The following is a 57,671-nucleotide window of genomic DNA, read 5'->3' as shown; positions in this document are numbered from 1 at the left end:
GAAGGGCTGACCAGCAATGAGATCTACCCGAATGGCATCTCAACCAGTCTGCCATTCGATGTGCAGATTCAGATCGTTCGCTCCATGCAGGGCATGGAGAATGCGAAGATCGTGCGTCCGGGCTATGCCATCGAGTATGACTTCTTCGATCCACGCGATCTCAAACTGACGCTGGAGAGCAAATTTATTCACGGCCTGTTCTTTGCCGGCCAGATCAACGGCACAACCGGCTACGAAGAAGCCGCTGCGCAGGGGATGCTGGCGGGTCTGAATGCCGCCCGTCAGTCTGCGGACAAAGAGGGCTGGGCACCACGTCGTGACCAGGCTTATCTGGGCGTACTGGTTGATGACCTCTGCACGCTCGGTACCAAAGAGCCGTACCGGATGTTTACCTCCCGTGCTGAATATCGTCTGATGCTGCGCGAAGACAATGCCGATCTGCGTCTGACCGAAACCGGTCGTGAACTGGGTCTGGTGGATGATGCGCGCTGGGCGCGTTTCAATCAGAAGCTGGAAGCGATTGAACAGGAGCGTCAGCGCCTGCGCGATATCTGGGTCCATCCGAAGTCAGAGCACGTGACGGAAGTGAATACGGTACTCAGCGCGCCGCTGACCAAAGAAGCGAGCGGCGAAGATCTGCTGCGCCGTCCTGAGCTGACCTATCTGAAGCTGATGACGCTGGATGCCTTTGGTCCGGCACTGGCTGATGAGCAGGCCGCTGAGCAGGTTGAGATTCAGGTCAAATATGAAGGTTATATCGCGCGTCAGCAGGAAGAGATCGATCGCCAGCTGCGTAACGAGAACACGCTGTTACCGGTGGAGCTCGACTATCGCCAGGTGAACGGCCTCTCAAATGAGGTTATCGCCAAGCTGAACGATCACAAACCGAGTTCGATTGGTCAGGCGACGCGTATCTCCGGCATTACGCCGGCGGCCATCTCAATTCTGCTTATCTATCTGAAAAAACAGGGTCTGCTGCGTAAAAGCGCCTGATCTGAAAACGGGGCGAGGAGACTCGCCCCCGCTGAATGGACTTATGCTGTGATCAACACACTCACGTCGCTGCTACAGGCAGCCGGTATTTCCCTCTCCGATCAACAAAAACAGCAGCTGGTTGCCTATGTCGGCCTGCTGGATAAGTGGAACAAAGCCTACAATCTGACATCAGTGCGCGATCCGCAGCAGATGCTGGTACGCCATATCCTCGACAGCATCGTGGTGGCGCCGCATCTGCAAGGCTCACGTTTCATTGATGTGGGAACCGGACCAGGACTGCCTGGCATTCCGCTGGCTATCGTGATGCCTGATGCGCACTTTACGTTGCTCGACAGCCTGGGCAAGCGGGTGCGTTTCCTGCGTCAGGTTCAGCATGAGTTAGGACTCACTAACATTACTCCGGTGCAGAGCCGGGTTGAGGCGTTCCCGGCTGAGCCGCCCTTTGATGGCGTGATCAGTCGTGCATTTGCCTCGCTGACCGACATGGTGAACTGGTGTCATCATCTGCCGGGAAGAGAAGGGCGCTTCTTCGCGCTGAAAGGCGTGCGTCCGGACGATGAAATTGCGGAGTTACCGGCAGGCTACGTCTCTGATGCTGTGATTAAGTTGCAGGTACCGCAGCTGGAAGGTGATCGCCACCTGGTCATTCTTCGTCACCAATAGGCTTTCGACTAGCAGAGATTTAGCGTTTATCTGCCAGTGATTTTCGTCAGTTCCGGGATGAAAAAAGTGCAGATGATGCGCTATCAATAAAAGATTTTGATTAAGCCCTGGCTGACCGAAGGTTAAAACGCTGACGGAAATTATCCGAAAAGCTCTGTTACATTTAACGTTTAATTCACATTCAGTTATCAGAAATATCACTTGTATAGGCGGGTCGCTGAATAAAAGTAGTCACGGCAGAAAATATATCGCGGTAATAACTTTGCGTGCGTAATATCAATTACACGATTCTTAAGCACAGTTCGATGTCAATAGCGTGTTTTCTGTGAAAATAGTCTTGCAGATGCATTTTTATAATTTCAATGATTTGATTTTATTGAGTTAATTTGTAATACAGATTGTTCTTAAATAGCGCGAAGATAAAACTCAGTGTAGTGAAAGTGCTTATTATGTGATCTAAAGCACGCTTTAAAAGCAAGTTGCGAGAGAATTTTCAGTCAGATTAGGGTGAATCTCTGCAGGGTAATCTTTGGAAAAATAGCCCTCCGGAAAGAAATTTAAATAATTGTTCACCTTTTCGCTACTTACCGATTGAAATCGCAGGTGCGGCCCGTATAATTTGCACGGCTTTTGCTGCTTGACTCAACTGCGCAAAGGCAGTCTTATACGACACGCGACATACCCCTAACGGGGCAGGAGAGTATCAGCGTCATGTCAGTGTCTCTTTACAGTGTAAAATACGCCCGAACGGTGCTGATGATTCAGCTGGTGACGATAGTCATCATCGGTGCACTCTTTGCTCTTAAAGATGTCATCTGGGGTCTCTCTGCTCTTGCTGGCGGTGCGGCAGCCTGGCTGCCAAACGTATTGTTTTTGTTTTTAGCCTGGCGCCTGCAGGGGCAAACCCCAGCTTCGGGGCGAGTCGCGTGGAGCTTCGCTTTGGGTGAAATAGCCAAAGTGTTTGCGACCATCATTTTGCTCATTGTGGCGTTGGGTCTATTCGGAGCGGTTTTCTGGCCGGTCGGAATAACCTGGTTATCGGTGCTGGTGGTACAAATGCTGGCACCGGCGGTAATTAACAACAAAGGGTAAGAGGCATCATGGCTGCAGGAGAAATCTCTACTCCGCAAGAGTACATTGGTCACCACCTGACTCATCTTCAGTTGGACCTGCGTACCTTCGAGATAGTGAATCCGCACGACGCTCCCGCGACGTTCTGGGTATTAAATATCGATTCCATGTTTTTCTCTATGGTGCTGGGAATCATCTTCCTGGTGTTGTTCCGTAGCGTGGCGAAATCTGCCACCAGCGGTGTGCCAGGGAAAATGCAGGCGGCTATCGAACTGGTTGTCGGTTTCGTCGATAGTAACGTGCGCGACATGTATCACGGTAAGAGCAAACTTATCGCCCCGCTGGCTCTGACAATCTTTGTCTGGGTCTTCCTGATGAACTTCATGGATCTGCTGCCAATCGACTTGCTGCCATATATTGGCGAGCACGTATTGGGGTTACCGGCGCTGCGCGTCGTACCATCTGCAGACGTGAACATCACGCTATCTATGGCGTTGGGCGTATTTATTTTGATTCTGTTCTACAGCATCAAAATGAAAGGCATTGGCGGCTTCACTAAAGAGCTGACGCTGCAGCCTTTTAACCACCCGATCTTCATCCCGATCAACCTGATTCTGGAAGGTGTGAGCCTGCTGTCTAAGCCTGTATCACTGGGTTTACGACTGTTCGGTAACATGTATGCGGGTGAACTGATCTTTATCCTTATTGCCGGTCTGTTGCCGTGGTGGTCGCAGTGGGTGCTGAATGTGCCGTGGGCCATTTTCCACATCCTGATCATTTCGCTACAGGCTTTCATTTTCATGGTCCTCACGATTGTCTATCTGTCGATGGCATCTGAAGAACATTGATTTTTTTCTCAACACTACTTTCCCTCTTGATTTCGGGTTGCAGCGCACACCGCTGAAGCCCGGAAGATGAAGGGAGCATTTAACTGAAACAAACTGGAGACTGTCATGGAAAACCTGAATATGGATCTGCTGTACATGGCTGCCGCTGTGATGATGGGCCTGGCGGCAATCGGTGCTGCGATCGGTATCGGCATCCTCGGAGGAAAATTCCTGGAAGGCGCTGCTCGTCAGCCTGACCTGATTCCTCTGCTGCGTACGCAGTTCTTTGTTGTAATGGGTCTGGTGGATGCAATCCCGATGATCGCTGTTGGTCTGGGTCTGTACGTGATGTTTGCTGTCGCCTAAAGCCCTGTGTTCACTCAGCGCACAATGTGCAAGGGTGAACGGATTCTGCCGCTTATCGTTGATAACGGCAGAAAAGTTAAATACTCAATCTAGAGGCATTGTGCTGTGAACATTAATGCAACAATCCTCGGCCAGGCTATCGCGTTCATCCTGTTTGTCGCGTTCTGCATGAAGTACGTATGGCCGCCGCTCATGGCTGCTATCGAAAAGCGCCAGAAAGAAATTGCTGAAGGCCTTGCTTCTGCTGAACGTGCAAAGAAAGATTTGGATCTCGCGCAGGCTAATGCGACCGACCAGCTGAAAAAAGCCAAAGAAGACGCTCAGGTCATTATCGAGCAAGCGAACAAGCGTCGCGCGCAGATTCTGGACGAAGCCAAAACCGAAGCTGAAAACGAACGTAATCGCATCGTGACACAAGCGCAGGCTGAAATTGACGCTGAACGCAAACGTGCGCGTGAAGAACTGCGTAAGCAGGTCGCGTTGCTGGCTATGGCTGGCGCCGAGAAGATCATCGAACGCTCCGTGGATGAAGCTGCTAACAGCGACATCGTTGATAAACTGGTCGCTGAACTGTAAGGAGGGAGGGGCTGATGTCTGATCTGATTACTGTAGCTCGCCCCTACGCCAAAGCAGCTTTTGACTTTGCTGTTGAGCATCAAAGTATTGAACGCTGGCAACAGATGCTGGCGTTTGCCGCAGAAGTGGCTCGCAATGAACAGATGGCTGATCTTCTCTCAGGTGCATTAGCACCCGAAGCGCTGGCAGCGTCGTTTAACGCAGTCTGTGGTGATCAACTGGATGAACCCGCGCAGAACCTGATTAAGGTGATGGCGGAAAACGGACGTTTGACAGCGCTTCCGGCTGTACTGGCCCAATACATCGAACTGCGTGACGCTCATGAAGCTACCGCTGAAGTTGATGTTATCTCCGCCAGTACGCTGAGTGACGACCAGCTGAATAAAATCAGCGCCGCGATGGAAAAACGTCTGTCACGCAAAGTTAAGCTGAATTGCAAAATTGATAAGTCTGTGATGGCAGGCGTGATCATCCGTTCGGGTGATCTGGTTATTGATGGCAGCGTACGCGGCCGTCTTGACCGTCTGGCTGACGTCTTGCAGTCTTAAGGGGACTGGAGCATATGCAACTGAATTCCACCGAAATCAGCGAACTGATCAAGCAGCGCATTGCTCAGTTCAATGTCGTGAGTGAAGCTCACAACGAAGGTACGATTGTTTCTGTAAGTGACGGTATCATCCGCGTACACGGCCTGGCCGATGTCATGCAGGGTGAGATGATTGCCCTGCCGGGCAACCGTTACGCTATCGCCCTGAACCTCGAGCGTGACTCGGTTGGTGCAGTGGTGATGGGCCCTTACGCTGACCTCGCCGAAGGCATGAAGGTTAAGTGTACTGGCCGTATTCTTGAAGTACCGGTAGGCCGTGGCCTGCTGGGCCGCGTAGTGAACACCCTGGGTGCTCCTATCGACGGTAAAGGCGCAATCGACAACGATGGTTTCTCACCGGTTGAAGTCATTGCACCTGGCGTTATCGATCGTCAGTCAGTCGACCAGCCGGTTCAGACCGGTTATAAGTCGGTCGATGCGATGATTCCAATCGGTCGTGGCCAGCGTGAGCTGATCATCGGTGACCGTCAGACCGGTAAAACCGCGATGGCGATCGATGCGATCATCAACCAGCGCGACTCAGGCATCAAGTGTGTCTACGTTGCGATTGGTCAGAAAGCCTCAACCATCTCTAACGTGGTTCGTAAGCTGGAAGAGCATGGCGCACTGCAGAACACCATTGTTGTTGTGGCGTCTGCTTCTGAATCTGCTGCACTGCAGTATCTCTCTCCGTACGCAGGCTGTGCGATGGGCGAATACTTCCGTGACCGTGGTGAAGATGCGCTGATCGTATACGATGACCTTTCTAAGCAGGCTGTCGCGTACCGTCAGATTTCTCTGCTGCTGCGCCGTCCACCAGGTCGTGAAGCATTCCCTGGCGACGTGTTCTATCTCCACTCCCGTCTGCTGGAACGTGCATCACGCGTAAGCGCTGATTATGTAGAGCGTTTCACCAATGGCGCAGTGACAGGTAAAACCGGTTCACTGACCGCGCTGCCGATCATCGAAACCCAGGCGGGCGACGTTTCTGCGTTCGTTCCGACCAACGTAATCTCGATTACTGATGGTCAGATCTTCCTGGAATCGAACCTGTTCAACTCCGGTATTCGTCCGGCCGTTAACCCAGGTATTTCGGTATCCCGCGTAGGTGGTGCTGCACAGACCAAGATCATCAAGAAACTGTCCGGTGGTATCCGTACCGCGCTGGCACAGTATCGTGAACTGGCGGCATTCTCGCAGTTCGCCTCTGATCTGGATGATGCAACCCGCAAACAGCTGAGCCACGGTCAGAAAGTGACCGAGCTGCTGAAGCAGAAACAGTATGCGCCGATGTCTGTCGCACAGCAGGGTCTGGTTCTGTTCGCTGCAGAGCGTGGCTATCTGAACGACGTTGAACTGGCAAAAATTGGCAGCTTCGAAGCTGCACTGCTGGCCTTCGCCGATCGCGACCACGCTGAGCTGATGGCTGAAATCAACCAGTCGGGCAACTTTAATAACGATATCGAAGCCAAGCTGAAAGGCCTGGTCGAGACGTTTAAAGCAACCCAGTCCTGGTAATGTCTGGCGGCTTGTCTGAAAAGGCAGGCCGCAAGGCTTTGAGGAGAAGCTAATGGCCGGCGCAAAAGAGATACGAAGCAAGATTGGAAGCGTGAAAAACACGCAGAAGATCACCAAAGCGATGGAAATGGTCGCCGCCTCCAAGATGCGTAAAACGCAGGAACGCATGGCGGCCAGCCGTCCGTATGCAGAAACCATGCGCAAAGTGATTGGTCACCTTGCGTTGGGTAATCTGGAATACAAGCACCCTTACCTGGAAGAGCGCGACGTGAAGCGCGTCGGCTACCTGGTCGTTTCAACTGACCGCGGGCTTTGTGGTGGTTTGAACATTAACCTGTTCAAAAAGTTACTGGCGGATATGAAGTCCTGGTCCGATAAAGGCGTGCAGAGCGATCTGTCGATTATCGGTTCAAAAGGGGCATCATTCTTTAATGCTGTGGGTGGCAACATTGTGGCGCAAGTCAGCGGCATGGGCGATAAACCTGCTCTGTCTGATCTGATTGGCCCGGTAAAAGTGATGTTGCAGGCTTATGATGAAGGCCGCATCGACAAGCTGATGATCGTCAATAACAAATTCAATAACACCATGTCTCAGACTCCGACCATCACCCAACTGCTGCCGTTACCGCCAGCGGAAGGTGAAGAAGAGATGAAGGCGAAGACCTGGGATTACCTGTATGAACCCGATCCGAAAGCGCTGCTGGATACCCTGCTGCGTCGTTATGTCGAATCGCAGGTTTATCAGGGTGTGGTGGAAAATCTGGCCAGTGAGCAGGCCGCACGTATGGTAGCGATGAAAGCCGCAACCGATAACGGCGGAAATCTGATCAAAGAGCTGCAGTTGGTGTACAACAAAGCTCGTCAGGCCAGCATCACCCAGGAACTTACCGAGATTGTCGGTGGAGCCTCCGCGGTTTAACCAGGTTTGGAATTAGGTAGAGGATTCAAGATGGCAACTGGAAAGATTGTCCAGATTATCGGCGCCGTTGTTGACGTCGAATTCCCTCAGGACGCGGTACCGCAAGTGTACAGCGCCCTCGAGGTTATGAATGGTGATGCGCGTCTGGTGCTGGAAGTTCAGCAGCAGCTCGGCGGCGGCGTAGTACGTACCATCGCAATGGGTACGTCTGACGGCCTGAAGCGTGGTCTGAGCGTCAACGACCTGCAGAAACCGATTCAGGTACCCGTCGGTAAAGCGACCCTGGGCCGTATCATGAACGTTCTCGGCGAGCCAATCGATATGAAAGGCGAGCTGAAAGAAGAAGATGGCAGCGCAGTAGAGATCGCCTCTATTCACCGCGCAGCCCCTTCTTATGAAGATCAGTCTAACTCGCAGGAACTGCTGGAAACCGGCATCAAGGTTATCGACCTGATGTGTCCGTTTGCTAAAGGCGGTAAAGTCGGTCTGTTCGGTGGTGCGGGTGTAGGTAAAACCGTCAACATGATGGAACTGATCCGTAACATCGCGGCTGAACACTCAGGTTACTCAGTGTTTGCCGGTGTGGGTGAGCGTACTCGTGAGGGTAACGACTTCTACCACGAAATGACTGACTCTAACGTTATCGATAAAGTTGCACTGGTCTATGGCCAGATGAACGAGCCGCCGGGTAACCGTCTGCGCGTAGCACTGACCGGTCTGACCATGGCGGAAAAATTCCGTGATGAAGGTCGCGACGTTCTGCTGTTCATTGATAACATCTACCGTTATACCCTGGCCGGTACAGAAGTTTCTGCACTGCTGGGTCGTATGCCATCTGCGGTAGGTTACCAGCCAACGCTGGCAGAAGAGATGGGTGTGTTGCAGGAGCGTATTACCTCCACCAAGACCGGTTCAATCACCTCCGTACAGGCCGTTTACGTCCCTGCGGATGACCTGACTGACCCATCACCAGCAACTACCTTTGCGCACTTAGACTCAACGGTAACGCTGAGCCGTCAGATCGCCTCTCTGGGTATCTACCCGGCCGTTGACCCGCTGGACTCTACCAGCCGTCAGCTGGATCCGCTGGTTGTCGGTCAGGAGCACTATGATGTTGCACGTGGCGTTCAGTCACTGCTGCAGCGTTATCAGGAACTGAAAGACATCATCGCCATCCTCGGTATGGATGAGCTGTCTGAAGAAGACAAACTGCTGGTGGCACGTGCGCGTAAGATTCAGCGCTTCCTGTCTCAGCCGTTCTTCGTTGCAGAAGTATTCACCGGTTCACCGGGCAAATACGTGACGCTGAAAGACACTATCCGTGGCTTTAAAGGCATCATGGAAGGTGAGTTTGACCACCTGCCAGAGCAGGCCTTCTACATGGTTGGCGCCATCGAAGAAGCCGTGGAAAAAGCGAAGAAACTGTAATAACGGTTTCCCGGGAGGAAGATTATGGCTATGACTTATCACCTGGATGTGGTCAGCGCAGAGGAGCAGTTGTTCTCTGGTCTGGTACAGAAAATTCAGGTGTCAGGTAGCGAAGGTGAACTGGGGATTTTCCCTGGCCATGCGCCGCTGCTGACTGCCATTAAGCCTGGAATGATCCGTATCGTGAAACAGCATGGCGAAGAGGAGTATATCTACCTCTCTGGCGGCGTGCTGGAAGTGCAACCGGGCAGCAGCACCGTTCTGGCCGATACCGCTATCCGCGGTACCGATCTGGATGAAGCACGCGCTCTGGAAGCAAAACGCAAAGCAGAAGACCATATGAACAGCAGCCACGGCGACGTGGACTATGCTCAGGCCTCTGCCGAGCTGGCGAAAGCCATTGCTAAACTGCGCGTGATCGAACTGACCAAAAAAGCGATGTAATCCAGCTTTATGCGTCATGAAATGCCAGCCCTCGGGCTGGCATTTTTTTTGTCTGCTGAGCCTGATCTGCCTGTCCGCCTAATTTCGGCCTGAGAAAAATGTAGTAATCTCAATCCCAAACCGTTTTACTTTCACCCGTAAAAATTCACTCAGGATAGTTATGTCTAACAGTGCGATGAGTGTGGTGATCCTTGCTGCTGGCAAGGGCACCCGTATGTATTCCGATCTGCCTAAAGTTCTGCATACGCTGGCAGGCAAACCCATGGTTCAGCATGTGATTGACGCGGCTAAGGGGCTGGGTGCACAGCAGGTTCATCTGGTTTATGGTCACGGCGGCGATCGCCTGAAGGCGACCCTCACTGACAGCTCGCTCAACTGGGTACTGCAGGCCGAGCAGCTCGGCACTGGCCATGCGATGCAGCAGGCAGCGCCTGCATTCGCGGATGATGAAGATATCATGATGCTTTACGGTGACGTGCCGCTCATCTCTCAGGCGACATTACAGCGGCTGCGCGAAGCCAAACCGCAGGGCGGCATTGGCTTACTTACCGTGGTACTGGACGACCCAACCGGCTATGGCCGCATTGTGCGTGAGAACGACACCATCACCGGCATTATCGAACAGAAAGATGCCAGTCCGGCGCAGCTCACCATTAAAGAGATCAACACCGGCATTCTGATCGCCAACGGCGGCGATTTAAAACGCTGGCTGGCGCAGCTCACCAACAATAATGCGCAGGGTGAGTATTACATCACCGATATTATCGCGCTGGCGCATCAGGAAGGTCGGGTGATCAACGCGGTTCATCCGGCACGCATCAGTGAAACCGATGGCGTCAACAACCGGCTGCAGCTGGCGACATTAGAGCGCACTTACCAGGCCGAACAGGCGGAAAAACTACTGCTGGCTGGCGTGATGCTGCGCGATCCGGCCCGTTTTGACCTGCGCGGGACGCTGACGCACGGGCGGGATGTTGAAATTGACACCAACGTCATTATTGAAGGCCAGGTCACGCTGGGCGCACGCGTCAGAATTGGCGCAGGCTGCATTATCAAAAACAGCGTGATTGGCGATGACTGTGAAATCAGCCCCTATTCGGTGATCGAGGATGCGAATCTCGCCACTGCCTGCACCGTCGGACCTTTTGCCCGTCTGCGTCCTGGCAGCGAACTGGCCGATGCCGCCCACGTGGGCAACTTCGTCGAAATTAAGAAAGCGCGTCTGGGCAGAGGATCGAAAGCGGGGCACCTCTCCTATCTCGGTGATGCGGAGATTGGCGACAACGTAAATATCGGTGCAGGCACCATTACCTGCAACTACGACGGTGCGAACAAATTCAAAACCGTTATTGGCGATGACGTATTTGTGGGGTCAGATACCCAGCTGGTGGCGCCGGTCAGCATCGCGGCAGGGACCACCATTGCGGCGGGCACGACCATCATGAAAGATGTGACCCAGGCCGGTCTGGTCTATAACCGTAAAGAGCAGAATCACAAAGCGGACTGGCAGCGCCCACAGAAGAAAAAATAAATTTTTAACGGCCCGCTTTAATGCGGGCCGATGCAGTGCAGTGCCAAAACTATAATCCCCACTCTCTACAAGGCTCGGGGAACCGGCAAAGCCGGATATCAGGTCGCATGACAACAGAAGTGGCGAAAAGCCATGTAGTCAGGAAAACATCATTATGTGTGGAATTGTTGGTGCAGTAGCGCAACGTGATATCGCAGAGATTCTGCTGGAAGGTCTGCGTCGTCTTGAATATCGCGGATATGATTCGGCCGGTCTGGCCGTGGTCGATCGTCAGGGGCACGTCACGCGCCTGCGGCGTTTAGGAAAAGTGCAGAAACTGGCGGAAGCCGCTGAGCAGCAACCGCTGATTGGTGGCACCGGCATCGCGCACACGCGCTGGGCAACCCATGGCGAGCCGTCGGAAGCGAACGCGCATCCGCACGTCTCAGAGCACATCATCATCGTGCACAACGGCATCATTGAAAATCATGAGCCATTGCGCGCTGAACTGATCGCGCGCGGTTATGTGTTTGCCTCTGAAACGGACACCGAAGTGGTGGCGCATCTGGTTCACTGGGAGCAGAAGCAGGGCGGTTCGCTGCGTGAAGTCGTACTGCGTGTGATTCCGCAGCTGCGCGGTGCCTATGGCATGGTGATCATGGACAGCCGCGATCCGTCACTGCTGGTGGCGGCCCGTTCCGGCAGCCCGCTGGTGATTGGTCGTGGCATGGGCGAAAACTTTATCGCCTCGGATCAGCTGGCCCTGCTGCCGGTGACCCGTCGGTTCATCTATCTGGAAGAGGGTGATATCGCCGAGATCAGCCGTCGCGATGTCACGGTGATCGACCGTGAAGGCAACACCGTGACCCGTGCCGAGATCGAGTCGAACCTGCAATATGATGCCGGTGACAAAGGCATTTACCGTCACTACATGCAGAAAGAGATCTACGAACAGCCCATGGCGCTGAAAAGCACCCTGAGCGGTCGGTTCAGCCAGGGTCAGGTTGATCTCAGCGAACTGGGCGCGGGCGCAGAAGCGCTGCTGAGCCAGGTTGAGCATATCCAGATTATCGCCTGCGGCACCTCCTACAACTCCGGCATGGTGTCACGCTACTGGTTTGAGTCGCTGGCAAACCTGCCCTGTGATGTCGAGATTGCCTCGGAGTTCCGCTACCGCAAATCAGCGGTGCGCAAAAACAGCCTGCTGATTACCCTGTCGCAGTCGGGTGAAACGGCAGATACTCTGGCGGCGCTGCGTCTCTCTAAAGAGCTGGGCTACCTGGGCTCGCTGGCGGTCTGCAACGTGGCCGGTTCGTCACTGGTGCGGGAATCTGACCTGGCACTGATGACCAAAGCGGGCACCGAAATCGGCGTCGCCTCTACCAAAGCGTTCACCACCCAGTTAGCGGTGCTGCTGATGCTGGTGGCGAAACTGGGCCGTCTGAAAGGGATGTCTGCCGAGACTGAACATGAGATCGTTCATGCACTGCAGGCGTTGCCGAACCGGATTGAGCAGATGCTGGCGCAGGATAAGCTGATTGAGAATCTGGCAGAAGGCTTCTCTGACAAGCATCACGCACTGTTCCTGGGTCGTGGCGATCAATATCCGATTGCCATGGAAGGGGCGCTGAAGCTCAAGGAGATCTCCTACATTCATGCGGAAGCCTACGCCGCAGGCGAGCTGAAACATGGCCCGCTGGCGCTGATTGATGCGGATATGCCGGTAATCGTGGTGGCACCTAACAACGAACTGCTGGAGAAGCTCAAATCCAACATCGAAGAGGTACGCGCACGCGGCGGCCTGCTCTATGTCTTTGCCGATCAGGATGCGGGCTTCAGCGACAGTGACGGCATGAAGATCATCCCGTTGCCGCATGTCGAAGAGGTCATTGCGCCCATCTTCTACACGGTGCCGCTACAGTTACTCTCCTATCACGTCGCCCTGATCAAAGGGACCGACGTCGATCAGCCACGTAACCTGGCAAAATCGGTTACTGTGGAATAACCGGGTGGGCCCCGTCGCGGGCCCACTTTGCTCTGGCCCTCTGTCATATAACTGTCATATTTCGTACATTTCACTGTCATCAAACTGTCCTATTTTCCCTCCTGCAGCAATCACAGATTCTTACTAAAACGGCCCCAAGCCTGACTTTTCTCCCCTGGAGGGAATATGACACTGATGCGTAGCACCGTAGCCCGAATCCTCGCCACCACCTTCGCCGTAAGCGCGGTATCTGCTTTTGCGGCAACCGATCTCACTGGCGCAGGCGGGACGTTCCCGGCGCCGGTTTATGCCAAGTGGGCAGCAGAATATCAAAAAGCCACCGGTAGCAAAGTTAACTACCAGGGTATCGGTTCATCTGGCGGCGTTAAACAGATCATCGCCAAAACCGTCGATTTCGGTGCGTCCGATGCGCCAATGAAAGATGAAGATCTGCAGAAAAATGGCCTGTTCCAGTTCCCTACCGTGATCGGTGGCGTGGTACTGGCGGTTAACCTGCCGGGTATCAAGTCAGGTCAACTGACGCTGGATGGCAAAACCGTCGGTGATATCTACCTCGGCACCATCAAAAAGTGGAACGACCCGGCGATTGCTAAACTTAACCCAGGCGTGAAACTGCCAGAGACCAACATCAACGTGGTACGTCGCGCTGACGGTTCAGGCACCTCGTTCGTCTTCACCAGCTATCTGGCGAAAGTGAACCCGGACTGGAACAGCAAAATTGGTAAAGGTAACACCGTCAACTGGCCGGTCGGTCTGGGCGGTAAAGGCAACGACGGCGTCGCCGCGTTTGTTCAGCGTCTGCCGGGTTCAATCGGCTACGTGGAGTACGCCTACGCCAAACAGAACAACCTGACCTACACCAAACTGATCGATGCCGATGGCAAAGCGGTCGCCCCAAGCGAAACCAGCTTCAGTAATGCCGCGAAAGGCGCTGACTGGAGCAAATCGTTCGCGCAGGATCTGACCTTCCAGAAGGGCGCTGATGCCTGGCCAATCTCGTCAACCACCTTTATTCTGATCTACAAGGATCAGGCTAATGCGGCCAAGGGTGCTGAAGTACTGAAATTCTTCGACTGGGCTTACAAAAGCGGCAGCAAAACCGCCACAGCGCTGGACTATGCTGCGCTGCCAGAGAGCGTGACTGAACAGATTCGCGCCGCCTGGAAAGCCAACATCAAAGACAGTTCTGGTAAAGCGCTTTATCAGTAATTGACCGACCCTGACCGGACAGCAGTCCGGTCAGACTCAACGGGCGGCGTCATGCCGTCCTGATAACTTCTGAAGACTGAGACTTCTATGGCTGCAACGAAGCCGGCATTCAAAGCCCCAGGTAAACAAGGTGACAGAATTTTTGGCGCGCTGGTCAGGCTGGCTGCGCTGATTGTCCTGTTACTGATGGGCGGCATTATTGTCTCCCTGATCATCTCCTCGTGGCCCAGCATCCAGAAGTTTGGTTTCGCCTTTTTGTGGACCAAAACCTGGGATGCGCCCAACGAACAATTTGGTGCACTGGTACCGATCTACGGCACCCTTGTGACCTCCATTATTGCCCTGATTATCGCAGTACCGGTGAGTTTTGGTATCGCGCTGTTCCTGACCGAACTCGCGCCAGGCTGGCTGCGTCGCCCGCTGGGCACCGCCATTGAGCTGCTGGCGGCCATTCCCAGTATTGTTTATGGCATGTGGGGTCTGTTTGTTTTCGCGCCGCTGTTTGCCGAATACTTCCAGACACCGGTCAATGACGTGATATCGGGCATTCCGATTGTCGGCGAGCTTTTCTCCGGCCCCGCTTTCGGTATCGGCATCCTCGCGGCGGGTGTGATTCTGGCGATCATGATCATCCCTTATATCGCCTCGGTCATGCGCGACGTCTTTGAGCAGACCCCGGTGATGATGAAAGAGTCAGCCTACGGCATCGGCTGCACCACCTGGGAAGTGATCTGGCGCATCGTACTGCCCTTTACCAAAAATGGCGTGATTGGCGGTGTGATGCTCGGACTGGGTCGTGCGCTGGGTGAAACCATGGCGGTGACTTTTATTATCGGCAACACCTACCAGCTCGACAGCCCGTCGCTGTTTATGCCGGGTAACAGCATCACCTCGGCGCTGGCCAACGAGTTCGCTGAAGCGGAATCGGGCGTGCACGTCGCCGCGCTGATGGAGCTGGGACTGATCCTGTTTGTGATTACCTTTATCGTGCTGGCGATTTCAAAGCTGATGATTATGCGGCTGGCGAAAAGTGAAGGAGCGCGCTCATGACCACAATTGAAATTCAGGCGCGCGCCGAACTGGACGCATCACGCCGTAAAATGCAGTCCTGGCGCAGCACTAAAAATAAAATTGCGCTGACGCTGTCGCTGCTGACCATGGCTTTTGGCCTGTTCTGGCTGGTGTGGATCCTGTTCACCACCGTATCGCGCGGCGTGGATGGGCTCTCCTGGTCCCTGTTCACCGAATCAACGCCACCACCCAATACCGCGGGCGGCGGGCTGGCTAACGCCCTGGCAGGCAGCGGATTACTGATTTTCTGGTCTACCTTCTTCGGCACACCGCTGGGCATCATGGCGGGTATCTATCTGGCGGAATATGGGCGCAAGTCGCCACTGGCAGAAGTGATCCGCTTTATTAACGACATTCTGCTTTCGGCACCCTCGATTGTGGTCGGCCTGTTCGTCTACACCCTTGTGGTGTCGCAGATGCAGCACTTCTCCGGCTGGGCCGGGGTGATTGCGCTGGCGCTGCTGCAGGTGCCGATTGTGATTCGTACCACCGAAAACATGATGCGACTGGTGCCAGACAGCATGCGTGAAGCGGCTTACGCGCTGGGTACGCCCAAGTGGAAGATGATCGCGTCTATCACCCTGAAAGCGTCGGTCTCCGGCATCATCACGGGTGTGCTGCTGGCGATTGCGCGCATTGCAGGTGAAACGGCACCGCTGCTGTTCACGGCGCTCTCGAACCAGTTCTGGAGCACCGACATGATGCAGCCGCTGGCGAACCTGCCGGTCACCATCTTTAAGTTCGCCATGAGCCCGTTCGCCGAATGGCAGAGCCTGGCCTGGGCAGGTGTGCTGATTATCACCCTCTGCGTGCTGGTGCTGAACATCGTGGCGCGGGTGATTTTCGCCAAAGGTAAACACGGTTAATTTCCGGCGCGGCCCTGTGCGGCGTCGTATAAGAGAGATGAATTATGAGTATCGCGACAGCATCAGCCGATAAAATTCAGGTCCGTAATCTGAACTTCTATTACGGCAAATATCATGCGCTGAAGAACATCAATCTGGATATCGCTAAGAATCAGGTGACTGCGTTTATCGGGCCATCGGGCTGTGGTAAGTCGACCCTGCTGCGGACCTTCAACAAAATGTACTCGCTCTATCCGGATCAGCGGGCTGAAGGGGACATTCTGCTGGATGGCGAAAACATTCTGGCGACTCAGCAGGATATCGCGCTGCTGCGCGCCCGGGTCGGCATGGTGTTTCAGAAGCCTACGCCGTTCCCGATGTCGATCTATGACAACATCGCCTTTGGCGTTCGCCTGTTTGAAAAGCTGTCGCGTGCCGATATGGATGCGCGCGTACAGTGGGCGCTGACCAAAGCCGCGCTGTGGAATGAAACCAAAGACAAGCTGCATCAGAGCGGTTACAGTCTCTCCGGCGGCCAGCAGCAGCGTCTGTGCATTGCCCGCGGTATCGCGATTCGCCCGGAAGTCTTACTGCTGGATGAGCCCTGCTCTGCGCTTGATCCTATCTCTACTGGCCGTATTGAGGAGCTGATCACCGAGCTGAAACAGGATTACACCGTGGTGATCGTGACGCACAACATGCAACAGGCTGCACGCTGCTCTGACCATACGGCTTTCATGTATCTGGGCGAACTGATTGAGTTCAGCGATACCGACACGCTGTTCACTAAACCCGCCCAGAAGCAAACCGAAGATTATATAACTGGCCGCTACGGCTGATCTGACAGGAGATCGACATGGATAATCTTAATCTGAATAAGCACATCTCCGGTCAGTTCAATGCCGAGCTGGAGCATATCCGTACCCAGGTGATGATCATGGGCGGTATGGTCGAGCAGCAGCTGACCGATGCAATTACCGCTATGCATAATCTGGATGGCGAACTGGCGCAGCGGGTGATCGACGGTGACCAGAAGGTCAATATGATGGAAGTGGAGATTGATGAAGCCTGCGTGCGCATCATCGCCAAACGTCAGCCAACTGCGATCGATTTGCGACTGGTGATGGCGATCATCAAAGCCATTTCTGAGCTGGAACGGATTGGCGACGTGGCGGAGAAGATCAGCCGCACGGCGCTGGAGAAGTTTGGTCAGCAACATCTGCCGCTGCTGGTCAGCCTTGAGTCGCTGGGTCGTCACACCGTGCAGATGCTGCATGATGTGCTGGACGCTTTTGCACGCATGGATCTCAATGAAGCGATCACTATCTACCGTGAAGATAAAAAGGTGGATAAAGAGTACGAAGGCATTGTGCGTCAGCTGATGACCTACATGATGGAAGATCCGCGCACCATTCCCAGCGTGCTGACGGCGCTGTTCTGTGCCCGCGCCATTGAGCGTATCGGCGATCGTTGCCAGAACATCTGCGAAATCATCTTCTATTTCGTCAAAGGTCAGGATTTCCGTCACGTTGGCGGTGACCGGCTCGATGAATTACTGTCGGGCGACGACGGCAGCAACAGACCTTCCTGATAAATCTTCTTCCTGCGCCTGATCGGCGCAGGGATAAGCCTTTTCAATTGGTCACATCCTGAACTCTCTCTATAATTGCGGCACTTTTCTTTATGAGGTGCGCAACGATGTCCCCTTCTCCCCAATCTAAGCCGGGCGTAACGCCGGGCAAAGCGATGCTGGCTGCGGTCAGCGGTTATGCCATGGATGGATTTGACCTGCTGATACTCGGCTTTATGCTGCCGGCTATCAGTGTTTCGCTGGCGCTCAATCCATCACAGGCGGGATCGCTGGTGACCTGGACGCTGATTGGCGCGGTTATCGGTGGCATCGTATTTGGTCATCTCAGCGACCGCTATGGTCGCATCCGCATGCTCACCGTCACGATTCTGGTCTTCTCGGTCTTTACCGGCCTGTGCGCGGTGGCGCAGGGCTACTGGGATCTGCTTGCCTGGCGAACGCTGGCGGGTGTTGGTCTGGGTGGCGAATTTGGTATCGGCATGGCGCTGATTGCCGAAGCCTGGCCTGTGGAGAAGCGTAATCGCGCATCAGCGTGGGTCGGCATCGGCTGGCAACTCGGGGTGCTGATGGCGGCCTTTATCACACCGCCGCTGCTGACTATCATCGGCTGGCGCGGCATGTTTCTGGTCGGCTTGTTGCCTGCGCTGGTCTCGTTTGCCATTCGTCGCGGCATGGGTGAACCGGAGGCGTATCAACGGCAGGTTAAACATGTGCCGTCACTCTCTTTTCCGGCGCGCCTGAAACTGCTGGTGCGCGATCGCGCCACCGCCAAAGCCAGCCTGGGCATTTTTATCCTCTGTTCAGTACAGAACTTTGGTTACTACGGGCTGATGATCTGGATGCCGAGTTACCTCTCCTCCAGCTTTGGCTTCAGCCTGACGAAGTCGGGCCTCTGGACCGCGGTGACCGTGGTCGGGATGACCTTTGGCATCTGGCTGTTTGGCGTACTGGCCGACCGCTTCGCACGCTGGAAAATCTTCCTGCTCTATCAGTTTGGCGCAGTAGTGATGGTGGTGGTTTATGCTCAGCTGCGCGACCCGAACATCATGTTATTTACCGGCGCGATCATGGGGATGTTTGTTAACGGCATGATTGGCGGTTATGGCGCGCTGATTTCCGATACTTTCCCGCCGCAGGTGCGTGCCACCGCGCAAAACGTCCTGTTCAACCTTGGTCGCGGTGTGGGCGGCTTCGGCCCGGTGGTGATTGGTCTGCTGGCGAGCCAGTTCTCGTTTACGGCGGCGATTACCCTGCTGGCGCTGATTTATCTGCTGGATATTGCGGCGACGCTGTTCCTGCTGCCGAAGAAACAGGGTCAGGAAGATACGCTGGGCGCGATTGGCTGATGCTACCGTGATGGTATGGCTGGGTAAGTGTCATCCCGGCCATTCCGGGTCAGTAATATGGCTCACGATCACCTGTTCTGCCTTCATTACCCCCCTGGCATTACATGGCAGGGGGATCCGTTAACAGGCGATTTAAATCCATAACAGGCAGAGCGTTCTCGCAGGTTTACTTCATCAGCGGCAGGAGCTGTTGATACAGCGTCTCAAAGGTCTCCCGACGCGGCTGGTAGTGCGCTACCCGGGCCGGATCCGGCTGGTGTCGCTGCACCAGAACCGGGGTCGGCACGGTGATCTCTGCATCCAGCGCCTGCTGCGCCAGCCTGGCGGCTCCCAGCGCCGGGCCAACCTCCCCGCCATGGCAGTAATCCAGCGTCTGGCCGCTGATGTCTGCCAGCATCTGACGCCACAGTGCACTGCGTGCGCCGCCGCCGATCAACATAATGCTCTTTGGCTGAACGCCACAGTCGTGCAGCGCGTCCATGCCCTCCGCCAGCGCAAACCCTACGCCTTCCAGCACCGCTCTCGCCAGCTCGGGACGGCTATGCTGATGGGTAAAGCCAAAGAAAGCACCCCGGGCATTCGGGTTATTGTGCGGCGTGCGCTCACCGGAAAGATAGGGCAGAAACCACAGGCCGGGCAGGTCATCGCGTGCGCGTTCAGCTTCAGCCAGCAGCTCAGGAACATCTCTGCAACCGGTCAGCGTCGCTGCCCAGTCCAGACAGGAGGCTGCGCTGAGCATCACCGACATCAGATGCCAGCGCTGGGGTAACGCATGACAGAAGCTGTGTACCGCACGCTGCGGATTGCTGAGATAGCCGTCGCTCACCACGAAGTAGACGCCCGACGTACCCAGCGACAGCATGCCCTGGCCCGGTTCGGTCATGCCGACACCAATCGCACCCGCAGCATTGTCGCCACCGCCCGCCGCCAGCGGCACGGCGTTCATCTTCCAGCGTGTGGCCAGTTCGGCATGTAAGGTGCCGGTCAGGGCATTGCCCTCATAGAGTTGCGGCATCTGATCGCGGCTGAGGTCGCAGGCGCGCAGCATCACATCGCTCCAGTCACGCCGTGCCACATCCAGCCACATTGTGCCTGCTGCATCTGACATATCAGTGGCGAAGTCGCCACTCAATCGCCAGCGCAGGTAATCTTTGGGCAACAGCACGTGAGCGATCTGATTGAATATTGCCGGTTCATGTTGCTGAACCCACAGCAGCTTAGGAGCCGTGAAGCCGGGCATCATCAGGTTGCCGGTGATCGCCCGCGAATCCGGCACCTTCTGTTCCAGCTCACGGCACTGCGCCTCGCTGCGCCCATCATTCCAGAGCATGGCCGGTCGTAATACCTGGTTTGCACTGTTGAGCAGCGTTGCACCATGCATCTGTCCGCTCAGCCCGATGGCCTGCACCGCGCGCAGATCCTGCTGCGCGCTCAGCGCCTGCATGGCCAAATCCAGCGCCTGCCACCAGCTTTCGGGATCCTGCTCGCTCCACAATGGCTGCGGACGCGAAACCTGCAGCGGCGCTGTTTCCGTCGCCACCACGTTGCCTTGTGCATCCATCAGCACCACTTTGACGCCAGAGGTGCCTAAATCGATCCCGATAAACATGCTCTGCTCCTGAAGGGTTAGAAATCAAACAGGTAGTGATTCACCAGATTTTCCAGCTGCTCCTGACGTCCGCTCTGATGCTGCGGATTGAGCTGCTGCTGCTGAGCATGCGCCGCCAGCGCCTCCAGTGAAAACTCACCTTTCAAAATTTGCTGGCCGAACTCACCATTCCAGCCGCTGTAGCGCTGTGCCACACGCTTATCGAGTTCACCATCGCTGATCATGCGAGCGGCGACTTTCAGCGCCAGCGCCATGGTATCCATCGCGCCAATATGACCGTAGAAGAGATCGTATTTATCAGTGCTCTGACGACGCACTTTGGCATCAAAGTTTAAGCCGCCAGTGGTAAAGCCGCCCGCCTTGAGAATTTCGTACATCACCAGCGCATTCTCTTCCACGCTGACCGGGAACTGATCGGTATCCCAGCCGCACTGCGGATCGCCGCGGTTGGCATCCACGGAACCGAAAATACCCAGTGCAATGGCCGTCGCAATTTCATGATGGAAAGAGTGACCCGCCAGCGTGGCGTGGTTCGCCTCAACGTTAACCTTGATCTCTTTCTCCAGTCCGAACTGTTTCAGGAAGCCATAAACCGTCGCGACATCATAGTCATACTGATGTTTGGTCGGCTCCTGCGGTTTCGGTTCGATCAGCAGCGTTCCCTGGAAGCCAATTTTGTGTTTGTGCTCGACCACCATCTGCATAAAGCGGCCAATCTGCTCGCGCTCCTGGCGCAGATCGGTATTCAGCAGAGTTTCGTACCCTTCGCGTCCGCCCCACAACACATAGTTTTCGCCGCCCAGGGTTTTGGTCGCCTGCATGGCGCTGCAGACCTGCGTCGCTGCCCAGGCAAAGACTTCAGGATCGGGATTGGTGGCAGCCCCGGCTCCGTAGCGCGGATGGGTAAAGCAGTTGGCCGTGCCCCACAGCAGTTTCACGCCGGTCTCCTGCTGTTTCTCCAGCAGTTTATCGGTCATGGCGGCAAAATTCTCTTTGTAGCTGTGCAGCGAATCGCCTTCTGGAGAGACATCAACATCATGGAAGCAGTACCACGGCACATTCAGCTTGTGGAAAAATTCAAAGGCCACATCCGCTTTCAGTTTTGCCTGCTGCAGTGCATCTCCGCTTTTCTGCCACGGACGATCAAAAGCGCCGACACCAAACATATCCGCGCCATTCCAGCAGAAGGTGTGCCAGTAACAGGCGGCAAAGCGCAGATGCTCCGCCATGGTCTTGCCGAGGATCACCTCATCGGGATTGTAGTGGCGGAAAGCGAGAGGATGAGTCGACTGGGTGCCTTCATAACGAACCCGATCGATCTGATCGAAATAAGCGTGCATGGTTTGCTCCTTAGCATCAGTACCCGAATGGCCTGCGTTGAAGCAATATTTGATATTGGCTGCTGTCTCAGCTCAATTACGATATTTCACTACGGGTGTCAGATAATTATTATTTGTGCGCTGGCTCGCAAAATAATGTTATTTACGGGGTGGTTTATCATTATCGCTCTCTTGTCCGAAAAAGATGAAACCTCGATCGCGCTCATAAAAAATGAAATAAACCAAAAAACGTAATAGCCGGATAAAAATCAGTAATTGCTGTAACAGGAAAATAAGGGCAACAATTCATCCGCCTGGTTTATAGGCCTGAAACGACAATAGCCTCAACCTACAGGATGATCACAATGAAGATGAAACATGCACTGCTCGCCGCCTGTGCGGCGCTGGCGCTGTTCAGCCAGACCAGCGTGGCAAAAGAAGTGAAGATCGGCATGGCGATTGACGATTTGCGACTCGAACGCTGGCAGAAAGACCGCGATATTTTCGTAAAACAGGCTGAGACGCTGGGTGCGAAGGTGTTTGTTCAGTCAGCCAACGGCAACGAAGAGACACAGATGTCGCAGATTGAAAATATGATCAATCGCGGTGTCGATGTGCTGGTGATTATTCCTTACAACGGTCAGGTATTGAGTAATGTTGTCGCTGAAGCGAAACAGGAAGGCATTAAAGTGCTGGCGTATGACCGAATGATAAATAATGCCGATATCGACTTTTATATCTCTTTCGATAATGAAAAAGTGGGCGAGCTGCAGGCCGAAAGCATTGTGAAACAGGTGCCTAAGGGCAACTATTTTTTAATGGGCGGATCGCCTGTGGATAATAACGCACGCCTGTTCCGTGCCGGACAGATGAAAGTGTTAAAACCCTATATCGATAACGGCAGCATTAAAATTGTTGGCGACCAGTGGGTCGATGCCTGGCTGCCGGAAAATGCCCTGAAAATTATGGAAAATGCCCTGACCGCCAACGGCAACCATATCGATGCGGTGGTGGCCTCTAACGATGCCACCGCAGGCGGCGCGATTCAGGCGCTGAGCGCGCAGGGGCTGGCAGGAAAAGTGGCGATCTCCGGTCAGGATGCCGATCTGGCAGCCATTAAGCGTATCAAAGCGGGCACCCAGACCATGACGGTTTACAAACCGATCACTGAGCTCGCCACCGAAGCGGCGAAAATTGCCGTCGAGCTGGGCGAGGGCAAAACACCCGCCAGCAACAGCACGCTGAACAATGGTCTGAAAGAGGTTCCGTCACGGCTGCTGAAGCCGATTCCGGTCAACAAAGACAATATTGAAAGCACCGTGGTGAAAGACGGTTTCCACAAACAGAGCGAACTCTGACTGCGCATAGCGTGAGGGAGAACAGTCGATGCTGCTGGAAATGAAAAATATCACCAAACGTTTCGGTGCCGTGAAGGCGCTGAATGATGTCAGCCTGCAACTTGAGGCGGGCGAAGTGATGTCGCTGTGTGGTGAGAATGGATCAGGCAAATCGACGCTGATGAAAATCCTGTGCGGACTCTATCCGCACGGTGATTTTGAAGGGCAGATTCACTTCTCTGGCGACGACATTCAGGCGCAGACCATTCGCGATACCGAGCGTAAAGGCATTGTGATTATTCATCAGGAGCTGGCGCTGGTGCGGCAACTGACGGTGATGGAGAACATTTTCCTCGGTGCCGAACTGAGCCGTTTCGGCATGGTGGATGATGAAACCATGACCCTGCGCTGCCAGCAACTGCTGGCGCGGGTCGGGCTGAACGTTTCTCCCGCCACCCGGGTCGGTGAGTTAGGCCTTGGGCAGCAGCAACTGGTGGAGATTGCCCGCGCCCTTAACAAACAGGTCAGGCTGCTGATTCTGGATGAGCCGACCTCTTCCCTGACGGAGCAGGAAACGGACGTGCTGCTCGGCATCATCCGCAATCTGCGTGAACACGGCATTGCCTGCATCTACATCTCGCACAAGCTGAATGAGGTTAAGGCGATCTCCGATACCATCTGCGTGATTCGTGACGGCCAGCATATTGCTACCCGTCCGGCAGCGGGCCTGAGCGAAGATGACATCATCACCATGATGGTAGGACGCGAGCTGACCGCGCTCTATCCCCACGCGCCGCATCAGATTGGCGACGTGATACTGAAAGTTGAAAACCTCACCGCCTGGCATCCGGTTAACCGCCACATCCGCCGCGTTAACAATGTCTCATTTACGCTCAGACGCGGTGAAATCCTCGGCATTGCCGGGCTGGTAGGCGCAGGCAGGACGGAAACGGTGCAGTGTCTGTTTGGCGTCTGGCCAGGACGCTGGCAGGGCGATATCTGGATTAATGGCAAACAGGTCAACATCACCGATTGCCGCGCCGCCATTGCGCACGGCATCGCTATGGTGCCGGAAGATCGTAAAAAAGATGGCATCGTGCCGCTGATGGCGGTGGGCAAAAATATTACCCTGGCGGCGCTGGACCAGTTCAGCCACCGGCTCTCAACGCTGGATGAAGCACAGGAGCAGCAGGCGATCAACGACGCGATCGGTCGGCTGCGGGTGAAAACCTCCTCATCAGAACTGCCGATTGGCCGTTTAAGCGGCGGCAACCAGCAGAAAGCAATTCTGGCGAAATGTCTGCTGCTCAATCCAAAAATCCTGATCCTCGATGAACCGACGCGCGGCATTGATGTGGGCGCACGTCAGGAGATCTACCTGCTGATCAATGCGCTGGTTCAGCAGGGTATCGCGGTGATTGTGATTTCCTCTGAGCTTCCGGAAGTGCTGGGCCTGAGCGATCGGGTGCTGGTGATGCATGAAGGGCAGATCAAAGCCGATTTGATTAACGATAACCTGACTCAGGAGCAGGTGATGGAAGCTGCCCTGCGGAGTGAACATTATGCTTAAAAGTGAAAGTACCCAAAGCCGCCTCTCCGGCACGCCGGGCAAACCGTCACCGGGCAGGTTCACACTGCCTAATCTGCAGGTTCTGGTGATGCTGGGCGCAATTGTGTTGATTGCATTGTTCTTTACCTGGACCACAGACGGCGCGTGGCTCAGTGCGCGTAACGTCTCCAACCTGCTGCGTCAGACCGCCATCACCGGCATTCTGGCCGTGGGTATGGTGTTCGTGATTATCTCGGCGGAGATCGACCTGTCAGTCGGTTCCATGATGGGCCTGCTGGGTGGCGCGGCGGCGATATTCGACGTCTGGCTCGGCTGGCCGCTGCCGCTGACCATTGTGGTGACGCTGGTGATGGGATTACTGCTTGGCACGTGGAATGGCTGGTGGGTGGCCTACCGTAAAGTGCCTTCGTTTATCGTGACGCTGGCGGGAATGCTGGCTTTCCGCGGTGTTCTGGTCGGTATTACCGATGGCACTACGGTTGCGCCGATCACGCCGGGCATGTCGCAGATTGGTCAGAGTTATCTGCCGGGCGGCGTCGGTTTCGGCTTTGGCTTTGCCGGTCTGGCGTTGTTTATGTTGTGGCAGTGGCGGCTGCGGCTGCGTCGTCAGCAGCTCGGACTGGCGCAGGGCGCAGCCAGCGGCACCGTCGGACGTCAGGCGATCACCGCCATCTTAGTGCTGGGTGCCATCTGGTTGCTCAACGACTATCGCGGCGTGCCGACCCCGGTGTTACTGCTGGCCGTGCTGTTGCTGGCGGGCATGTTTATGGCAACTCGCACCGCGTTTGGCCGTCGTATCTACGCCATCGGCGGCAACATTGATGCTGCGCGCCTGTCTGGCATTAACGTGGCGCGCACCAAGCTGGCGGTGTTTGCCATCAACGGTGTGATGGTGGCGATTGCCGGGCTGATCCTCAGTTCACGACTGGGCGCAGGTTCGCCGTCGGCGGGTAATATTGCGGAACTCGACGCTATCGCCGCCTGTGTCATCGGCGGCACCAGCCTGGCGGGTGGTGTGGGTTCGGTTGCGGGCGCGGTAATGGGAGCCTTTATTATGGCCTCGCTGGATAACGGCATGAGCATGATGGATGTGCCGACTTTCTGGCAGTACATCGTCAAAGGCGCGATTCTGCTGCTGGCGGTGTGGATGGATACGGCAACGCGGCGTCGGGTGTAATCGCGCGGGCGATCACATTGTGGCGCAAACAATTTTTTTGCCCCTTTCAGCCGTGTTATGCAATGCGCTGAGGATTTAAGGGAACGCGCCATCATGCATGAGAAACGCTATCGCATTACCCTGCTGTTTAACGCCAACAAAGTGTATGACCGTCAGGTTGTGGAGGGCGTCGGTGAGTATCTGCAGGCGTCGCAGACTGACTGGGATATCTTCATCGAAGAAGATTTCCGCTGCCGCATCGACAACATCCGGGAGTGGCTGGGCGATGGGGTGATCGCCGATTACGACGATCGCTCTATCGAAACCCTGCTGTCGAATGTTTCCGTGCCGATTGTCGGCGTTGGCGGCTCTTATCATCGGCAGGAGGATTATCCGCCGGTGCACTACATCGCGACTGACAACGCCGCGCTGGTGGAGAAAGCCTTTCTGCATCTGAAAGAGAAGGGCATTAATCGCTTTGCCTTTTATGGTTTACCGGCCTCCAGCGGCAAGCGCTGGGCACAGGAGCGTGAACAGGCGTTTCGCCAGCTGGTGGGACGTGAGCGCTATCAGGGCGTGGTCTATCAGGGCATGGAAACCGCGCCGGAAAACTGGCAGCACGCCCAGAACCGTCTCGCCGACTGGCTGCAGACGCTGCCGCCGCAAACCGGCATTATCGCCGTCACGGATTCACGGGCGCGACACCTGCTGCAGGCGTGCGAGCATCTGAAAATACCGGTGCCGGAGAAGCTTACGGTGATCGGGATTGATAATGAGGAGCTGACCCGCTATCTGTCACGCGTGGCGCTCTCGTCCGTGGCGCAGGGCTCACGGCAGATGGGCTATCAGGCGGCCAAACTGCTGCATCGGCTGCTGGATAAGCAACCCTTACCGCTTCAGCGCATCCTGGTTCCGCCGGTGAAAGTCATCGCCCGGCGCTCTACCGACTTCCGCTCGCTGCGCGATCCGGCGGTGATTCAGGCGATGCACTACATCCGCTTCAACGCCTGTAAGGGGATCAAAGTGGAGCAGGTGCTGGATGCAGTCGGGCTGTCGCGCTCTAATCTGGAAAAACGCTTTCGGGATGAGACCGGCGACACCCTCCATGCGATGATCCACCGTGAAAAACTGGAAAAAGCGCGCGAACTGCTGGCCTCTTCATCGCTCAACATCAACGAGATCTCGCAGATGTGCGGCTATCCTTCGCTGCAATACTTCTATTCGGTCTTCCGCAAAAGCTACGACACCACGCCAAAAGAGTATCGCCAGCATTTTGGGGAGAATGTGTTGTAGCAGGAAGCGTTCAGTCTGAGGTGGATGGATACCGGATGAATGAGGGCGGCTTGAGCCACTAGATCATCCGCTGCTCACTCTGCTCCAGCACCGCCAGCGCCAGCCCGTTGGCCGGATCGATCCGCTGCTCAGGAAAGTGCAGCAGGGTATGTGCGGCGGTAAAGGCCAGCGCGTTGCCGTGTGCGGTAGTGCGCACCGCCTTGCAGAAGACTTCACTGGCGTTCCACGGACAATCAATGATGATGGTGGCGGGATTGAGCAGCAGCATAATCTGACTCAGCGCCGCACCCAGATAGCCACCCGCCTGCGCCATCACCTCATCCACCACCCGTGGCGCGCTGTCGCGGTTCTGCCAGCTCAGGCCAGGCTGACGCTGCGCCAGCTGCTGTTTAACCGCAGGCTGGCTGACCAGCGCTTCCAGGCAACCGCGGCGGCCACAGCTGCAACGCGGGCCGTCGGGCTGGACAACCAGATGTCCCGCCTCGCCCGCCGTCCAGCTGTGCCCGGTAAATACTTCGCCATGCTGTACCAGTGCGCCGCCAATTCCCTCGGAAATACGCAGATAAAAGTGACCGCTCTCCACAGATAATCCACGTAGCTGTACCGCCAGCAGCGCAGCGGCTTTGACATTATTCATAATGCGGATGGGGAGACTGACGTGCTTACTCAGCGCGCCCAGCAGGTCAACATCCTGCCATTCGAGGGGCAATGAAATATGCATCCAGCCGCGCCGGGGATCGACGATACCGGGAAAACCCAGGCCAATGCCGAGCAAATCAGGATAGCTTTTCATCAGTTCCCGGCACAGCATCGCCAGCTCAGCCAGCAGTCGGGTCGGGTTACTGGTATCGGTGCGCAGCGTCTTTTCAGCCAGCACCTGTGAAAAATAGTCGCAGACCCGCCAGTGGATAACGTTGCGTTCCACCATGATGCCTGCGCTCTTGAGCTTTTCCGGTCGCAGGGTAATCCCGATTTTAGGCCGTCCGGCGGAAGCGACGCTGACCGGCCCCAGCTCCTCTATCAGGCCCTGCTCCAGCAGGTCATCAATGATTAAGGAGACGGTGTTTTTGCTGAGTGTCAGCGCCTCCGCCAGATCCTGACGCGACGTCACGCGCAGCTTACGCAGCTGAGTCATCACCCGTTTCTGGTTATTCAGTCGCAGTAGTGCAGGGCCTTTGCCGTTCGTTTTCATTACGGGTTCACTCAACAGAGGAGTAAGAATTGAGTGTATCAGCCCATACGTATTCCACATCCCACACTTTTGCGGGCGGTTTCACACAACCCGATCGCCTGTGGCTAAGATCGTGACCGCGATCAGATCGTGGGATTAACGCCGGGTTTTTCTGCTGCACCAACGGCCGAACGTCGGAATGATCCTGACTCAGCGCTGCCGGGTCACTGTTTAATATTCGTCGCCGCGTACCCGACTGCGATAGCTTTCCCAGTCGAAGCGCACCCACAGGCTGTTGCCGAGGCGCATACGGTCCATGACACGTTCGCCCAGCAGCGTATTCATGCCCGCATGGTCGAGGTTGGATAACATGCCGGTCGGGCGTTTCGAGGAGGATCGGCGATCGACAATCTGGTTAATAATCACTTTTTCGTAGCGCGATTCGCTCTGCATACCGATCTCATCAATCACCAGCAAATCAACACTGCTGAGATCCTGAATCAGCCGCTCTTCGGTAATGCCGCTGCTGCCGCTGAAGGTGCCCTTCATGCTCGACATCAAATCAGCAACCGTCACGATCAGCACGCTTTTACCGCGCAGGATCAGGTCGTTGCCAATCGCGGCGGCCAGATGGTTTTTACCGGTGCCGGGACGGCCTGAAAAGACAAAACTGGCGATGCTGCCATCAAATTCAGCGGCATACTGACGCGCCAGTTCCAGCGCCTTGCGCTGTCCCTCATTCTCTACCCGGTAATTATCAAATGAGCAGTTCATATGCAGCTCGCGAATGCCGGAACGGCCCATTACGCGCTGCATTTTCATTGCGCGATTCTCACGCACAATCGCCTCTGATCGCAGGCGACCCTGCTCCTGATTCCACGCCAGTAGCTCTTCGCCATTAGCAAATTTAGGACGGGTGCCTGCGGGCATCATTTTTTTCAGACGGTTAAAGAGATCGTTTGGCGTTTTCATCATTCACCTCGGAAACCATCGGGAATGGTACGGTCAGGATCGGGCAACTGCGTGATATCACGCTTCGGTTGCCCGCCGTTTGCGGCACGGTTCATCTGAATGCTGCGTGCCAGTTTCTGTTGCCACTGTACATGATGGAACATCCGGCCTTCCGCCTGCCAGTAAGCCACAAAGGCTGCCAGCTCGCTGGGGGTCACTGGTTCGCCCAGCGACACACCCCAGATCGCGGCCTGGCGCGTAAAGTCGGCATCCGGCTGCCAGCCCTGATACATGGCGAACTTACCAGCCGGCGTATGGATCGCGGCGGGAGAATCGTCATACAGGCTGTCATCCAGCGCCACATCATTCGGCTGCCGGGCGGCGGCTTCCAGCGCCAGCAGCTCAGCCAGACGCTTAGGTGTGATGGCGTACATCACCGGCGCATAATTATCTAACACCGCCAGCGTGCCCTTTTCCGCCTGCTGCAGGGCAGTCAGCGGATCCTGTCGGAAGGCATCCAGGCCAATGAGCGTTGAAGTTAAGATTTTAGCTGACATGAAAAGACCTGAGGTTAACGAACACCTTGCGCCGGGAACCCGTCGCCGACGCAGAAGTGTTTATTGTACCTTTTTTAATGATGCGGATCGCTTAAAAAGCAAGAGTGCGGATCAGTGCGAGGTGACCGGAGAAGTGGCGTGACGGGCCGGTGCAGATTCGGTGGCGTGCACGCTGACAGCCGCGGCGGCCGGACGGGTCTGCCATAGATAGCGAACCGAGGCCAGCCAGCACAGGCCGTAACCCAGCAGTTCGGTGCCCTCTTCGGCCATGTTTTTCACCACGCGGTTGTAATCCCCCAGCATCAGGTGCTGCCACAACGCATGAATACCAAACAGTCGTGAAAAGACCAGCACCACTAAAAAGCCGGAGGCCATCACCGGCCAGCTGCGGTGCTGCAGCAGCCTGGCCAGCGCATGCAGGGTTTTTTTCGGCGTCCGCAGCGCGACGGCCAGACAACCGGCCGTCACCGCCAGGGCGAACCAGATCCAGCTGCCATGCTGGATGGCATCAAACACAAAGTCGAGCTCACGGATCAGCATACAGCTATAGAAGCCCGCCACTAAGGTCAGCGCGCCGCGCTGAGCCGGACGGCGCTGGGCCGCAATAAAGAACAGGGCGGCAATCACCGCCAGCATGATTTCCTGGGTGGTTTCAGTAAAAGAAGTTTCGTGCAGCGCATCATTCATCCAGGCCACATCAATATAGATGGGCAATATCATCAGAGCGAGAAAGAGTGCTGCCAGTATGAAGACCGTCATTTCACGGCCAATAATTGTCAAATCGTTGCGCATAGTGTTACCAGTATAATGATTAGCGGACTCATTATATTTTAAACGCCCGATTCCCTTTCTCTTTTCATGCCCCGGTCAGAAGCTGGCGCTGAAGCCAAAGGTATAAAGTTGCTGCTCCTGGTTATTCAGCGCTTCGCTTTGTGAAAACGCGGCGAAAGCCGCCAGATTATCGTTCAGAGGCACTTGTGCACCGATGCTCAGATCAATGCCTTCGGACTGATCGGTGCCGTTCGTCGCCTCACGCCGGGAATTCTGCGGCGTGTCTGCCAGCAGATAGTGATAACTCAGCTGCGCCCAGGGCGATATCCATCCCTGCTGCGAATCGATGCGCCAGCCGACGCTGGCGCTCTGCTCACGACTCTGCTGATCGCTGTAGTCACATTGCAGACAGTTCATCTGCTGCGGATCAACGGCATACTGCGCCACCGGCCCGGTGGTAAATGACGGGGCAATGGGCAGGTCAACCCCAGCCCGATAGCGTTTTCCCAGCGGGGTGGTGCCTACGCTGCCGGTTTCACTGTGGACGGCGATGGGTGACGCAGTGGGAGAGTTGATGGCGGCTTCAAACAGGGCGCGGCTCTCATCGCTGAAGGCGAGTGGCGTCAGGGCGATCTTCTCCGCCAGAATCGTATCGTAGTCGGGCAGAAAGTCGGGATGTTGAGGCGCAGAGATGCCGCCGCGCGCAAAAGTCGGTTGCGTTAAGATTAACAGCCATACAGCACAGCAGATCCGCAGACCTTTCCAACCGCTTCTCGGCAACATCGCTTCTCCAGGCAAGGCTGAAGTTATTATCCGGCGTTTAAATTAAATTTCGGCCCGTCTCTGTTATTTAACCGGTGATCGTTTAACTATCAACCGATTAATTCTAAGATCAAGCGGACCGCTAAAATATTCTTGTTATAAAGGAACAAAGCGATGCAACGATGTGGTTGGGTAACGCAGGATCCCCTCTATCTGGCTTATCACGACAGGGAGTGGGGTGTGGCACAGAGAGACAAGCGTGCGCTGTTTGAGATGCTCTGTCTGGAAGGACAGCAGGCGGGGTTATCCTGGATAACCGTGCTGAAAAAGCGGGAAAACTATCGGGCGGCGTTTCACCAGTTTGATCCGCAGGCCATAGCGTTGATGGATGCGGCAGAGATCGACACGCTGATGCTCAACAGCGGCATTATCCGCCACGCCGGTAAAATCGCGGCGATTATCGCCAACGCTCGTGCTTATCTCCAGATGGAAGCGCAAGGCGAGGATTTCAGCCACTTCGTCTGGCAATTTGTCGATAACGCGCAAATCGTCCACCATTATCCTGACTATAGTCAGGCTCCCACCACCTCAGAGCAGGCCATTGCGCTCTCGAAGGCGCTAAAGCAGCGTGGTTTCAAATTCATCGGCCCCACAATCTGCTACTCCTTTATGCAGGCCTGCGGGCTGATAAACGATCATCAGAGCAACTGTTTTTGCCATCCTGACAACCAAAAGGCGTAATTCCCGCTAAATCAGGATTTTTCCTCACTACATTCCCGGCCACCAGGCGGCATAATCGTGCCACTTATGGGAAAGGTTTTCCCCTGTGTGTCGAATGTAAGGGAACAAAAATGCAGAAGAAATTAATCGCCATCACCTTGTTATTAAGCGGCAGTCTGGCCCTGCCAGGTTGTACCACCAATCCTTACACCGGCGAATCTCAGGCGGGTAAGTCAGGTGTGGGCGCAGGCCTGGGTGCGTTAGTGGGTGCCGGTGTCGGCGTACTCTCCTCGTCGAAGAAAGATCGCCGTAAAGGTGCGCTGATTGGTGCTGCTGGCGGAGCCGCACTGGGCGGTGGCGTGGGCTACTACATGGATGTGCAGGAAGCGAAACTGCGCGACAAGATGCGCGGAACGGGCGTCAGCGTGACCCGTAATGGCGATAACATCGTCCTGAATATGCCAAACAATGTCACCTTCGACTCCAGCAGCAGCAATCTGAAACCTGCCGGCGCGAACACCCTGACAGGTGTTTCAATGGTGCTGAAAGAGTATCCGAAAACTGCGGTAAACGTAGTGGGTTATACCGACAGCACCGGCACCCGCGCGCTGAACATGCGTCTGTCACAGCAGCGTGCTGAAAGCGTCGCCAGCGCGTTGATCGTGCAGGGTGTTGCCAGCGATCGCCTGCGCACCCAAGGTGCAGGCCCGGATAACCCGGTTGCCAGCAACAGCACCGAAGCAGGCAAAGCGCAAAATCGTCGTGTTGAGATCACGCTCAGCCCGCTGGGATAAACGCGGTCGCCCCCGCCCGGGGGCGCCTTTTTTCTGTAAAGCATCGCGTTAAAAGTATCAGTAATGTTTCTGCGAATAGAGCCAGCAGAGGCTTTATGGTAGTCTGATCAAAAATTGATCAATGGACGCCTTCCCATGTCTCTTAAAGCCATCGCTACGGTTTTAGGTCTTTCCGTAACGACCGTCAGCCGCGCCCTCAATGGTTATCAGGATGTCGCTCCGGAGACGCGTAAACGCATCGAAGAGGAAGCGCAGCGGCGTGGCTACCGGCCTAATGCGGCGGCCCGGCGTCTGAAAACCGGCCGTGCTAACGCGGTGGGGTTCGTCTACCCGATCGGCGCCTCTCCCCTGAATGGCAGCGACTTCAGCGACATGCTGCTGGCGCTGGAGCATCACCTTGCCCGTTATGACATTAACCTGCTGTTGCTGGCGGATAAGCAGCAGAGTCAGGCGACGCTGACACGCCTGCTGCGCAGTGGCGCCGTTGATGCCCTGATCGTCGGCCACACCACGCCAGAAGACAGTCGGCTTCATGCTCTGCTCCAGACCAATTTTCGTTTTCTGGCGCTGGGCCGCAGCGATCTGCCATCGACCTATGCGTGGTTTGATGTTGATCACCTTGCCGGTTCACAGCTGGCGGTGGGCTGGTCGCTGGCGCAGGGACGGCAGCGGATAGCCTGGCTTGGCAGCAATGAAAACAGTACGCGGGTGCGTGACCGGCGTCAGGGTTATCTGACGGCGCTGGGGGAAGTTACGCCTTACGCGATGGCGGCGGTGGCACCGTCGCGTCGCGCCGGCTATCAGCAAACCCGGGAGTGGCTGGCAGAGGGGCCAGTACCGGAAGTGATCATCACCGACTGCGCTGCGCTGGCTGAAGGCGCGGCTCTGGCGCTGCAACTGGCGGGGCGTGCAGCGGGCGAGGGTGCCATTCTGCTGGCGGGCTGGGAAGGATTGCCGCGAGATGCGATTCTCGATCATCCCATTGTCGCCATTCGCCAGGCGACGCCGCATCAGGCCGGTGAACAGGTGGCTGAAATGGTCATCCGGCTGATTGATGGCGCACCGCCGGAAACGTTACAGACCCTGTGGCAACCCTGGCTGCAATTACCGGCGTAGCGCTTTTTGCGCCGGGCTTTGCTTGTGCTAGTCTCTGCCGGGTTTCTTATTACGCAGGATATCTCATGAAAATCAGGCCGCCTCGCGCCACCATCAGCGATGTTGCTCACGCGGCACGAACCGGTAAAACCAGCGTTTCACGCTATCTCAATGGTGAACTGCATCTGCTCTCTGCCGGTCTGAAAGCGCGGATCGAACAGGCTATTGCTGATCTCAGCTATCGCCCGAGTCAGATGGCGCGCGGCCTGAAGCGCGGACGTACCCGCCTGATCGGGCTGATTATCGCCGATATCACCAATCCCTATTCTGTTGATGTCATGAGCGGTATTGAAGCTGCCTGCCGCGAGCAGGGCTTCACGCTGCTGATGTGTAACACCAATAACGAAGTGGATCTGGAGCAGCACTATCTGCAATTGCTGAGCAGCTATCAGGTTGAGGGCATTGTGGTAAACGCCGTCGGGATGCGCGAAGAGGTGCTGAACCATCTGCAACAATCCCTGCTGCCGATGGTGCTGATTGACCGTAAAATCCCCGATTTTCCCTGCGATGTGGTGGGCCTGAATAACGCCGAGGCAGCTGAAACGGCAACGCGGCATCTGGTCGACAATGGCTATGATGCGCTGCTGTTTCTTAGCGAGCCGCTGGGCAGCGTCAACACGCGCCGTGAGCGCCTGCAGGCCTTCCGCCAGCTACTGGCAGAGCATCCGCAGGTTGAGCATGAGAATACGGAAGTGGCGCTGCATCAGCCCGCCGCGCTGGATCAGGCGCTGCTGGCCTTTCATCAGCGTCACACCGGCAAACGTTGCGCAGTGATGGTCGCCAACGGGGCGCTGACCCTGCAGGTAGCGCGATCGCTACAGCGACTCAATCTGCACTGGGGCCGCGATATCGGCCTGCTCGGTTTTGACGAACTGGAGTGGGCGGCGCTGGCCGGTGTCGGTATCACCACGCTGAAACAGCCCACCTGGCAGATTGGCTACAGTGCGCTGGAACGACTGATTACGCGCATCGAAGGCAGCGGATTGCCGGTTGCCGAGCAGGTCTTTTCTGGCGAACTTATCGTTCGCGGCTCCAGCCAGCCTCTTAACTGAATTTCAGATTTAACCTTCCGTTTACGTGCTCGCTTCGTGAGCACGATCATAATTTCACAGTTTGCTGCTTTGCTTTGGAACCGGTTCCATTTAGGGTTTTTGTATTCGTTATGGGCAGAACCCTGCCATGGAGTAGAACATGAAACCTGACATCATCGTGGTGACCGCCGCATATGGCCACGCACAGATCGCCGCTCTCGGCGGTCAGCGTGCGCTGCTGCCGATTATCCAGCAGGCGGGCGCAGACGGGGTCGAAATCCGCCGCGAACTGCTTGATGACGCGGCACTGGCCGATCTGCCGGCACTGGCCCGGGCGGTGGCGCAGCATCAGCTGCACAGCAGCTATTCGGTGCCCGATACGCTGTTTTGTGACGGCGGCGAAATCAATCCCCGTATAACCCACTACGTTGAAGAAGCACGCCAGTTAAACGCTCAGCGGCTGAAAGTGGCGCTGGGAGAGTTCACTGGTGCGCTGCCTCGCGAAGCGTTGCAGGCGCTGCTGGCAGATCTGCCGTTTCAGCTGACGGTGGAAAATGACCAGACTAAGCATGGCCGACTGGCTCCGTCAGTCGCCTTTTTCACGGCGGTCAGGGAAGCGGATCTGCCGATCAGCATGACCTTTGATATGGGTAACTGGTGCTGGACCGGTGAGGATGCCGATCAGGCGGCGCAGCAGCTGGCTGCGCAGGTGGGCTATGTGCATGTCAAAGCCGCCGTGGCGCACCAGGATAGCTACCGCGCGATTGCGCTGGATGAGGCTGATGACCACTGGCGCACACTGCTGCAACAGTTGCCCGCACAGGCACCGCGCGGTATTGAATTTCCGCTGGAAGGCGACGATCTGACTGCGGTGACACGCCACTACGTGTCGCTGCTGCGTAACGTGTAAGGAGTGAAGATGACCACGCATCACACTATGCATCACAACGGTCCGCTTGATGTTGTCACTATCGGTGAAGCGATGGCGATGTTCATCGCCCGTGAAACCGGCGACCTGGCCGCAGCAGAGACCTTTGTTAAACGCGCGGCGGGCGCTGAACTCAATGTGGCGACCGGCCTGGCTCGTCTTGGCCTGAAAGTGGGCTGGGTCAGTCGTATTGGCGATGACGCTTTTGGCCGGTTTATCTGCCAGCAGCTGGAAAAAGAGGGTATCGACCACGCCCGGGTGACGGTCGATAAGCGCTATCCCACCGGTTTTCAGCTCAAGTCCAAAGTCGATGACGGCTCTGATCCGCTGGTGGAATATTTTCGTAAAGGCTCGGCGGCCAGCCATCTGTCGGTCGACGATTTTAACGCGGACTATTTTGGTTCGGCGCGACATCTGCACCTGAGCGGTGTGGCGGCGGCGCTGTCAGAGAGTTCGCTGGAGTTGCTGAAGCACACCGCCAAAGAGATGCGCGCGCGCGGTAAAACTATCTCGTTTGACCCTAACCTGCGGCCGGTACTGTGGCGCAGCGAAGAGGAGATGCGTAAGCAGCTCAATCTGCTGGCGGAGTATGCCGACTGGGTACTGCCGGGCGAAAAAGAGGGGCTGATTCTGACCGGCTATCGTCAGCCAGAAGCGATCGCGGATTTCTATCTCGATAAGGGCGTGAAAGCGGTCGTGATTAAAACCGGTTGTGACGGTGCCTGGTATAAAACGGCGCAGGGCGAGCAGGGCCAGGTTGAGGCGATAAAAGTCGACAACGTGGTGGATACCGTAGGCGCCGGAGACGGCTTTGCCGTTGGCGTCATCAGCGCCCTGCTGGAAGGTCAGTCGCTGCCGCAGGCGATTCGTCGCGGCAACAAAATTGGTTCGATGGCGATTCAGGTCATTGGTGACAGCGAAGGCCTGCCGACGCGTCAGCAACTGGGCGACGTGTAGTTCGCGCCCCTCTACAGTCACAGGAGTTCCCGATGAAAAAGCAGACAATCGCGCCAAAACGCTGGTGGTTCATCATGCCCATCGTGTTTATCACCTACAGCCTGGCGTATCTCGATCGTGCAAATTTTAGCTTCGCTTCTGCTGCCGGGATTAATGACGATCTCGGCATCACCAAAGGTATGTCCTCGCTGCTGGGTGCGCTGTTCTTCCTGGGTTACTTCTTTTTCCAGATCCCGGGTGCAATTTACGCCGAACGCCGCAGCGTCAAGAAACTGATCTTCTGGTGCCTGATCCTGTGGGGCGGCTGTGCCTCACTGACCGGCGTGGTCAGCAACATTCCGATGCTGGCGGCCATTCGGTTTATTCTGGGCGTGGTGGAAGCCGCGGTGATGCCCGCGATGCTGATCTACATCAGCAACTGGTTTACCAAGTCGGAACGTTCACGCGCCAACACCTTCCTGATCCTGGGTAATCCGGTCACGGTGTTGTGGATGTCGGTCGTGTCAGGCTATCTGATCGAATCGTTTGGCTGGCGTGAGATGTTTATCTTCGAAGGGATTCCGGCGGTGGTCTGGGCGATCGCCTGGTGGTTCCTGGTGCAGGATAAGCCGGCGCAGGCGCGCTGGATGAGCGATGCCGAGAAAGCGGCATTGCAGGCTGAACTGCAGAAAGAGCAGGAAAATATTAAAGCGGTGCGCAACTACAGCGAAGCGTTCCGCAACCGCAACGTGATCATTCTCTGCCTGCAATATTTTGCCTGGAGCATCGGCGTCTATGGCTTTGTGCTGTGGCTGCCGTCGATTCTGCGTAATGGCACGCAGATGGGCATGGTAGAAGCGGGCTGGCTCTCCGCAGTGCCTTATCTGGCGGCGACCATTGCGATGGTGGTGGTCTCCTGGGCGTCGGATAAAACCCAGAACCGTAAGCTGTTCGTCTGGCCGCTGCTGCTGGTGGGCGCGCTGGCGTTCCTCGGCTCTTATCTGGTGGGATCGAACAATTTCTGGATGTCCTACACCCTGTTAGTGATTGCCGGTGCCGCGATGTATGCGCCTTACGGACCGTTCTTCGCCATTATTCCTGAGATGCTGCCACGCAATGTCGCCGGTGGCGCAATGGCGCTGATCAACAGTATGGGTGCGCTGGGGTCGTTTATCGGTTCATGGATTGTCGGCTATCTTAATGGAGCCACCGGCAGCCCGTCCGCGTCCTACATCTTTATGGGATCGGCCCTGCTGGTTTCGGTGTGGCTGACGCTGATTGTGAAACCGGCGCAGAACAAAGCGCCGCCGCTGCAGGGTGCGAAACCCGCCTGAAAGCGTAAACGTTAGCCTCTATTTCTCCGGGCGGCCTGCAAGCCGCCCGCTACTTATTGACCGGGAGCCACCGAATGAAACCCGCTGTAATTCTCTATAAAAAACTGCCCGACGATCTTTATGCTCGCCTGGCTGAACAGTGTGACGTGACGGAAATCAGCGATCTCTCGCCGGAAAGCCAGCAGGAACATGCTGCGGCGTTCCAACAGGCAGAAGGTCTGCTGGGATCGGGCGGTAAAGTGAATGGTGAGCTGCTGGCGAAGATGCCCAATCTGCGCGTCTGCTCCAGCGTCTCTGTAGGCTATGACAATTTTGATGTGGATGCGCTGAATCAGCGTCACGTGGTGCTGATGCACACGCCGACCGTGCTGACCGAAACCGTGGCGGACACCATGATGGCGCTGGTACTGAGCACCGCGCGTCGGGTGCCGGAACTGGATGCCTGGGTCAAAGCGGGCAACTGGCAGAAGAGCATCGGTCCGGCACAGTTCGGCATCGACGTGCACCATAAAACGCTGGGTATTCTCGGCATGGGACGTATCGGGATGGCGCTGGCGCAGCGCGCCCACTTTGGCTTCGGCATGAAAATCCTCTACAACGCCCGCCGCGAGCATGAAGAGGCGCAGTCGCGCTTTGGCGCACAGCGCTGTGAACGGGAGGCGCTGCTGAAGCAGAGTGATTTCGTCTGCATCAGTTTGCCGCTGACCGAAGAGACGCACCATCTGATCGGTGCCGCCGAGCTTGAACTGATGAAGCCGGATGCGGTGCTGATCAACGCCGGTCGCGGGCCGGTGGTGGATGAAAATGCGCTGATCGCCGCGTTGCAGGCGGGCAAACTGCATGCCGCCGGGCTGGATGTGTTTGAGCAGGAGCCGGTCTCTGCCGACTCTCCGCTGCTGTCGCTGCCCAATGTGGTGACGCTGCCGCATATCGGTTCTGCCACCCACGAAACCCGCTACGGCATGATGCAGGATGCGGTAGAAAATCTCCTCGCTGCACTCGGCGGAAGCGTCGAGAAAAACTGCGTGAACCCGCAGGCGCTGAAGTAATCCCCTCGCCTTTCCATTGCGCCCGCCCATGGCGGGCGTTATGGTGGACCCCCGATTCGCTATCACAAATATTTAACCGCTATGTCTTTTTCTCAGTTCGGCGACAAATTTACCCAACATTCCGGCATCTCACGTCTGATGGAAGATATGGGCGCGGGCCTGCGAACGCCCGGCACCATCATGCTGGGCGGCGGTAATCCGGCGCAGATCCCGGCCATGAACGACTACTTTCAGCAACTGCTGCAGCAGATGCATGAGGAAGGCAAACTCAGCGAGGCGCTGTGCAATTACGACGGCCCGCGCGGAAAAGCGACGCTGCTGGCGTCGCTGGCCGGACTGCTGAGCGATCAGCTTGGCTGGCCCATCACCGCACAGAACATTGCGCTGACTAACGGCAGCCAGAGCGCCTTCTTCTATCTGTTCAATCTGTTCGCCGGTCGTCGGGCCGATGGCAGCAAAAAGCGGGTGCTGTTCCCGCTGGCGCCTGAGTATCTGGGCTATGCGGATGCCGGCCTGGAAGAGGGGCTGTTTGTGTCGGCGAAGCCGAACATTGAGCTGCTGCCGGAAGGCCAGTTTAAATATCATGTCGATTTTGAGCATCTGCCGATGAATGAAGAGGTCGGGCTGATCTGCGTATCGCGCCCGACCAACCCCACCGGCAACGTGATCACCGATGATGAACTGATGCAGCTCGATGCGCTGGCACAGCAGCATGACGTGCCGCTGCTGATCGACAATGCCTATGGCGTGCCGTTCCCCGGCATCATTTTCAGCGAGGTGCGCCCGCTGTGGAACCCCAACATCATTCTCTGCATGAGTCTGTCGAAGCTCGGCCTGCCGGGTGCGCGTTGCGGCATCATTATCGCTGACGAGAAGACCATCACCGCGCTGAGCAATATGAACGGCATCATCAGTCTGGCGCCCGGCAGTATCGGTCCGGCCATTGCCAATGAGATGATCCGTCGCGGCGATCTGTTACGGCTCTCCGAAGAGGTGATTAAGCCGTTCTATCAGCAGAAGGTGCAGCAGACCATTGCGATCCTGCGGCGCTATCTGCCGGAAGACCGCTGCCTGATCCACAAGCCGGAAGGGGCGATTTTCCTCTGGCTCTGGTTCCGCGATCTGCCGATCACCACCGAATTGCTTTATCAGCGGCTGAAAACGCGCGGCGTGTTGATGGTGCCGGGCCACTTCTTCTTCCCGGGACTGGAACAGGCGTGGCCGCACACCCATCAATGTATGCGGATGAATTACGTGCCGGATGCAGAGAACATTGAGCGGGCGGTGCAGATTCTGGCGGAAGAGGTTGAGAACGCCTGGCGCGACAGCTAATCCTGCGAATCGGTTAACGACAGCTGGCACCACTGTGCCAGCTGCTGAATTGCCTGTTCCACTTCCGCATTCCAGCCAAAACCGGCATTCAGCCGGAAACAGTGATCGTAGCGCTGGTCGGTGGCAAAAATGTGGCCCGGCGCAATGCCGATGCCCGCGTTGCGCGCTTTCAGAAACAGCTCGCGCACGTTCAGCGCCTGTCGGGGCATCTCAACCCACAGCACATAGCCTCCTTCCGGATCGGACACCCGGGTTCCCGCCGGAAATTCCCGTAACACCGACTGACGCATTTCACGGATTTGTCGTGCCAGCTCACGCCGCAGCTTACGCAGGTGAGCATCATAGCCGCCGCTGCGCAGCAGCTCCGCCACCGCCGCCTGCGACAGCACCGAGGTGCCCATGGTTGAGGTATATTTCAGTGAGGCGATTTTGCGCATGTAGTTGACGCTGTGAACCCAGCCGATACGAATGCCTGGCGCCACGGTTTTAGAGAAGCCGCTGCAGAGAATGGCGTTGGGGCTGAAGGCGCGCATCGGGAAAGGGCGGCGTTCACCAAAGGCAGTATCGCCAAAAATATCATCCTCAATAATCACCACATCGTTTTCATCCGCCTGCCGCGCAATATAGGCCTTATGCTCGTTGGGAATGCTTTTTCCCAGCGGATTGTTGACGTTGCACAGGGTGAGAAAGACCCGCACCGCCTTGCGCTGAAACAGCCCGGTGAGCTTCGCGACATCGACATACCCTTCCGGCCCGGCTTCCACTTCAATCACCCGTAAATTGAGGTTATGCAGCATCTGCAGCAGCACGAAATAGCAGGGTGATTCCACGGCGACCACATCGCCCGGCTGGGTCGTGGCGCGCAGCGACAGCGAGATCGCCTCAATGCAGCCGTTGGTGATCAGAATATCGTCAGCGCTGATATTACAGCCGTAACCCACTGCCCGGCGGGCAATCTCTGTTTTCAGCGGCGCATAGCCGGTGCCCTTCACCGTATTCCCGAGCAGGGCCGGTTTGCTGTAGCCCATCTGACGCATCAGCAGGCCGATGCGCTTGACCGGATAGAGCGCACTGTCGCCGTTGGCCAGATCGAGACGCACCCGGCAGTCTGAGCCAAGCATCGCCAGATGGAGCTCTGTCTGCTCATCAAGCGGCGCGATGGCGCGCGGCTGTTCACTGACGGCGGGCAACTGACGGGAAGAGGGCCGCTGCGGAGCAACAAAAAAGCCCGATTTGGGGCGGGCAACGGCGTAGCGCTCATCTTCCAGCGTGCGCAGTGTCTTCAGGGCGGTGGTGAGGCTGACATTGTACTGCGTCGCCAGCGTGCGCACCGACGGCAGACGGCTGTCAGGTGCCAGCGAACCGGCATGAATGGCCTGCTTGATCTGTTCTGCGATCTGGCGGTAACGACTGCTCTGACTCTCCTGTTCCCCGATAATATCGGCCATCTGTTCCACCCCATATCGCGCTGATCTGTGCATATTCAACAGAGTACATTCAAAGTACTTTAGGCTGCATCTCTTAATTATTCATAACGCTAAACGGCCCGGCGACCCCGTCAGCCCCGGGCTTCAGACCATAAAGTGATTCTGTTCACCTGAGGAAAACGTGAGAAATGAATAATCTGCCCGCCATGATGAAGGAGATGGAAGCGTATCTGTCACCCGCCATCATTGAGTCTGCTCAGCGCTGCTCTCTTCGCCTGCTGGCAGCGTTGCCGGATCAGCAGCAGCTGGAGAATAACCGTGTGCTGCTCGCCTATGGCGGGGGAAAAGACAGCAGCTACATGGTGGCTTACGTGCGTTACATTCAGGGACTGATCTGGCAGCAGCAGGGCAGCACCTTTCATCTGCGGATCAGCACCAATCGCCATGCGGCGATGAATCAGAGCGTAATGGAGAATATCCACCGCGTTTATCAGTCGCTGGCGATGCATGACGATGAACGGGTGGAGTGCCTGGTGGTGGATGGCCTGCTTATCCGGCCGTTTGACCGCGACCTGCCGATGCCGGAGAGCGTGCGGCAGCAGAACCGTAATGATGTGCTGATGAATGGCCACCGGTTTCGCGCCGACGCGCGCTCGACCTTCTGCAACGCCTGTAATCTCAGCATGGTGAACTCCTTTGGCCTGGCGGCAGACTATAACGGTGGCGTGGACCTGATTGTTACCGGCGACTCGCCACAGGAGCAGGCCGCCTATGTCGCCTGGGCGCGGCACCTCTCACGGCTGTTTGATGCGCCAGTGGCGGACAAAACCCGGGGCTTCAGCGGGTTTCTGCAGACGCTGGATGGCGTGGCAGAGCGCTACTTCAGCGATGTTTATGGCGCCGATCAGCTGACGCCTGCGCACCGCATCACCCACCAGCTGGCGCGCAATCCACTGTTCTTCAACATCTATCAGGACACCGCCTATGAAGCGGGCGCGCACTGGGCACTGCTCAGCGAATTTATGCGCTTCCGTTTTGATGCGCTGATGTTCAGTTTTTCCGAATCCGACTGCGGTAATCCGACGCTGATGGCGCACCTGCGCGGATTGCGGGCAGAAACGCTGCTGCAGCGCCACTATGCCGAAGGGATCCGCGAATATGTGCGCTTTGCGCTGGGACTGATGGTGAAGAAAGATTTTCCGCCCGCGCTAATCGATGAGATGGCGGCGCGCTATCAGGATGACGCCGCGATCCAGCGGCAGCGGCAGCGCGCGGCGGACTTCGCCATACAGGCGTTTGACCTCAGCGAAGATCAGCTGATCTGCATGATCTACTCCCCGTTCCTGGCGCAGGGAGAGCAGCTCGGACACTGGCTGATGCAGCAGCAGATTACGCTGGATGAGGCGGCCATCCGCGACCTGCTTGAGCAACGCAGTGAAGATCGCGCGCTGGCACAGCAGTTAACCCGGCTCTCCGGCATGACGCTGACGCAGATGCGGCACTGCTGGCAGAGCAAGCCGGTCAGTTCGCTGCTGGAGGGCAAAAGCGCCGATCCGCTGTCGCGCGTGCTGCGTTTTGATCCCCACAAAGCGGTGATTCAGGTCAATAACGGTGTGCTCAATGACATCGTGACAGAAATCATTTCCGGGCGATAACCCGGTAAGGCGAGGCGATGAAAAAGATTTTTCTGCAAATTGGCGCCACCCGCGACGGGCAAAATCCTTACTGCGCGGTGGCGAAGCGCGACGGCTATTTTACCGTGCTGGCTGAAATGGGTGATTTCGTCGATTACCAGTCGTTAAGCCTGGCTCTGCCGTTTGATCTGATCATTCGCCTCGATCGCCCTGAGAATCCCTGGGAGGTGATGCAGGCCTATCTGCACGCCGGTTTACTGGCGCATCCGCTGGTGGTGCTGGCGGGCTTTGAAGCCTACAACGCCAGCGCCGGACGACTGCGCGAGATGCTGGCCGGGCCGGATGCGCCCGCCGCCTTTATTCCGCTGGATAAATATGCGCAGCGCATGGCGCTGAAAAAAGCCTGGCCGCGCTTCCCGCAGCCGGAGTTCCGCTTTTTCGCCTCGCCGCTCAGCATTCTGGATGCCGGACAGGCGCTGATCTATCCCTGCGTCGTGAAGCCGGTGGATGGCGGCGGCGGCCTGGGCATCTGGCTGATTGAGCATGCCGATCAGCTGCATAGCGTAGTGAAACAGCTGGTGCAGACCATGAATTACGGCGGACGCGGCTTCAGCGGCTTTATTGTGGAAAGCGCGCTGATCGGCGATGAGTTTTCATTACAGGGCGTGGTGCATCAGGGACATCCCCAGGCGCTGACCTGCTGCCAGAAGGTGATTGAGCAGCACCGGGATGCTGAGGGCTGCGTCAGCTTTTATGAGTCGGGGCATGTGGCGATGGCGGCAGCGGCCCTGCCAGCCTCATTCAGCAGCCTGATGACATTCTGTTGCGAAACCTTTGGCTACCGTCAGGGTGCATTTCATATCGATTTTATTGTGGTCAACGGCGTGCCACATTTCCTGGAGATGGGGTTCCGGCTCTCCGGCATGGGTGTGGCGACGCTGGTGCAGGAGGCGACTGGCATCAACTGGGCGGAAGTCACCTTCCGGTTAGAAGCGGGCGGCGCGTTACCTGTCTTTGCCTTCACCACACCCGGTGCGGTCGGCCAACTGCGGTTGCGGCAACCGGCGCAGCTGCAGGCTGCCGAACGCTGGATCGATCAGCATCAGCAGGGCGCGCTGTTACCGCCACTCAGATTGCCTGCGTTACAGGTTTCGTCACGCTCATCGCTCTATGCCGACCTGACGCGTCACGCGGGCATTCTGGCCACTTTCAGCCTGACGGCCACAGCGCGTGAGCCGATTATGACCACTTTTCAGCAGGTGATTGCCGCGCAGCCGGTGGCGGCCGGGAGAGATAAAGTATGTGCAGGATGATTCTGGCGCATGGCCGGTTCGACAGCACAGAAATTCTGGAGGCGGCGCGCGCCATGAGCTGCGGTGAAAGCGCCGAACACGATGGCCCGATCAAATCACACCCTAACGGCTGGGGCTGTCTGTGGCTCGAAGAGGGTGAGATTCGTACCCTGCACGGCACCGGCGCGTTCGCAGAAGCGCTGCCGGGTATCGATGTGGATCGCCTGCGCAGCCGGTTTCTGGCGGTGCATGTGCGGCACGCCACGCTGAGTAAAAATCAGGGACTGGCGTTTTCTCATCCGCTGTGGCGCAACAGCGCCGGACATCAGTGGTACATGATGCATAACGGCTTTCTGCCGACGATTTACCGCCAGCTCGGTCTGGCCGAATCGCGCTTCGATTCAGAAGAGTATCTGCGTTATCTGGTGGATCAGACCACGCCTGCCGATTTCACCCGCGACTATCTGCGCGCAAAGATGGCGCAGGTAGAGCCGGGCGGCAGCGCAGGGAATGCCATTTTCGTCACCCGTGACAAAGCCTGGGCGTGGCAGTGGTATCCGCACGACACGCCCTGGCCTGACTATTTTACGATGCATTTTCAGCAACAGGATGGTTGCACGCTGATCGCCTCTGAACCCGTGGCAATACCAGGCAGCGCTGGCAACTGGCGGCGAATGAACAATCATGAACTCTATGAAATACCGTTTAGGGAGTGATAAACATGGCAATTTTCAATCAGTTCCGCGTGATTAATCCCAACATGTTTGTGGAATCGACCTGGCTGGATGACATCGTTACCGCACGGGTGCCGCTGCTGGTGCTGCGTAATTTCCTGACGCCAGAGGTGCGGGAAGCGGTGGTGACTGACCTGCAGAGCTGCCGGGAAAAGATCCGTGTCTCCCACTATCCCAATGGCGCGCTGACCACGCTCGGCCCCTATCTGGCGCGTCATACTGCGGCTCCCGATAACTACTTTACTGAGCTGCGCGATATCCAGCCGGCGTTGCCGCCCTCACTGAATACGCTGCGCGAACAGATTTACCGCTGGGTTCAGCATGCGCTGCGGCTGGAAAGTTTACGCATCGCCCACGAACCGGGTTGTGGAGACTATGCCGGTTCTATCGTGCGCTTTCATGCCAATGGCGTCGCGAACCCGCTGCATAACGACAATATCGTGCGCGACGCCGCAGAGACCTCGCTGGTGGTGACGCAAATCCTGCATCAGCTCAGCTGCGTGGTCTGCCTGCAGGAGTGCAACGCGGGCGGAGCACTGCGTATCTACAACAAAAAGTGGTCGCCAGAGGATGAGCAGTTCAAAACTGCCGGGGAGCTGGGTTATCGCAGTGGGGTGATTGAAAACAGTGAGATCTGCGAATTTTCACCACGCAGTGGCGATATCTATCTGTTTAATCCTGCGTTTTATCATGAGATTGATCGGGTCGAAGGCGATACCCGTATCACCATGGGTTTCTTTTTCGGGCTGACCGATAAAAAAATGAAACACGCTATCGCCTGGAGCTAAGCCGGGCTGTGCCAGAACAGGAGAAGGGAATGACGACGTTTGAAAAAATTATTGCGCTGCTGGATCAGCAGCAGGCCAGCTACCGCGTGGTGGAACATGAGGCGATAGGGCAGACCGAACAGATCAGCCAGATACGCGGTAACCTGCTGAGCCAGGCGGCCAAAGCGATGGTGCTGGAGGTCAGCATGCCGGACGGTGCGCCATCGCGTCAGCTGCTGGCGATAGTGCCGGGCGACTGCCGGATCAATTTCAAAAGTGCGGCGCGCGCCATCGGCGGCAAAAAATCCTCTTTCGCCGCTCCGGAGCTGGCGCAGGCGCTGACGGGCTGTGTGATGGGCGCGGTGCCGCCGTTTAGTTTTGATGACCGGCTGGCGCTGCGGGTGGATACCCGGCTGCAACAGGTCGGAACGTTATGGTTTAACGCGGGCGAGCTGGATAAGTCGATCGCGCTGGCTGTAGATGATTATTTTCGCATCGTGGGTGAAGGCTGCTGTGCCGATATCGCGACCCCGATTGCGGTCACCGCCTGACGGCAGGACAAGGAGTTTCTGATGTCGGTAAAAGATATGCTGTTAGCGCTGTGCGTGGTGGTGGCGTGGGGCGTCAATTTTGTGGTGATCAAGCTGGGGCTGCAGGGTATGCCGCCTTTTTTGCTCGCCGGGCTGCGTTTTACCCTGGTCGCCTTTCCCGCCATTTTCTTTGTGCGTCGCCCGCCGATTCCGCTGCGCTGGCTGGTGGTGTATGGCATGACCATCAGTTTTGGTCAGTTCGCCTTTCTGTTCCTGGCGATCAAGCTCGGCATGCCTGCCGGTCTGGCCTCGCTGGTGCTGCAGGCGCAGGCATTCTTTACCCTGTTGCTGGGCGCGTTGTTGCTGGCGGAGAAGCTGCGCTGGAATCATATCGTCGGGATTATCATCGCTACGCTGGGGATATTTTTGCTGGCAACGGCAGGCATGGAAGGGCAGACCAGCGCCGGTATCACGCTGACCACCATGATGCTGACGCTGTCGGCGGCGCTCTCATGGGGACTGGGTAATATCACCAATAAGATTATTATGCGGAACCGCAGCGTGCCGATCATGTCACTGGTGGTCTGGAGTGCGCTGGTGCCGATCGTTCCTTTCTTTGCCTGTTCGCTGCTGTTTGATGGTCAGGCCGCCATCGTTAACAGCCTGCTGCATATCGGCCTGCAGACCGTGCTGGCGCTGTTCTATCTGGCATTTGTCGCCACCATTGTGGGTTACGCCATCTGGGGGAATCTGCTGAGTCGCTACGAAACCTGGCGCGTCGCGCCGCTGTCGCTGCTGGTGCCGGTGGTGGGGATTATTACCGCCGCGCTGGTGCTGGATGAGCATCTCTCCGGGCAGCAGATGCTGGGTGCGGTGGTGATTATTCTGGGGTTACTGGTCAATGTGTTTGGTGGCGTGCTGGGTCAGCGTTTAGCGATGCGAACGCAGTCGTAAGGACAAGTCCGCCTTCAGATATAAGGGCAAAAAAAACGCCGCTAACGCGGCGTTTGTCATGGTTACTTCAGAATCTCAATACGGCGTGGTTTCGCCTCTTCCGGCACCAGACGTTCAAGATCGATGCTCAGCAGACCATTCTCGAGACGGGCATCGCGCACCACAATGTGGTCGGCGAGCTGGAATTTACGCTCGAAGTTACGCTCGGCGATACCCTGATACAGGTATTTACGCTCGGTCTGCTCTTCAGGATGGGCACCCCGCACGATCAGCACGTTATCGTGCGCCGTGATATCCAGTTCACTCTGAGCAAAACCGGCCACCGCAATAGTAATGCGATAGTGATTTTCATCGACCAGTTCAACGTTATAGGGAGGATAGCCGCCATTGCTCTGATTCTGATTAGATTCGAGCAGGTTAAACAGGCGATCAAAACCGATAGCAGAGCGATAAAGTGGGGTGAGATCAAAATTACGCATATTAAGACTCCTGAATTTCAGCAAGTTTTGGCAACCTTCCACTACTGGACAGGCTGGATACGGCACCCCACTGTCCCTTGCGGCAACGGTGAGTGCGTCCGTAAACTAAAAATGGGTGCCACAAGACCATTTTCAAGAGGGCGAAGTGCAATTTTTTTCGCCAATTTGAGGAAATGACATACACTCAGGACTACTTTTGCCAGACCCAGACGGACTTCGCCCCAGAGTGTTGACGTTGTCTGGCAAGCAAACTCAGCCAGGCTTATGCCATGACTGAAGGGATGATGATGATGAAATTGATGAAGACCTTACCTCTGGCTGGAGTGGTGTGCTGCGCAATGGCAACAACCGGCTGTTCCAGCGTGATGTCTCACACAGGTGCGAGTCAGGGCTACTATCCAGGCACCCGTGCCAGTGCTGATATGCTGTCCGATGGTGATACCAGCTGGGCATTGAAGCCGCTGGCGTTAATCGATCTTCCTTTCTCTGCCGTGCTGGATACGCTGCTGCTGCCGTGGGACTACTACCGCAGCGACAAAGATAAATCTCTCGACTCTCCACGTGAACGCATCCTGCAGAGCGAAAGGCTGGCGCATACGCAGGAAAGCCTGGCGCAGGCGCAGCCTATGCCTCCTATGCGGTCACTGCCGCAACCGTAAAGAGTTGCCGCCAGCCATTCACCTCACGCATATAAGCAATCTGTGTACCATCAGGTGACCAGACCACCGCGTCACCTGATGGCGCCTCTTCTGTTCTGCGGGTCAGACGCTGACACGCGCCGCTCTCAACGTCACATCGCATCACGCTGTTATCGCAGACAAAAGCGATCGCCTGGCCGTCAGGATGCCAGCTAAAGGCGGACTGAATGCTGTGGCTGAGTCGGGTGATCTGACGCGGTTCGCCGCCGTTGGGGGAGACCGTCCAGAGCTGGATCACCTCTGCGGCATCCGCCATCAGAAACGCTATCTGGCTGCCATCCGGTGCGGCGCGCAGCCAGTGGCGAGGTTGCAGAGCCACACCACGGCTGTGCGTCAGGCGACGCTGCTGCACGCCAGCCGGTGGCGCAGGTAACTGCTGGCTGCTGCCCTCCAGCGGCATCTCTCCGGCGCGGGCGTAATCCTCCAGCGCATCAGGCAGATCAACAATAAAAACTTCAGGCCGTTTTTCGCCCTGCGCCGTCAGCGTGTCGCCAATAAAGGCGATCGCCCAGCGCTGCCAGCTGCCGTCCGGCTTCTGGTAGCCACGCTCACCGACCCAGCACTCCTCACAGGCACGATTAATCTGGTCACTGCCTGGCAGCGGTTCCGCATGCGTCTGGCTCACCAGCAGGCAAAAAAAGGTGCCGTCATATTCGCGCGGATGCTGCTTTTCGGGCGTTACAGCGCAAAGGGGCACCGCGATGCCGACGTTGCGCAGATCGAGCCGGCTATCCAGTTCGTGCATTACGTGGTCATTGTAGGTAAAGCTCAGGCGAGAACCATCGGGACTGAAGACATGTACATGCGAGCCGCCACGCAGCGCGCCAGGGGTAAACGGCGGCGTGATATCGCAGGCATCCAGATTCACCGCTGCACCGTTCTGAACGATCACCCCGCGCCGGTGGTGGAAGTCATACTGCCAGCTGGCATCGGGATGTTCCGGGCCATGAATGCAGACGTAGCGCGGTGGCAGATCGGGACTGACCGTGACGACGCCGACGTGAGCACCATGCCGGGCCTGATACAGCACCTCCACCTCACCGGTCATCACATTGACCCGCTCAATGGTCTGACTGGTAAACGACCCGCCCGATGGACGAACGTCAAACGCCAGCCACTGGCTGTCGGCAGTCCAGACATTAATATTGGTGAGCTGATGCTGACGGGCAGCAAAGGTGATCTGTTTTTCTGACATGATGAAACCCACGGAGAAAGAGTTGCCCGACAAATTACGCGATTCTGTTTTGCGGTGCAGCATTTTTGCCGGGTTAGGGGATCCGGGCCGAAGCGGCCCGGCAGAGAACAGGCCGTTACAGCACTAACTCTTCGATGGCATGCGCGACGCCATCTTCCATATTGGTTTTGGTGATGAACTGAGCAATTTTCTTAACAGAGTCAATGGCATTCCCCATTGCGACACCCGTTCCTGCGTATTCAATCATCGCCAGGTCATTCTCCTGATCGCCAATCGCCATCACTTCTTCCTGCTTCAGGCCGAGCTTCTCAGCCAGCATTTTAACGCCCTGGCCTTTATTCACCCGACGATCGAGGATTTCGAGGTAATAAGGCGCGCTCTTCAGGATGGTGTAGGTCTGCTGAGCATGCCCGGGCAGGCGGGCAATTGCCGCGTCGAGCAGAGCGGGCCGGTCGATCATCATCAGTTTCGGGAAGCGCATGGCACGATCCATCTCCTCCACCGCGCGGTAGCGCACCGGAATGCCGGTCAGGCTCGCTTCATGGATGGTGTATTCGCTGATGTCTTTGTTAGGGGTATAGAGATGGGTTTTGTCGAATGCCTGGAAATGTACGCCAAGCTCACGTGCCAGGTTCTCGATGTAGAGGTAGTCGTCAAAGGTCAGCGTCACTTCCGCCACGCACTCACCATCTTCGGCCTGATGAACCAGCGCACCGTTGTTGCTGATCGCGTACTGGCCGGGCGTCTGCATATCCAGTTCCATGAGATAGCGCTGGATACCTACAAACGGCCGGCCGGTGGTCAGCACAATCGACACCCCTTGCTGACGGGCGCGATCCAGGGCGGATTTCACCGCCGGTGTGATCTCATGTTGCGGGTTGAGCAGGGTGCCATCCATGTCGATAGCGATCAATTTAATAGCCATAGAGTCCTCGTAGCGTCTGGGTTTTGTTCAATGCTAGCGCGATTCAGCGCACATTGACCAGTTTCATGGCAGGCGAGAACGGCCAGCTGACCACCAGGTTCAGGCGGTAAAGAGATCGCGGTGGATTTTAATCACGGCTTTTCGGATTGTTGCGGGTTCGCCAGGGGCGCAGCAGGGACGATGGATATCGTGCGGGAAAAAGAGCGCGAACATGCCGGGCATCAGCGTAATCACAGACTCATTCAATATCTTCTGATAAAAAACGACGTCTCGCTGCTGGGCAAAATCTTCGGTGATGTGCTGGTCGGGATGGGCGCGGGCCACGCCAATATTTTCGGTGCCTGCCAGCAGATACTGAATATCGATGTAGTTGAAGTGGGACTCCGCTTTGCGTGCGCTGGCCGGTTCGGTCATCATCTCCTGCACCAGACAGAACATTTTGTTGTCGGGCAGGATCTCATATTTGCCGGTTTCCAGCTGGCTGAAATCTGTGCTGGCAATCCAGCTTATCGCCTGATCGACTACCGGATGAAAGGCGTGACGTTCTCTGTCCCAGTCGTGACGATCGCAAACAATCATGGTGTTACTCCCTGTGTGGAATAGTGCGCGGTAAATGCGCAAAGAGGGGCAAGAGTAAGGGAGCTGACCGGGTTAAAACGTGATCGGGATCGCAGCATGCAGGCAGGAAGGCACCTCCTGGCGGGTTTTCCGCCCGGAGGGCACAAAAAAAAGGCCATCACCTGTGTGATGGCCTTTCATCTCTGATGCCGGTTAAATATCGATATTGGCGGCTTTCAGCGCATTTTCTTCAATGAAGGCGCGGCGCGGTTCAACCGCATCGCCCATCAGGGTAGTGAACAGCTGATCAGCGCCAATCGCATCTTTAATGGTAACGCGCAGCATACGACGGCTGTCTGGATCCATGGTGGTTTCCCACAGCTGCTCCGGGTTCATCTCGCCCAGACCTTTGTAGCGCTGGACCGAGAGGCCGCGACGCGACTCTTTAATCAGCCACTCAATCGCCTGTTCGAAGCTTGCCACTGGCTGACGACGCTCGCCACGCTCGATGTAAGCATCCTCTTCCAGCAGACCACGCAGTTTGCTGCCCAGGGCGCAGATTTTGCGATACTCAGGACCCTGAATGAAATCAGCATCCAGCGGATAGTCAGTATCTACACCGTGGGTACGGACGCGCAGTACCGGCTCGAACAGGTTTGATTCGCGGTTTTCACGCACCTGTGCCAGATAGGTGCTGCCATGCGCTTCGCGTTCAGTCAGATAGCTCACCAGACCATTCAGCCAGGTTGTAACCTCTGCTTCGCTGGTCAGGTCGCTCAGCGTGTCGTGATAAATCATCGCACGCAGCATGGCCATCGGATAACGGCGCTCCATACGCTTGATCATCTTCTGGGTGCTGTTGAAGTCAGTGACCAGCGTCTCCAGCGGCTCACCGCCCAGCGCCGGCGCGCTGGCATTGGTGTGCAGCGTCGCGCCATCAAGCGCGATAGCGATCTGGTATTGATCCATCGCCTCGTCATCTTTGATGTACTGCTCCTGCTTGCCTTTCTTCACTTTGTAGAGTGGCGGCTGGGCGATATAAACGTGGCCGCGCTCAATGATTTCAGGCATCTGACGATAGAAGAAGGTCAGCAGCAGGGTACGGATGTGCGAACCATCGACGTCGGCATCGGTCATGATGATGATGCTGTGATAGCGCAGCTTGTCCGGGTTGTACTCGTCGCGACCAATACCGCAGCCCAGCGCGGTGATCAGCGTGGCCACTTCCTGGGAGGCGAGCATCTTGTCGAAACGCGCTTTCTCAACGTTAAGAATCTTACCTTTCAGCGGCAGAATCGCCTGGTTTTTACGGTTACGGCCCTGTTTGGCTGAGCCGCCTGCGGAGTCACCCTCCACCAGGTAGATTTCAGACAGCGCCGGGTCGCGCTCCTGGCAATCCGCCAGTTTGCCTGGCAGACCCGCCAGGTCCAGCGCGCCTTTACGGCGGGTCATTTCACGGGCGCGGCGTGCCGCTTCACGGGCACGGGCGGCGTCGATGATTTTGCCGACTACAATTTTGGCGTCTGATGGGTTTTCCAGCAGGTATTCAGCCAGCAGTTCATTCATCTGCTGCTCAACCGCTGTTTTCACCTCGGAGGAGACCAGTTTATCTTTGGTCTGCGAGGAGAATTTAGGATCCGGCACTTTCACCGAAACCACAGCGATCAGACCTTCACGGGCATCATCACCGGTGGCGCTGACTTTGGCCTTCTTGCTGTAACCCTCTTTTTCCATGTAGGCATTCAGGGTACGGGTCATCGCTGAACGGAAACCGGCGAGGTGTGTACCGCCGTCGCGCTGTGGGATGTTGTTGGTAAAGCAGTAGATATTTTCCTGGAAGCCGTCGTTCCACTGCAGCGCCACTTCCACACCAATGCCATCTTTCTCGGTAGAGAAATAGAACACGGTAGGGTGAATCGGGGTTTTGTTTTTGTTGAGGTACTCAACAAACGCCCGGATGCCGCCTTCATAGTGGAAGTGATCGCTTTTGCCATCACGCTTATCATCCAGACGAATCGACACGCCGGAGTTCAGGAATGAGAGTTCACGCAGGCGTTTCGCCAGGATGTCATACTCAAAATCGCGCACGTTGGTAAAGGTTTCGTGGCTCGGCCAGAAACGCACACGGGTCCCGGTAATGTCGGTCTCACCCGTCACCGCCAGCGGTGCCTGTGGTACGCCATGGACGTAAATCTGCTGATGCACTTTGCCTTCGCGACGAATGGTCAGCTCCAGCTTCTGCGACAGGGCGTTAACCACGGAGACGCCCACGCCGTGCAGGCCGCCGGAGACTTTATAGGAGTTATCATCGAACTTACCGCCAGCATGCAGCACGGTCATGATCACTTCAGCGGCAGAGATGCCCTCTTCTTCGTGAATACCGGTAGGAATGCCGCGTCCATCATCCTGCACCGATACGGAGTTATCGGCATGGATGGTGACCACAATGTCACTACAGTGACCAGCGAGCGCTTCGTCGATTGCGTTATCCACGACCTCGAATACCATGTGATGCAGACCGGTACCGTCATCGGTATCGCCGATATACATGCCCGGGCGTTTGCGTACCGCATCAAGTCCTTTGAGGACTTTAATACTTGAGGAGTCATAAGAATTCGACATCAACGTTTCTCGCTCATTTTAATCTTCAGGTTGAACCGCTATTTTACCCTGTTCCACGCGGAACATCTTGCCCTTTTCGTCGGTCATGTCGATTACATGTCCGGCAGAAATTGCGCTGACAAACACCTGAGCCTGAGTGGCTTTTAACCGTTCCGCCAACAGGCGTCGGCGGCTCTCATCCAGCTCAGAAGCAAAGTCATCAATGAGGTAAATACAGCGGCGTCCGCTCTGGCTTGTCAGGAACTCGCCCTGTGCCAGACGCAATGCACACATCAGCAGTTTTAACTGCCCGCGTGAGAGTAAATCTTCTACCGGCGTCCCTTCAGCCCGAATACGAAAATCCGCTTTATGGGGGCCGCTGGCGGTATAGGTCAGTGCGCGATCGCGCTCGAAGTTACGTTCCAGCAGTTCGGCGTAGTCGCTCTCTTTGTCCCAGCCACGCTGGAATGAGAAGCGCAGCTCAAATTCCGGCAGAAACTGGCCACAGGTGGCGGTGATCTCCGCTGAAATCGCCGCACTGTATTCCGCCCGCCACTGGCTGATCTGTTCAGCCAGCGGAACCAGCTCCTGATCCCAGGGACGAATCTGGCTGTAACGTGAGACCTGGCGCAGCGCCGCGTTCCGCTGTTTAAGCAGGCGGCGCATGTTGTTCCAGGCGTTAAAAAAGCCGGGGGTGTTATGAAAGCAGCCCCAGTCGACATAGGCTCTGCGGTATTTGGGGCCGCCATTCAGCAAACTAAAGCCTTCAGGGGTGATTAACTGCATCGGCAACAGCTGCGCCAGCTCCGCGACCTTGTGACCATCGCTGCCATCAATGCGCACTTTGCTGTCACCGGCGCGGTTTTTGGTCAGCCCGACTGAAATTTCCCGCTCTTTGTTTTCCAGACGCCCATGCAGCACAAACGCCGCCTCGTCGTGACGAATCACGCGTCCCGCCTGCAGGCTGCGAAACGAACGGCCATGCCCCAGAGTATGAATCGCTTCTAAAACGCTGGTTTTACCACTGCCGTTGGCGCCGACCAGGAAATTAAAGCCGGGTGCCAGCTGCAGGTCAGCCTGCTCAATATTACGAAAATCTTTGATAAGAAGGCGGGTTAAAGCCATGAATCAGTCCAGCGTGAAGGGCAATAAAGTTTTTGGCCTGGCGATCCAGGGCGTCAACGGCAAAGCAGGTTTGCCCGATACCTCAGTCACCAGGCCGTCGGCGTCGCAGCTACGTTGCGCCCCGCCAGCGCACAGCCACCGGAGCGTACTGAAGTACGTGAGGATGGCGAGCACTGCCGGGGCACAACGTAGCAAGTAAGCCAGGCCGATATATTCTACAAGAAGCGCGCAGGCCCTGGGAGCATACTGAATTATGTGACCAGGGGCGAGCACCGCCCGGAATCAGAATGGCAAGTAAGCCAGGCCGATATATTCTACAAGCGCATGGGCATCACGACATAGGCCGCTGCCGGACTCGCCACATCCTCAATCTGCACGCTCGACACCGAATCGGTCAGCAGCAGACGGACGTTTTCGCACTTCAGCGCGTTCAGCACATCCAGCACGTAACTGACGTTGAAGCCAATCTCCAGTTCTGTGCCGTTGTAGCTGACATCCAGCATCTCTTCCGCTTCTTCCTGTTCAGGGTTATTGGCGGTGATCTTCAGCTGATTTTCGGTGATATAGAGGCGAACACCGCGGAACTTCTCGTTAGAGAGGATAGCGGCGCGGGCAAAGGCCTGTTTGAGCAGATCGCAGCCCGCTTCCAGCGCTTTGTCGGGATTCTTCGGCAATACGCGACGATAATCGGGGAAACGGCCATCAACCAGCTTAGAGGTAAAGATGTAGTCGCCGACATGCGCACGGATATTGCTGCCGCCAATCTGAACCTGCAGCGGGGTATCGCCGCCATCCAGCAGACGCAGCAGTTCAATCACGCCTTTACGCGGCACAATCACCGAATGACTCGGCAGCGCCTGACCAATCGGCATGGAGCAGACGGCCAGACGGTGACCGTCAGTGGCCACGGTGCGCAGCTCTTCCCCTTCGGTTTCGAACATCATGCCGTTGAGGTAGTAACGCACATCCTGATGCGCCATCGAAAACTGGGTCGCTTCAATCAGCCGTTTCAGCGTCGCCTGCGGCAGGGTAAATTCAACTTCACTCTGCCAGTCGTCAAGATTCGGGAAGTCACTGGCGGGCAGGGTCGACAGCGAAAAACGGCTGCGGCCAGAGCGCACCAGCATGCGATCGCCTTCCAGTGCCAGAGTAATTTCTGCGCCATCCGGCAATCCGCGACAGATATCGAGGAATTTACGCGCCGGAACGGTGGTGGATCCAGGCTCATGTGCCTGAGTCAGCGCCACGCGTGCGACCATCTCCATTTCCAGATCGGTACCGGTCAGCAACAGCGAACCTTCAGTTACCTGCAGCAGCAGGTTTCCAAGGATCGGCAGCGTCGGACGACCACCCAGGGGACCACTTACTTGTTGCAGCGGCTTCAGCAGCTGCTCACGTTCAACAATAAATTTCATAGCGTCAGGAAGATAATGTTCTGATGAGATTAGAGAAATCTTCTTTGATATCGTGGCTCTCTTCACGCAGCTGCTCAATCTTGCGGCAGGCATGAAGCACCGTTGTATGGTCGCGACCCCCAAAAGCATCGCCAATTTCTGGCAAGCTATGGTTGGTTAACTCTTTCGCCATCGCCATCGCCATCTGGCGCGGACGTGCCACCGAGCGCGAACGGCGCTTGGAAAGCAGATCCGCTACCTTAATTTTGTAGTACTCAGCCACGGTCTTCTGAATATTATCGATGGTGACCAGCTTTTCCTGCAGCGCCAGCAGATCGCGCAGCGCTTCGCGCACGAAGTCGATGGTAATCGCCCGGCCAGTAAAGTTGGCATTGGCGATCACGCGATTCAGCGCGCCTTCCAGCTCACGCACGTTAGAGCGTAACCGCTTGGCAATAAAGAAGGCGACTTCACCAGGCAGACGGATGTCGTTCTCATCCGCTTTTTTCATCAGGATCGCCACACGCGTTTCCAGCTCAGGCGGCTCGATCGCCACCGTTAAACCCCAGCCGAAACGTGATTTAAGACGATCTTCCACCCCGTTGATCTCTT

General features: G+C 56.4%; 55 protein-coding genes (2 of these 55 cut by a window edge). 39 read left to right on the top strand and 16 right to left on the bottom strand.

All coding sequences use genetic code 11. The features are described from left to right. The 19 genes from mnmG to AFL22_RS06190 all read left to right on the top strand — a co-directional run. Positions 1-993, top strand: partial view of a tRNA uridine-5-carboxymethylaminomethyl(34) synthesis enzyme MnmG gene (mnmG, locus tag AFL22_RS06280; protein WP_010258857.1) — the 3' portion only. The gene continues 897 nt to the left of window position 1, outside the view; only the last 993 of its 1,890 coding nucleotides appear in the window; the start codon falls outside the window, past its left edge; the stop codon is at positions 991-993. Between the two features lie 48 nt (positions 994-1,041). Continuing rightward, entirely contained in the window at positions 1,042-1,659 is a 618-nt protein-coding gene (gene rsmG / locus AFL22_RS06275) for a 16S rRNA (guanine(527)-N(7))-methyltransferase RsmG (RefSeq protein WP_010258859.1), read from the top strand. 711 nt (positions 1,660-2,370) lie between these two features. Further along, positions 2,371-2,751, top strand: a complete 381-nt coding sequence (atpI, locus tag AFL22_RS06270; protein WP_010258861.1) for a F0F1 ATP synthase subunit I — start codon at positions 2,371-2,373, stop codon at positions 2,749-2,751. A gap of 8 nt (positions 2,752-2,759) precedes the next feature. Beyond that, positions 2,760-3,578, top strand: coding sequence for a F0F1 ATP synthase subunit A (atpB, locus tag AFL22_RS06265; RefSeq protein WP_010258863.1), 819 nt, complete (start codon positions 2,760-2,762; stop codon positions 3,576-3,578). A 105-nt stretch (positions 3,579-3,683) separates the two neighbouring features. Beyond that, on the top strand, positions 3,684-3,923 hold the full coding sequence (gene atpE, locus AFL22_RS06260; protein WP_003849523.1) for a F0F1 ATP synthase subunit C: 240 nt from the start codon (positions 3,684-3,686) through the stop codon (positions 3,921-3,923). A gap of 105 nt (positions 3,924-4,028) precedes the next feature. After that, a complete protein-coding gene (atpF, locus tag AFL22_RS06255) occupies positions 4,029-4,499 on the top strand; it encodes a F0F1 ATP synthase subunit B (RefSeq protein ID WP_003849528.1) in 471 nt (156 codons plus the stop codon). A gap of 14 nt (positions 4,500-4,513) precedes the next feature. After that, entirely contained in the window at positions 4,514-5,047 is a 534-nt protein-coding gene (atpH, locus tag AFL22_RS06250; RefSeq protein WP_003849530.1) for a F0F1 ATP synthase subunit delta, read from the top strand. 14 nt (positions 5,048-5,061) lie between these two features. Then, positions 5,062-6,603 carry a F0F1 ATP synthase subunit alpha gene (gene atpA / locus AFL22_RS06245; RefSeq protein ID WP_010258868.1) on the top strand — a complete coding sequence of 514 codons (1,542 nt, stop codon included), beginning with the start codon at positions 5,062-5,064 and terminating at the stop codon, positions 6,601-6,603. Between the two features lie 52 nt (positions 6,604-6,655). Continuing rightward, the gene (atpG, locus tag AFL22_RS06240) at positions 6,656-7,522 is read left to right on the top strand and encodes a F0F1 ATP synthase subunit gamma (RefSeq protein WP_031590993.1); all 867 of its coding nucleotides are present in this window, start codon (positions 6,656-6,658) and stop codon (positions 7,520-7,522) included. A gap of 30 nt (positions 7,523-7,552) precedes the next feature. Further along, positions 7,553-8,950 (top strand): F0F1 ATP synthase subunit beta, encoded by a 1,398-nt coding sequence (atpD, locus tag AFL22_RS06235; protein ID WP_010258870.1) that lies wholly within the window; start codon positions 7,553-7,555, stop codon positions 8,948-8,950. A gap of 24 nt (positions 8,951-8,974) precedes the next feature. Next, on the top strand, positions 8,975-9,394 hold the full coding sequence (locus AFL22_RS06230) for a F0F1 ATP synthase subunit epsilon (protein WP_031590994.1): 420 nt from the start codon (positions 8,975-8,977) through the stop codon (positions 9,392-9,394). Positions 9,395-9,554: 160 nt separating this feature from the next. After that, positions 9,555-10,925, top strand: a complete 1,371-nt coding sequence (glmU, locus tag AFL22_RS06225; RefSeq protein ID WP_052270973.1) for a bifunctional UDP-N-acetylglucosamine diphosphorylase/glucosamine-1-phosphate N-acetyltransferase GlmU — start codon at positions 9,555-9,557, stop codon at positions 10,923-10,925. A 154-nt stretch (positions 10,926-11,079) separates the two neighbouring features. Further along, the gene (gene glmS / locus AFL22_RS06220; protein ID WP_010672188.1) at positions 11,080-12,909 is read left to right on the top strand and encodes a glutamine--fructose-6-phosphate transaminase (isomerizing); all 1,830 of its coding nucleotides are present in this window, start codon (positions 11,080-11,082) and stop codon (positions 12,907-12,909) included. 165 nt (positions 12,910-13,074) lie between these two features. Beyond that, positions 13,075-14,118, top strand: coding sequence for a phosphate ABC transporter substrate-binding protein PstS (gene pstS, locus AFL22_RS06215; RefSeq protein WP_010258875.1), 1,044 nt, complete (start codon positions 13,075-13,077; stop codon positions 14,116-14,118). 87 nt (positions 14,119-14,205) lie between these two features. Beyond that, entirely contained in the window at positions 14,206-15,168 is a 963-nt protein-coding gene (gene pstC, locus AFL22_RS06210) for a phosphate ABC transporter permease PstC (protein ID WP_010258877.1), read from the top strand. After that, positions 15,165-16,055 (top strand): phosphate ABC transporter permease PstA, encoded by an 891-nt coding sequence (gene pstA / locus AFL22_RS06205; protein WP_010258878.1) that lies wholly within the window; start codon positions 15,165-15,167, stop codon positions 16,053-16,055. The genes pstC and pstA overlap by 4 nt, the downstream gene beginning before the upstream one ends. Before the next feature lie 44 nt (positions 16,056-16,099). Further along, positions 16,100-16,873, top strand: coding sequence for a phosphate ABC transporter ATP-binding protein PstB (gene pstB / locus AFL22_RS06200; protein ID WP_010258879.1), 774 nt, complete (start codon positions 16,100-16,102; stop codon positions 16,871-16,873). A 17-nt stretch (positions 16,874-16,890) separates the two neighbouring features. Next, a complete protein-coding gene (gene phoU, locus AFL22_RS06195; RefSeq protein ID WP_010258881.1) occupies positions 16,891-17,625 on the top strand; it encodes a phosphate signaling complex protein PhoU in 735 nt (244 codons plus the stop codon). Between the two features lie 107 nt (positions 17,626-17,732). Continuing rightward, positions 17,733-18,971 (top strand): MFS transporter, encoded by a 1,239-nt coding sequence (locus AFL22_RS06190; protein WP_052270972.1) that lies wholly within the window; start codon positions 17,733-17,735, stop codon positions 18,969-18,971. Between the two features lie 166 nt (positions 18,972-19,137). Here AFL22_RS06190 and xylB read toward each other — a convergent pair whose 3' ends face one another. Both xylB and xylA read right to left on the bottom strand, forming a co-directional pair. Then, positions 19,138-20,580, bottom strand: coding sequence for a xylulokinase (xylB, locus tag AFL22_RS06185; RefSeq protein WP_052270971.1), 1,443 nt, complete (start codon positions 20,578-20,580; stop codon positions 19,138-19,140). A gap of 17 nt (positions 20,581-20,597) precedes the next feature. After that, positions 20,598-21,920, bottom strand: coding sequence for a xylose isomerase (xylA, locus tag AFL22_RS06180; RefSeq protein ID WP_003849568.1), 1,323 nt, complete (start codon positions 21,918-21,920; stop codon positions 20,598-20,600). A gap of 344 nt (positions 21,921-22,264) precedes the next feature. Between xylA and xylF the strand changes: the two genes are divergently transcribed. From xylF to xylR, 4 genes are all read left to right on the top strand, one after another. Then, a complete protein-coding gene (gene xylF, locus AFL22_RS06170) occupies positions 22,265-23,257 on the top strand; it encodes a D-xylose ABC transporter substrate-binding protein (RefSeq protein ID WP_052270970.1) in 993 nt (330 codons plus the stop codon). Positions 23,258-23,285: 28 nt separating this feature from the next. Further along, positions 23,286-24,806 carry a xylose ABC transporter ATP-binding protein gene (locus tag AFL22_RS06165; protein WP_052270969.1) on the top strand — a complete coding sequence of 507 codons (1,521 nt, stop codon included), beginning with the start codon at positions 23,286-23,288 and terminating at the stop codon, positions 24,804-24,806. Beyond that, positions 24,799-25,983, top strand: coding sequence for a xylose ABC transporter permease XylH (xylH, locus tag AFL22_RS06160; RefSeq protein ID WP_052270968.1), 1,185 nt, complete (start codon positions 24,799-24,801; stop codon positions 25,981-25,983). Before AFL22_RS06165 ends, xylH begins: the two co-directional genes overlap by 8 nt. 93 nt (positions 25,984-26,076) lie before the next feature. Beyond that, positions 26,077-27,255 (top strand): D-xylose utilization transcriptional activator XylR, encoded by a 1,179-nt coding sequence (xylR, locus tag AFL22_RS06155; RefSeq protein ID WP_010258893.1) that lies wholly within the window; start codon positions 26,077-26,079, stop codon positions 27,253-27,255. A 58-nt stretch (positions 27,256-27,313) separates the two neighbouring features. Here the strand turns inward: xylR and AFL22_RS06150 are convergent, their stop codons facing one another. The 5 genes from AFL22_RS06150 to AFL22_RS06130 all read right to left on the bottom strand — a co-directional run bounded on the left by AFL22_RS06150 (position 27,314) and on the right by AFL22_RS06130 (position 31,488). Next, a complete protein-coding gene (locus AFL22_RS06150; RefSeq protein WP_022624794.1) occupies positions 27,314-28,447 on the bottom strand; it encodes an ROK family transcriptional regulator in 1,134 nt (377 codons plus the stop codon). A gap of 210 nt (positions 28,448-28,657) precedes the next feature. Next, positions 28,658-29,398: a DNA replication protein DnaC gene (gene dnaC / locus AFL22_RS06145; protein WP_010258898.1), complete on the bottom strand. Its 741-nt coding sequence runs from the start codon at positions 29,396-29,398 to the stop codon at positions 28,658-28,660. After that, complete coding sequence (dnaT, locus tag AFL22_RS06140) at positions 29,398-29,934, bottom strand: primosomal protein DnaT (protein WP_010258900.1); 537 nt, start codon at positions 29,932-29,934, stop codon at positions 29,398-29,400. The genes dnaC and dnaT overlap by 1 nt, the downstream gene beginning before the upstream one ends. Before the next feature lie 111 nt (positions 29,935-30,045). Then, positions 30,046-30,726 (bottom strand): hypothetical protein, encoded by a 681-nt coding sequence (locus AFL22_RS06135; protein ID WP_010671597.1) that lies wholly within the window; start codon positions 30,724-30,726, stop codon positions 30,046-30,048. 75 nt (positions 30,727-30,801) lie between these two features. Next, complete coding sequence (locus AFL22_RS06130) at positions 30,802-31,488, bottom strand: autotransporter (RefSeq protein WP_052270967.1); 687 nt, start codon at positions 31,486-31,488, stop codon at positions 30,802-30,804. Between the two features lie 153 nt (positions 31,489-31,641). Between AFL22_RS06130 and AFL22_RS06125 the strand changes: the two genes are divergently transcribed. From AFL22_RS06125 to AFL22_RS06085, 9 genes are all read left to right on the top strand, one after another. Continuing rightward, positions 31,642-32,208 carry a DNA-3-methyladenine glycosylase I gene (locus AFL22_RS06125; RefSeq protein WP_033785863.1) on the top strand — a complete coding sequence of 189 codons (567 nt, stop codon included), beginning with the start codon at positions 31,642-31,644 and terminating at the stop codon, positions 32,206-32,208. 110 nt (positions 32,209-32,318) lie between these two features. Then, complete coding sequence (locus AFL22_RS06120; protein ID WP_010258904.1) at positions 32,319-32,981, top strand: OmpA family lipoprotein; 663 nt, start codon at positions 32,319-32,321, stop codon at positions 32,979-32,981. 135 nt (positions 32,982-33,116) lie between these two features. Continuing rightward, complete coding sequence (locus tag AFL22_RS06115; protein WP_033759341.1) at positions 33,117-34,097, top strand: LacI family DNA-binding transcriptional regulator; 981 nt, start codon at positions 33,117-33,119, stop codon at positions 34,095-34,097. Between the two features lie 65 nt (positions 34,098-34,162). Next, the gene (locus tag AFL22_RS06110) at positions 34,163-35,188 is read left to right on the top strand and encodes a LacI family DNA-binding transcriptional regulator (protein WP_010258906.1); all 1,026 of its coding nucleotides are present in this window, start codon (positions 34,163-34,165) and stop codon (positions 35,186-35,188) included. 139 nt (positions 35,189-35,327) lie between these two features. Continuing rightward, positions 35,328-36,077 carry a hypothetical protein gene (locus AFL22_RS06105; protein ID WP_052270966.1) on the top strand — a complete coding sequence of 250 codons (750 nt, stop codon included), beginning with the start codon at positions 35,328-35,330 and terminating at the stop codon, positions 36,075-36,077. Between the two features lie 9 nt (positions 36,078-36,086). Continuing rightward, on the top strand, positions 36,087-37,052 hold the full coding sequence (locus tag AFL22_RS06100; RefSeq protein WP_010258908.1) for a sugar kinase: 966 nt from the start codon (positions 36,087-36,089) through the stop codon (positions 37,050-37,052). Positions 37,053-37,084: 32 nt separating this feature from the next. Then, on the top strand, positions 37,085-38,365 hold the full coding sequence (locus AFL22_RS06095) for an MFS transporter (RefSeq protein WP_010258909.1): 1,281 nt from the start codon (positions 37,085-37,087) through the stop codon (positions 38,363-38,365). A 74-nt stretch (positions 38,366-38,439) separates the two neighbouring features. After that, on the top strand, positions 38,440-39,414 hold the full coding sequence (gene ghrB, locus AFL22_RS06090; protein WP_010671603.1) for a glyoxylate/hydroxypyruvate reductase GhrB: 975 nt from the start codon (positions 38,440-38,442) through the stop codon (positions 39,412-39,414). 81 nt (positions 39,415-39,495) lie between these two features. Then, positions 39,496-40,746 (top strand): valine--pyruvate transaminase, encoded by a 1,251-nt coding sequence (locus AFL22_RS06085; RefSeq protein WP_052270965.1) that lies wholly within the window; start codon positions 39,496-39,498, stop codon positions 40,744-40,746. On the opposite strand, the gene AFL22_RS06080 is transcribed toward AFL22_RS06085, so the two are convergent. Further along, positions 40,743-42,194, bottom strand: a complete 1,452-nt coding sequence (locus AFL22_RS06080; protein WP_010671605.1) for a PLP-dependent aminotransferase family protein — start codon at positions 42,192-42,194, stop codon at positions 40,743-40,745. The two genes, AFL22_RS06085 and AFL22_RS06080, sit on opposite strands and share 4 nt — an antisense overlap. A gap of 167 nt (positions 42,195-42,361) precedes the next feature. Between AFL22_RS06080 and AFL22_RS06075 the strand changes: the two genes are divergently transcribed. The 6 genes from AFL22_RS06075 to AFL22_RS06050 are packed head-to-tail and all read left to right on the top strand — an operon-like array spanning position 42,362 to position 48,084. Further along, positions 42,362-43,828, top strand: a complete 1,467-nt coding sequence (locus AFL22_RS06075; RefSeq protein ID WP_033785854.1) for a hypothetical protein — start codon at positions 42,362-42,364, stop codon at positions 43,826-43,828. Positions 43,829-43,845: 17 nt separating this feature from the next. After that, positions 43,846-45,120: an ATP-grasp domain-containing protein gene (locus tag AFL22_RS06070; protein ID WP_052270964.1), complete on the top strand. Its 1,275-nt coding sequence runs from the start codon at positions 43,846-43,848 to the stop codon at positions 45,118-45,120. After that, on the top strand, positions 45,108-45,815 hold the full coding sequence (locus tag AFL22_RS06065) for a class II glutamine amidotransferase (protein WP_052270963.1): 708 nt from the start codon (positions 45,108-45,110) through the stop codon (positions 45,813-45,815). Before AFL22_RS06070 ends, AFL22_RS06065 begins: the two co-directional genes overlap by 13 nt. Before the next feature lie 5 nt (positions 45,816-45,820). Beyond that, the gene (locus AFL22_RS06060) at positions 45,821-46,621 is read left to right on the top strand and encodes a hypothetical protein (protein ID WP_010671609.1); all 801 of its coding nucleotides are present in this window, start codon (positions 45,821-45,823) and stop codon (positions 46,619-46,621) included. A gap of 29 nt (positions 46,622-46,650) precedes the next feature. Then, positions 46,651-47,151, top strand: coding sequence for a YbaK/EbsC family protein (locus AFL22_RS06055; RefSeq protein WP_052270962.1), 501 nt, complete (start codon positions 46,651-46,653; stop codon positions 47,149-47,151). A 21-nt stretch (positions 47,152-47,172) separates the two neighbouring features. Next, positions 47,173-48,084, top strand: coding sequence for an EamA family transporter (locus tag AFL22_RS06050; protein WP_052270961.1), 912 nt, complete (start codon positions 47,173-47,175; stop codon positions 48,082-48,084). 62 nt (positions 48,085-48,146) lie between these two features. Here the strand turns inward: AFL22_RS06050 and ibpA are convergent, their stop codons facing one another. Next, positions 48,147-48,563 carry a small heat shock chaperone IbpA gene (gene ibpA / locus AFL22_RS06045; RefSeq protein WP_010258920.1) on the bottom strand — a complete coding sequence of 139 codons (417 nt, stop codon included), beginning with the start codon at positions 48,561-48,563 and terminating at the stop codon, positions 48,147-48,149. Between the two features lie 290 nt (positions 48,564-48,853). Here ibpA and AFL22_RS06040 point away from each other — a divergent pair, with 290 nt between their 5' ends. Further along, complete coding sequence (locus tag AFL22_RS06040; protein ID WP_223564587.1) at positions 48,854-49,222, top strand: YceK/YidQ family lipoprotein; 369 nt, start codon at positions 48,854-48,856, stop codon at positions 49,220-49,222. Here the strand turns inward: AFL22_RS06040 and AFL22_RS06035 are convergent. The 7 genes from AFL22_RS06035 to dnaA all read right to left on the bottom strand — a co-directional run. After that, positions 49,197-50,456, bottom strand: a complete 1,260-nt coding sequence (locus AFL22_RS06035) for a DUF3748 domain-containing protein (RefSeq protein ID WP_052270983.1) — start codon at positions 50,454-50,456, stop codon at positions 49,197-49,199. The two genes, AFL22_RS06040 and AFL22_RS06035, sit on opposite strands and share 26 nt — an antisense overlap. 115 nt (positions 50,457-50,571) lie before the next feature. Beyond that, positions 50,572-51,381: a sugar-phosphatase gene (gene yidA / locus AFL22_RS06030; RefSeq protein ID WP_010258924.1), complete on the bottom strand. Its 810-nt coding sequence runs from the start codon at positions 51,379-51,381 to the stop codon at positions 50,572-50,574. Between the two features lie 99 nt (positions 51,382-51,480). Beyond that, the gene (locus AFL22_RS06025; RefSeq protein WP_010258925.1) at positions 51,481-51,960 is read right to left on the bottom strand and encodes a YhcH/YjgK/YiaL family protein; all 480 of its coding nucleotides are present in this window, start codon (positions 51,958-51,960) and stop codon (positions 51,481-51,483) included. A gap of 192 nt (positions 51,961-52,152) precedes the next feature. Next, positions 52,153-54,561, bottom strand: a complete 2,409-nt coding sequence (gene gyrB, locus AFL22_RS06020) for a DNA topoisomerase (ATP-hydrolyzing) subunit B (protein WP_010258926.1) — start codon at positions 54,559-54,561, stop codon at positions 52,153-52,155. Positions 54,562-54,579: 18 nt separating this feature from the next. Continuing rightward, positions 54,580-55,665, bottom strand: a complete 1,086-nt coding sequence (gene recF, locus AFL22_RS06015; protein WP_010258927.1) for a DNA replication/repair protein RecF — start codon at positions 55,663-55,665, stop codon at positions 54,580-54,582. Between the two features lie 314 nt (positions 55,666-55,979). Continuing rightward, the gene (gene dnaN / locus AFL22_RS06005) at positions 55,980-57,080 is read right to left on the bottom strand and encodes a DNA polymerase III subunit beta (RefSeq protein WP_010258930.1); all 1,101 of its coding nucleotides are present in this window, start codon (positions 57,078-57,080) and stop codon (positions 55,980-55,982) included. A 4-nt stretch (positions 57,081-57,084) separates the two neighbouring features. Then, positions 57,085-57,671: the final stretch of a chromosomal replication initiator protein DnaA gene (dnaA, locus tag AFL22_RS06000; protein ID WP_031591042.1), read on the bottom strand. It continues 829 nt past the right edge of the window; 587 of the gene's 1,416 nt are visible here — the last part of the coding sequence; its start codon lies beyond the right edge, outside the window — the gene reads right to left on this strand; the stop codon is at positions 57,085-57,087.

Origin of the sequence: Pantoea sp. CFSAN033090 (assembly GCF_001264395.1) — a bacterium.
Classification (GTDB): domain Bacteria; phylum Pseudomonadota; class Gammaproteobacteria; order Enterobacterales; family Enterobacteriaceae; genus Pantoea; species Pantoea agglomerans.
The sequence above is the reverse complement of the archived record's forward strand: the minus strand, read 5'-3'. Positions and strand labels throughout refer to the sequence as shown.

Bases quoted from the DNA above. Each gene is read 5' to 3' on its own strand.
- atpI (WP_010258861.1), top strand. From the start codon at position 2,371: ATGTCAGTGTCTCTTTACAGTGTAAAATACGCCCGAACGGTGCTGATG.
- atpB (WP_010258863.1), top strand. From the start codon at position 2,760: ATGGCTGCAGGAGAAATCTCTACTCCGCAAGAGTACATTGGTCACCAC.
- atpE (WP_003849523.1), top strand. From the start codon at position 3,684: ATGGAAAACCTGAATATGGATCTGCTGTACATGGCTGCCGCTGTGATG.
- atpH (WP_003849530.1), top strand. From the start codon at position 4,514: ATGTCTGATCTGATTACTGTAGCTCGCCCCTACGCCAAAGCAGCTTTT.
- atpA (WP_010258868.1), top strand. From the start codon at position 5,062: ATGCAACTGAATTCCACCGAAATCAGCGAACTGATCAAGCAGCGCATT.
- atpG (WP_031590993.1), top strand. From the start codon at position 6,656: ATGGCCGGCGCAAAAGAGATACGAAGCAAGATTGGAAGCGTGAAAAAC.
- atpD (WP_010258870.1), top strand. From the start codon at position 7,553: ATGGCAACTGGAAAGATTGTCCAGATTATCGGCGCCGTTGTTGACGTC.
- AFL22_RS06230 (WP_031590994.1), top strand. From the start codon at position 8,975: ATGGCTATGACTTATCACCTGGATGTGGTCAGCGCAGAGGAGCAGTTG.
- glmU (WP_052270973.1), top strand. From the start codon at position 9,555: ATGTCTAACAGTGCGATGAGTGTGGTGATCCTTGCTGCTGGCAAGGGC.
- glmS (WP_010672188.1), top strand. From the start codon at position 11,080: ATGTGTGGAATTGTTGGTGCAGTAGCGCAACGTGATATCGCAGAGATT.
- pstS (WP_010258875.1), top strand. From the start codon at position 13,075: ATGACACTGATGCGTAGCACCGTAGCCCGAATCCTCGCCACCACCTTC.
- pstC (WP_010258877.1), top strand. From the start codon at position 14,206: ATGGCTGCAACGAAGCCGGCATTCAAAGCCCCAGGTAAACAAGGTGAC.
- pstA (WP_010258878.1), top strand. From the start codon at position 15,165: ATGACCACAATTGAAATTCAGGCGCGCGCCGAACTGGACGCATCACGC.
- pstB (WP_010258879.1), top strand. From the start codon at position 16,100: ATGAGTATCGCGACAGCATCAGCCGATAAAATTCAGGTCCGTAATCTG.
- phoU (WP_010258881.1), top strand. From the start codon at position 16,891: ATGGATAATCTTAATCTGAATAAGCACATCTCCGGTCAGTTCAATGCC.
- AFL22_RS06190 (WP_052270972.1), top strand. From the start codon at position 17,733: ATGTCCCCTTCTCCCCAATCTAAGCCGGGCGTAACGCCGGGCAAAGCG.
- xylB (WP_052270971.1), bottom strand. From the start codon at position 20,580: ATGTTTATCGGGATCGATTTAGGCACCTCTGGCGTCAAAGTGGTGCTG.
- xylA (WP_003849568.1), bottom strand. From the start codon at position 21,920: ATGCACGCTTATTTCGATCAGATCGATCGGGTTCGTTATGAAGGCACC.
- xylF (WP_052270970.1), top strand. From the start codon at position 22,265: ATGAAGATGAAACATGCACTGCTCGCCGCCTGTGCGGCGCTGGCGCTG.
- AFL22_RS06165 (WP_052270969.1), top strand. From the start codon at position 23,286: ATGCTGCTGGAAATGAAAAATATCACCAAACGTTTCGGTGCCGTGAAG.
- xylH (WP_052270968.1), top strand. From the start codon at position 24,799: ATGCTTAAAAGTGAAAGTACCCAAAGCCGCCTCTCCGGCACGCCGGGC.
- xylR (WP_010258893.1), top strand. From the start codon at position 26,077: ATGCATGAGAAACGCTATCGCATTACCCTGCTGTTTAACGCCAACAAA.
- AFL22_RS06150 (WP_022624794.1), bottom strand. From the start codon at position 28,447: ATGAAAACGAACGGCAAAGGCCCTGCACTACTGCGACTGAATAACCAG.
- dnaC (WP_010258898.1), bottom strand. From the start codon at position 29,398: ATGAAAACGCCAAACGATCTCTTTAACCGTCTGAAAAAAATGATGCCC.
- dnaT (WP_010258900.1), bottom strand. From the start codon at position 29,934: ATGTCAGCTAAAATCTTAACTTCAACGCTCATTGGCCTGGATGCCTTC.
- AFL22_RS06135 (WP_010671597.1), bottom strand. From the start codon at position 30,726: ATGCGCAACGATTTGACAATTATTGGCCGTGAAATGACGGTCTTCATA.
- AFL22_RS06130 (WP_052270967.1), bottom strand. From the start codon at position 31,488: ATGTTGCCGAGAAGCGGTTGGAAAGGTCTGCGGATCTGCTGTGCTGTA.
- AFL22_RS06125 (WP_033785863.1), top strand. From the start codon at position 31,642: ATGCAACGATGTGGTTGGGTAACGCAGGATCCCCTCTATCTGGCTTAT.
- AFL22_RS06120 (WP_010258904.1), top strand. From the start codon at position 32,319: ATGCAGAAGAAATTAATCGCCATCACCTTGTTATTAAGCGGCAGTCTG.
- AFL22_RS06115 (WP_033759341.1), top strand. From the start codon at position 33,117: ATGTCTCTTAAAGCCATCGCTACGGTTTTAGGTCTTTCCGTAACGACC.
- AFL22_RS06110 (WP_010258906.1), top strand. From the start codon at position 34,163: ATGAAAATCAGGCCGCCTCGCGCCACCATCAGCGATGTTGCTCACGCG.
- AFL22_RS06105 (WP_052270966.1), top strand. From the start codon at position 35,328: ATGAAACCTGACATCATCGTGGTGACCGCCGCATATGGCCACGCACAG.
- AFL22_RS06100 (WP_010258908.1), top strand. From the start codon at position 36,087: ATGACCACGCATCACACTATGCATCACAACGGTCCGCTTGATGTTGTC.
- AFL22_RS06095 (WP_010258909.1), top strand. From the start codon at position 37,085: ATGAAAAAGCAGACAATCGCGCCAAAACGCTGGTGGTTCATCATGCCC.
- ghrB (WP_010671603.1), top strand. From the start codon at position 38,440: ATGAAACCCGCTGTAATTCTCTATAAAAAACTGCCCGACGATCTTTAT.
- AFL22_RS06085 (WP_052270965.1), top strand. From the start codon at position 39,496: ATGTCTTTTTCTCAGTTCGGCGACAAATTTACCCAACATTCCGGCATC.
- AFL22_RS06080 (WP_010671605.1), bottom strand. From the start codon at position 42,194: ATGGCCGATATTATCGGGGAACAGGAGAGTCAGAGCAGTCGTTACCGC.
- AFL22_RS06075 (WP_033785854.1), top strand. From the start codon at position 42,362: ATGAATAATCTGCCCGCCATGATGAAGGAGATGGAAGCGTATCTGTCA.
- AFL22_RS06070 (WP_052270964.1), top strand. From the start codon at position 43,846: ATGAAAAAGATTTTTCTGCAAATTGGCGCCACCCGCGACGGGCAAAAT.
- AFL22_RS06065 (WP_052270963.1), top strand. From the start codon at position 45,108: ATGTGCAGGATGATTCTGGCGCATGGCCGGTTCGACAGCACAGAAATT.
- AFL22_RS06060 (WP_010671609.1), top strand. From the start codon at position 45,821: ATGGCAATTTTCAATCAGTTCCGCGTGATTAATCCCAACATGTTTGTG.
- AFL22_RS06055 (WP_052270962.1), top strand. From the start codon at position 46,651: ATGACGACGTTTGAAAAAATTATTGCGCTGCTGGATCAGCAGCAGGCC.
- AFL22_RS06050 (WP_052270961.1), top strand. From the start codon at position 47,173: ATGTCGGTAAAAGATATGCTGTTAGCGCTGTGCGTGGTGGTGGCGTGG.
- ibpA (WP_010258920.1), bottom strand. From the start codon at position 48,563: ATGCGTAATTTTGATCTCACCCCACTTTATCGCTCTGCTATCGGTTTT.
- AFL22_RS06040 (WP_223564587.1), top strand. From the start codon at position 48,854: ATGAAATTGATGAAGACCTTACCTCTGGCTGGAGTGGTGTGCTGCGCA.
- AFL22_RS06035 (WP_052270983.1), bottom strand. From the start codon at position 50,456: ATGTCAGAAAAACAGATCACCTTTGCTGCCCGTCAGCATCAGCTCACC.
- yidA (WP_010258924.1), bottom strand. From the start codon at position 51,381: ATGGCTATTAAATTGATCGCTATCGACATGGATGGCACCCTGCTCAAC.
- AFL22_RS06025 (WP_010258925.1), bottom strand. From the start codon at position 51,960: ATGATTGTTTGCGATCGTCACGACTGGGACAGAGAACGTCACGCCTTT.
- gyrB (WP_010258926.1), bottom strand. From the start codon at position 54,561: ATGTCGAATTCTTATGACTCCTCAAGTATTAAAGTCCTCAAAGGACTT.
- recF (WP_010258927.1), bottom strand. From the start codon at position 55,665: ATGGCTTTAACCCGCCTTCTTATCAAAGATTTTCGTAATATTGAGCAG.
- dnaN (WP_010258930.1), bottom strand. From the start codon at position 57,080: ATGAAATTTATTGTTGAACGTGAGCAGCTGCTGAAGCCGCTGCAACAA.